Below are 52,771 nucleotides of genomic sequence, written 5' to 3' on the forward strand. Positions count from 1 at the left end.
CCTTTTGTCAACCCCCCACCCCTCTCAAAAGGGGGTTATTTGCCAGAAGTCGGAGGTTCTGCAGACTTGAGTGTGTTATTATCAAATTCAAAGCCTTGACTTTCAACGCTCAGAAGCACACGCCATACCGCCGTAAGACCGTAAAACCATACATATGGTCGTATGGTCATACGGTCGTATGGCACAGTAAAAGTTAGAGCCCTATTCAGTTGCCAAGATGTCATGGGGGCATAACCCCTCTAACTCTTGTTCTATTATTATAGCACAGTGTTTGTCAGATACAGACACTTCATGTGGTTATATTAATAAGTCAGAAGGGAGGTGAACCATGGAGCTGATTCTGCTGATTCTGGCTATCCTTTTCCTTCTATGGAGAGTAAAATCTGCTAACGATGAGGCTTTCCCTCCTGACTATAGCGGAGGGAACTTTTATGGCGGTCTGCCTAGTGGATGGTCTGCATCTTCCGATGCGAGCTACAAGGATGGCGGTATGGGCAGAACAAGCGGTTTTTCAACCTCAGAAGGCTCCACCGGTCTTCTTGACAGTTATGAAAACCGTGAAAGATGGGAAAGCTCCTCCAGTCTCTATGAAGATGATGACCACTACAGGAGATGGCATGAAGATAACTGTGACCTTTCCCGTGCCCTCTGGGACCCATCCTGCCCTATGTATCATGTTTTTCACCATGATGACCACAGCAGTTCTTCAAACTGGGATGATTCATGGAGCTCTTCAAGCTGGAATGACTCTTGGAGCTCCTCCGGCTGGGACAGTGGAAGCTCCTCGTGGGATAGCTGGTCTTCTTCAAGTTGGGACTCTTAAAGCAGGTTAGAGGTGGGGTCTTCGCCTTCGGTGAGAATCTCTCGACTGTGGTTCACCATATCTTCAAAGATGTAGATTATCAGGCTGTCCTGCCGGCGGTCTATAACTTCAAGAAGCTCAGCCTTGAGCCTCTCCAGTCTTGACAGGCTGATACTTCCCTCAAACACGGACTTCTGCACGTGGTGGATGTATCTCTTTACAATTTTCCGGACTTTGTTGAGCCTTTTCTGTCCTTCCTTATCTACTGTGGATATGTCGTAGACAAGTATGACCCACATTAGAGAGCCCAATAGTTGAGGGGTCTGTAGACTTCTTCCTCCAGCAGGTGTTTTATCAGCCTGTATAGCTCAAGCCTTATGAGCTGGCGGTGAGAGACTTTGCGGTTCAGCCTGCGGTGTCTGACTGTGGACTCAAGGAGGTCATTGAAAGCCTGCACGAAGACCCTCCTGCCCTCTCTGCTCAAATAGACATACTGGAGTTCCTGAAGGAAGTGCTCTTCTGTGAGTTTTCTCTCCTTTATGAGCTGGACTATGAGCCTGTCCGAGAGGATAGGTTTGAAGAGCTCCGCCACGTCAAGAGAAAGGGAAAACCTCTTTTCTGAGGGCTCGTGCAGGTAGCTTATAGTGGGATTGAGCTGTGTCTGGTATATCTCTCCCAGCACCTTGGCGTAAACGAGAGAGTTTCCGAAGGATATGAGGGCGTTGAGTGGATTATGAGGTGGTCTTTTTGTCCTCTTTTCAAAGTCCCAGCCTGTTTCTTGGGATAACTTCTCGTAAAAGTCCCTTCTCAGCCTCGCTTCCACCGCCATGACCTGTGGTATGTCCTCAGCAAAAGAGAGCTCAGAAAGGTATGTCTCCTGCTCAATCTGAAGAAAGGGGCACAGGTTTTTTATGGCACCTTCCACAAAGCTCTTTGCCAGATAGAGCCTTTTTTCTTTTTGAAGATAGTGCTGGACCTGACTGACCAGCAGGAAACCGGATAGATTTTTTTCTCTTGGATAGAAACTTCCTATGTAGTATCCGTAGTAGTTGAAAAAGTGCACCACTGCACCTCTCTCTGACAGCAGACCCAGAGCCTTGCTGTTGGTGGAAATCTCAGAGAGCAAGAAGAGTTCATCAAGGTCTTCTATGGGTATGGACTTTTTGAACTCGGAGTTTTCAAACACGATGGTGTTTTCCTCACGCCTTAGCTCTCCACTGTGCGTTATGTAGTAGACCCTACCCATAACAGAACTCCTCGTAGGCACACTTTTTGCAGTAAGGTTTATCTATCACTGGGGGTGGTAAGCTCAGAGAGAGCACCTCCCCCATATGCAACAGGGCATCCTCTATAAGTCCCTCATCCTCCTGCGTAAGGTAGACCTCTCTTATCTGCCTTGCCCTTGGATAATGGATGACTCCGTGGGAAACCTCCAGACCCTTTTTACGCAGGTAGTAGATGTAATACTTGACCTGAAGCTCGTGGGCGGTCTCTATTGCCCTTGAGTGTTTTACTTCATGCACCACAAGACCCCTTCTGGACCTTATGAAGTCCACCCTCACTGGCTCATCGTAAAAGTCCTCTTCCCTCTCCCTCCTGAAGCTCCTCTCATCCAGAAGTCTTCCAAGCTGCACCCACTCAGAAAGGTGCTCAAAGCTCACACCTCTTGAAAAGAGCCACAGCTTTCGCTCGCACACCACGGAGTAAGCTACCTGCGTGCCTCTGTATCTGAGCTCTCTAAGGTCCATCAGAGGATGTTGTCCTGATAGGTGTCATCAGCGTCAGCAAGTGATAGGAGCCCAAGATGCTTGCTGTAGTTTCCCCTGAACCAGTATATGTTATATCCCTTAAGCTCGCTAATCTTGAGAAATCTATCACGATCTTGAAGGTATAGATAATATGGCACAGGAAGGCAATAATCGGAGATTTTCATCAGCACCTTTAGCTTTCCAATTCCTTTTTCCCTGCTAAACTCTTTAATCATTGATGAAACCTTTTCTTTATATATCTGCGGCACTACACTCAGACTGAAGATTCTCCTGAAGTTTTTCATTGCTTCTTTTCTCTCTGATGGTTCTATGTATCCATTTAGCTCCCATAGTCTGTCTACATAAACTTTTGTATCTTCATACTCCCTGCGGAAGTTATCAACCTTGGCAAAAACCCGGTTGACAATATCCCTTTTATCCTTCTCTGATAAAAGACTGCGGTCAAAAGGTTTCAGAGCTTCTAAAGTTGTCTGCACAAGGTCTTTGTGGTATACAGAGCCAACCCCGGAGGGTTCCTGCGTGTATACAAAGACGTTTGGACTGTCAGGCTTTCCCTTTTCTCCCCTTCTGTTGACCCTCCCCATCCTCTGTATAAGGCTATCTATTGTTGAAAGCTCTGTTATCAGGTAGTCTGCGCTTATGTCCAACGACACCTCTGCAAGCTGTGTGGTTATGAATATGCCCCTCTCTTTGGTCTGTATAGCACATCTTAGCACCTTCTCTCGTCGTCTCTTATCTCTCTGTATAAATCTTGAGTGCAGTAGGTAAACCTTGAGTGAACGCTCCTCAAGCTTCCTGCATAACTCTTGAGCTTTGCTAACTGTATTCACGATTACGAGAACCTTACCCTTCTGTGAAAGCTCTAGTATGCTATCAGTAGCCTCTTCCACAGGCTTATCCACCAGAGCTATGCGGTGTCTTATTATGTCTTCTTCCTCATGTTCTATGAGCTCAAAGCCGAGATTTATGAAATCCCTCTCCAGAAAATCCGGTATGGTTGCACTCATTACCAGAGCCTTACCTCCAAGTTTGACTGTGTGCTCTACTGCCTTGAACACATATGCCATAGCCACTGGGTCGTAAGCGTGCACTTCATCTATTACAAGCCTTGAATAAGAAAGCACAGAGTAATACTTCTCAAAACCCTTAAACCTCAGCACGAAAGGCAGTATCTGTTCTGGGGTGCAGACTAGGAGAGGATAGGCAAAGTTGTTTGCATACTCCACATCTTCATAGATGCTTTCCACAGTATTGTCTTCAGAAGACCTTGAATATAGATACGAGAAAGCATTTGAATGCAACAGCCCTACTTTATTACTTCCAAACAAGTTTACAAACCTTTCATACATGGCATTTATTGAGGTTATTACCGGAAGGACAAAAAAGCCTTTTGAGTCCATAAACAGCAAGCCAGCCTCCGTTTTGCCACTTCCTGTCGGAGCCTTGAGTATTAAATTTTTATCCCTTTCTTCATACACCTGCCTCTGAAAAGGTTTGAGATTTTTTATTTTTTGCTCTACTACTTTAAAAACCTCATGTAAGGGGTCTTTTTCAACCAGTATTTTTGCACTACTCGCGTGATCTATACGGAGCAGGAGACCTTTCAGAAGATAATAAAACCCATATAACTCTTCAGAGTCGTCCCTGAAATATTCATCCATTGAACCGTATTCACCCTTATTAATCTGGTGTTTTACCAGCGAGTTCAAGCCATCTATTCCAAACTCCTCCCTCAATACATTTTCTATGTCTTCTACCTTTGACAGTCTGTGATGATGGTAAAGGATTGCGTTGCATATGAGAAATATGAGGTCACTTTTTATGTCTTCTGGCACATCAGATAACACTTCTGGGACAGATTGAATAAAGAAAGCAGGGCTAAGACAGTTGTGTCTTATGGAGGGGTTTACCCCCTTTTTCATGGCTTTTTGAAAATCAGAGCACATTTTCCCGTGGTCATGATACCTGCAGGCAAGCTCAAGAGACTTCCACAAAAATGGTCTGTAGGGCTCTGGACAGGTTAGCTCTATCCTATCTCCGTATAAAGCCTTGAGAGTCTCAAGGTTATTCAGCAACCAGTTAACATGCTCATGAAGGGTTGTCCCATCAGGTTTTGCAAGGTAATCACTCAGATTGAAACTCTTCATCTTCTTCCCCTCCTGACTGCCCCCTTGCGTCACCTCCCACAAGGTGAGCAACCATCACCAGAGAAGCACTCTTAAAGTCCTCGCCAAGCGCGAGCTTTTCCAGCCCCTTTCTCTCCCTTGCATCAAGTTGCAGACCCTCTACCTTGTTGAGTTCAAATAGAAGTCTCTCTACAAAACCGTGCACATCCTGCTGTCTTATGTGTCTCAGAAGGTCATAGACCAGCTTCTGCCTTTGCCTTTCCTCGGTGCTGGCAGATATCTTCCTTGCTATGTCTGCGTATACGTTCCCATTCATGGTATACCCTCCTTCAAGTTCTTTCTGAAACCTCAAAAGAAAATCAATTTCATACAGACTCAAATTTTTGGATATCCTCATGTATTCATCCCTGCCTGATGAGGTTTCTTTTTTATCCTTTTTAAATCTACTCCATCCCTCCAGCAAGCGGATTATAACAGGATAGAGATTTCTGCCTTTTGCCTGCTTTAGCACATCAGAGTATATACTCTCAAGCCTTGTGGGAAACTTTGAAAGATAGTTGTTCAGAACCTCTATTATCTCTCTCGGAAGGTGAGAGCTATACACATTGAAATTCTGTCCAAGAGAGCTGAGTTCAACAAGATATATCCGCGATAATCTTATAGAGGCTACCTTTGAGAGAAGTAAGAAGGACATATCAAGGAACTCCTGTCTTACACTTCTGTTATCCCTTTTTATGCCTTCTACCTTCCTTTTGAAATAAGAGTTTAGTTTCCAGAGAGTTATAGGGTCTTCTTCCACGTAAAGGAAGTAGTTTGAGCCACGAAAGCGTGTAAAGCCAGCACTTGAGCAGTATATAAGGGACTCGCACTCTTTGCATATGTAGAGGTTGTTCCGTCCCCCCGAGAAGTTACTCGGTATGTCATCGGAACTTCCAAGCGGTGTAAAAATCTCCCTTTCAAAAACTCTTACCGTTCTCCCGTCAACTTTAAAGTATGCCTTCCTTTCAAGACAAAACTGACACAGAAATTCACTCAGTGGACCTGTTTGAAATCTCAAGTAGGGTGGCTCTGACTTTATAGCTATGTTCCCTCCGACTCTAACATTATTCTTGTGAAAAGATATAAGTAGCCCCCTATTCTTCTTTGCCCAATCTTCATAAATATCTGGAAAAACATCATCCCAGAAGTTCTTGTCAACAAGTAAATACCTGTCCTGCACGCTTACAACTTTTCTGTATAGCTCTGGGTCATGCTGGGCGAGTATCTCCAGAAAACCTACTGCAGAAACCGCCATCAGCCAGTTGTCAATCAGAAACTTCACAGCCATACAGGTAAACCCTCCTCGTCATACAGGATACTTCTCCCATGCAGAAGACTGCCTTTTGTATGGTAATAATATCCCCTGTAAATGAATTCTCTTGGTTTGTTAACAGAAGACCAAAAGGTGGGTAGCTTGAAATAAATACCCTTTGAGCCTCTTTTAAAACCACTGTTAATGTCCTCCGGCACCCATGCATCGTATGGTATAGTCAGGAAATCTGCCTCCCTTTCTTCATACTCAACATAACCCGCACTGATTATAGAGGTTGGAAACTCCCCGAGCCTCAGGATGCTCCTCGGTCTCAAAAGACCTTCCAGAAAATAATCAAGAGTATCCCTATCCTGACTTTTTACATGAACCACAACCTCAAGGTTTAGCAAAAGGGGCAGCCTCAGAACGTAGCGGTCTATGCTTTTTCCGTTAAAATCTACCGCTCTGTGCCACCTGAAGTCTTCCATACTACCCTCAAAGTATCCCTGTATGGACATATCAAAAACCTCTTCCTTCCACTTTTTCCCACAGGCAGTGTATAAAAGTCCTATTATGGTTGATGGTGTTGGTAGAGGGTAGGTCTCAATTCCCTTGAAGGAAAACCTTGTCCTGAAAAAGGCAAACTTTGAGAAGAGCCTGAACTTAAGCAGTTTGCTGGGCTTCTGCATAACAAGCCTCTACTTCCTGCCTCAACTTTGAAAAGGCATCTTCCATACTCTTTACATCATCACATCCACTCACCTCAAGAAGTTCACCGAGACCCCTCGCACCAGTTACGAAACCAAGCCCCTTTGGTATCAGACTTTTTCTGAAGCTGACGCTTACCTTATTCCCATCGTAGTCAACTCCCAGAGCATTAATGAAGTAAGGCACGCAATACTCATAGACGCCCCCTACCATGAAAAGTGGTGTGAGAGGATATACTCTACCACCAACCCTTCTTGCAAAGCTCTTTTCCAGTATATCAAGCACCTGCAAAACTCTTTTTGCTCTTGCTGAGTTTTCCACTGCCAGCTCTCCACTTCTGTCCTCTCTTCCCACTCTGTCCAGTTCAATGGATACGGTGTATATGTACGGAGACCTGTGCTCCTCAAAGTAGACAATTGCCTGTCTGGACTTGTCATCCTCTCCGAGGTGTTTTAGATACCTTTCTCTTGCATCAAGGTTATGTATTAGATTTTGGGAGCCTGTAAAGGGCTTTACAGAGATTATGTGGTCAAACACAACGGCTTTGTTGCGATTCAGGGCTCCTTCGTTCCTGAGAGGGAACATAAAGCCAAACAGGTCTGCCTCTTCGTAATCTTTAATGATTTCCACTGAAAGTTTACCGTAATCAACCGATGCATTAATATTCTCCTCTTCAGAGAATAACTCTTTTTCTTCTGCCTCCTTTTTCCCTCTCTTTTTCTTTGAACCAGACTGGTCCCTTATTGACTTAATCTTTTTTGCTATTTCCTCGTCAAGAAGTCTCCAGTTGTGATAAATCCTTCCGGCCCTTTTTAACTCATAACTCAGCATTTTATCAGAAGCAAAAGGCAACTCAGCACCAGAAACTGTGTTTATTTTCTTTAGAAGCGTGTAAATACCTACCCTGTCACCGTAGCTCAGCACACCGATGGGTTCCGTCACAATGGTTAGTGTCAACATCCTCCTCATTGACTACCTCCTTGTCTTTTGAAGAATATTATAACAGCTGCATTGCATGCTTTCTGACACCACTATAAAATTTTTCCATGCGTTTCCTTGTGAGGCTGGAAAATCCAGAAGAGACCAGCATACCCCTTGATTACAGGCGCAGGTTCATATCCCTGATGAAGAGGGTCTTTGGAGTAAGGGAGTTTATTGAAAACCCCGTCAGACCCTACACCTTTGCGGTATACCTTGGGAAGGAAATAAACTTTAGCAGGGATGCCATTGAAGGTGTTAAGTTTGTGAACCTCCGAATCTCCACAGGAGACCCCGTTTATGGAGTAAAGCTCTACAACGGATTAACCGAGTTGAGGGGAAAGGTTCACAAAATCGGGGAGGCGGAGTTTGTGCTCAAAGATGTAAGACTTGAAAAGGAGGGAGACTGGTCAAAGGGTGCTTTTAAGACGCTTTCTCCGGTAGTTGTGGAAAGGGCTGGGGCCAATGAGGGCAACCCCAAGCTCAGGTATGCCCTTCCTCTGGAAAGGGATTTTCAGGAGGTTCTTTTTGAAAACACAATCCGGCGCTTTAGAGCCATTAAAGGCTACGAGCCAGAAGTAAAAGCCTTTTCCTTCAGACTCATACACTACAAGGAAGAGATGGTAAGGCACTACGGGGGATACATAAGGTCCTTTATTGGAGAGTTTTTCATAAATACCGACAACCCTGAAGTGCTGAGGTTTGTGTATCAATACGGACTGGGGGTGAGAACGGGGCAGGGATTTGGTTATCTGGAAGTTTTATAATTTTCCCATGCGGGTAGGCATTCTCGGTGGCGGACAGCTGGGATGGATGACCATACTTGAGGGTAGGAAGCTTGGCTTTGAATTTCTTGTGCTTGACCCCGACCCCAGGTCTCCTGCCAGCAGGATTGCAGACAGGTGGTTTCCGCCAGAAGGGGTTGAAGACTTTATAAGGCACTGTGATGTCATAACCTACGAGTTTGAACACATAGAGGAGGGTGTTCTTGAAAAGGTATATGACCTTACCACGCCATCCCTCAATGTGCTTGAGATAAAGAGGAGCAGGATAAGGGAGAAGGAGTTTTACAGAAAAAGGGGCTATCCCACCGCAGACTTTACTCTGTCAGGCTGGGGGAGCCTGAAGGATACAGTAAGAGAGTTTGGGCTTCCCTGTGTGGTCAAGGCAGAAAAACTGGGTTACGATGGAAAAGGTCAATACAGGGTCTACTATCTGGAGGATTTGGATAACATACTGAAAAATCACTCTCAGGAGGAAAGCTTTCTCATAGAACGTTTTATAGACTTTAGCTTTGAGTTCTCCCTCATAGGGGTCAGAGACAGAAAGGGCAACAGCAGAATATATCCTCTTACCGTAAACCGCCACGAGGGGGGGATACTCCTTTACAACCAGACGAGAAGCCTAGCCATAAGAGAGGCGGAGGATATGCTTCTTTCCCTTATGGAGGATTTTGCTCTCGTGGGGCTCATGGCGGTTGAGTTTTTCTACACATGGGACGGGAGGGTTCTCCTGAATGAGTTTGCACCAAGGCCTCACAACACGGGTCATTACAGCCTTGATGGATGCTACACATCCCAGTTTGAGAACCTCCTGAGAGCCATATGCGGTCTTCCTCTGGGCTCTACAAGGCTCAAGTCCCCGTCAGGGATGGTCAACATACTGGGGCTCTCTCTGGAAGATATGGACCTTCACAGCATCCTTTCCATGGATGGGACAAAGCTCTACTGGTATGGCAAGGAGAGGAAGCCAAAAAGAAAGATGGGGCATATAAACCTGGTTGCCGGCACAGAGCAGGAGCTTGAGGAAAGGCTTGAGAAGATAGTGAACACCCTCTACTCCCATGAGCCTTCTTAAGGAGTTTCTCAGTCAGGTTGGCGAGGGATACCTTCTGATAGACAGGGAGGGAAAGGTGGTCTTTGGAAACGACTTCCTCGTGAGGAGGAAGATTGTGAGGGAGAGCTTTGAGGGCAAGCCTTACTACGAATGTGTCAACAACCTCACAGTGGTAAGCTGTCTTGCAGAAGCCATATCAGAGAAGAAGGACAGGGTCTGCAACTTTGACCACGAGGAGAGGGAGTATTCTCTTTATGTATTCACAGGTAGCGACCTGACGGTGGTTCGTTTTTCAGACATAACGGAGCTGAAAAGATACGAAAGGTCAAGAAGGGAGTTTGTGGCAAATGTTTCTCATGAACTCAAAACACCCATAGCTGTTCTCAAAAGCCTGCTGGAGACCCTCTATGAGGAAGAGGACAGAGAGGAAAAGAGAGCCTTTCTGGAAAAGGCTCTCAAGCGTGTTGAAGATATGAGAAGGCTTGTGGAGGACCTTCTTATACTCACAAAATTAGAATCGGGTGAGGAGAGAATAAAAAGGGAGGAGATTGACCTTAGAGTTCTCGTTGAAGAAGTCTATGACCTTCTGGAGCCTCAGGCCCAGGAGAGGGAGGTGGAGCTCCTGAACTCTGTGGAGCATGGCTTTAAGGTAAAGGGGGACTGGGACAAGCTGTTTCTTCTTCTAAAAAACCTTGTGGACAACGCTATTAAGTACAACAGAAGTGGCGGCAGGGTTGAGGTCAGAGCAAAAAGGGTTGACCCTCAGGTTCAGATAGAGGTGGAGGACACGGGTATAGGCATTCCCAGAGAGCATCTTCCCTTCATCTTTGAAAGGTTTTACAGGGTAGACCCCTCAAGGTCAAGGGACCTCGGAGGGACCGGCCTTGGGCTTTCCATAGTAAAACACATAGCCCTGTCCCACGGAGGGAAAATAGAGGTGATGAGCAAAGAAGGAAAGGGAAGCCTTTTTACCGTATACCTGCCCTTAGAGTAGGTGGCCAAGCTTTGTCTTCTTAGCCTCTAAATACCTCTGGTTGTGTTCGCAGGCTGGCGTCTTGAGGGGCACTCTCTCCACCACCTCCAGCCCATAGCCCTCAAGAGCCACTATCTTTCTCGGGTTGTTGGTAAGAAGCCTCATCTTTTTGACGCCAAGGTCAAGAAGTATCTGAACGCCTATTCCGTAGTCTCTGAGGTCTGCGGGATATCCCACCTTTTCGTTGGCCTCCACCGTGTCATAGCCCATATCCTGAAGATGATATGCCTTTATCTTGTTCACTATGCCTATTCCCCTTCCTTCGTGACCCATTATGTAGACGAGCACGCCCTTTCCTTCCTGAGCTATGGCCTCCATGGCAGACTCAAGCTGGGACCTGCAGTCGCACCGCAGAGACTTGAACACATCGCCCGTAAGACATTCAGAGTGAACTCTGACAAGGACCGGCTCGTTTTCTTTCCACTCTCCCATGGTAAGAGCTACCTGTTCTTCTCCGGTGAGTATGTGCCTGTAGGCGTGTATCTTGAAAAAGCCGTACCTTGTGGGGAGGTTTGCGGTAGCCTCACGAATCACAAGCCTTTCCCTTTTCAGCCTGTATCTTATGAGGTCCGCTATGGTTATTATCTTGAGGTCAAACCTTCTTGCAAAGTCCACAAGGTCAGGAAGCCTTGCCATGCTTCCGTCTTCCTTCATTATCTCGCATATGACCCCAGCCGGATAAAGACCTGCAAGCCTTGCAAGGTCAACGCTCGCCTCCGTGTGTCCTGCTCTCTCCAGAACACCCCCGGGCTTTGCCTTCAGTGGAAACACATGCCCCGGCCTTATAAAGTCGGAAGGCTTTGCATCGGGACTAACTGCCAGCTTTATGGTCATCGCCCTGTCAAAGGCGGATATGCCCGTGGTGGTGCCAAATCTCGGGTGGGCGTCTATGGAGACGCAGAAGTAGGTGCCCTTGGGGTCTGTGTTTCTCATCGCCATCGGGTAGAGGTCAAGCTCATCGCACCTCTGAGGTGTCAAAGTGAGGCATATAAGACCTCTTCCATACTTTGCCATGAAGTTTATGGCTTCAGGGCTGACCTTCTCCGCCGCCATAACGAGGTCGCCCTCGTTTTCCCTGTCTGGGTCATCCACCACTATCACCATCTTCCCCTGAGCTATGTCCTCAAGGGCTTCTTCTATGGTGTTGAACCTGAATTCCATATCAGACCTCCTGAAAAATCAACTCTTTTGTTCTGCTTTTTCTCTCTTTAGAGCTCCCTTTACCCTCTCCCACGCCTGGTCAAGTATACTTTTCCTATAGGACTGCTGAAGAGGGACCTCTTCTTTCTCAATGGTTCCCCTTTTTAGTTCCTCCCTGTACTGCCCTCTAAGCCTTTCTGCCAGTGGTCCACCATAATGAACCCATATATGGTCAATCAGCAGGAAAGCCAGTATTATCCCAGCTATCCATCTCACCATGGCTCTCTAATAAAATAGTCTACTGTATGGATAATATCAAGTGGGCATCTGGACGCCTGAAGAAATACTGGCATTTTATAATCCTGAGTCTTCTTGGTTCTGTGCTTGAAGCTACAGGGACTGCAGGAATTACTCTGCTCATTAAATCACTTGTGGACAAGGTCTTTCTGTTAAAAGAAGAGGAAGAGATATTCAGGACAATACTAGCACTTATCGGGCTCGTCCTTCTCTCTCAGACAGGAAACTTCGCTGTGAGTTTTTTCTCTGCACTTTACACGGAGCTTGAGATGAGGGGGCTCAGAGAGGAAGCCTTCAGAAGGCTTTTAAGAGTGGACTACTCTGCCTTCCTTGGCATTTCTGCTGGAGAGTTTGCCTCAAGGGTCATATCTGACATGAACCTTTACAGAAACCTTATAGGTTCTTATGCCATAAAGCTCATAAGGGAGCCCATAACTGTGCTTTTCCTCTTCGGTGTCCTCTTATACAGAGACTGGCTTTTGACGGTGGGGCTAATTTTTCTTCTCCCCGTCCTTTCCCTTGCGGTGAGATACTTTGGCGGTAAGAGAGGCAAGCACATAAAGAGGGCTCAGGAAAGTTATGCTGGCGTGGCAGACAGGCTTTTCAGCTCCTTTTCCGGTTTTGATAGCATAAGAAGCTTTGGCGCACAGTCCATGTTTGAGAGGCTTTTTCATGAGCTAAACAGGTCTCTCTTCAGGTCCAGCTTCAGGTCGGAGGTATACTTTGCCCTTAATTCTGTCTTTAACTACACCTTTGGTTATCTGGTGGTTGCGCTGGTCATACTCTACGGAGGCTACAGGGTAGTGGAAGGCAGTTTAACACCGGGAGAATTCATCTCCTACCTTACAGCTCTTGTGTTTATGCAAAATCCCCTCATGGAATCCCAGAAGGGTGTGATGGAAGTGAGGTCTTCACTACCCGTTATAGAAAGGATAAGAGAGCTTCTGAGCCTGAGGGAAGAGGAAGAGGGGAAATTGCCCCTGCAGAGCCTGAAAGAAGGTCTGCAGGTGAAGGGGTTAAGTGTAAGATTTAGGGGAGCTGAATTACTCAGAGATGTGAACCTTAGCATCCATAGAGGTGAAAAGGTTGGAATAATGGGGGATACAGGCTCGGGCAAGAGCACCTTTCTGCGTGTGCTTGCAGGACTTGTGCCCTACGAAGGGAGCCTGAGGGTGGATGGGCTTGAGCTGAGGGACATAAAAAGGGAAGACCTCAGGAAACACTTTCTGCTAATTTCTCAAGATGCCTTCGTCTTCCCGGGCACTGTAAGAGAAAACCTTCTCATGGCAGGGGGAAAGGATGAAGAACTCTTCTGGAAATCCCTCAGGCTTGCTGGATGCGATTTTGTGGAGAGCCTTGACCAGGAGGTAAGTCCAAGAAGCCTTTCTGGAGGGGAGAAGCAGAGGCTTGCCCTTGCAAGGGTCTTTTTAAGGTCTCCAGAAGTCCTTCTTCTTGATGAGGTTACATCTGCCCTTGATGCAAAAAAGGAAGAGGAGGTTCTGGACAACATATTCAGCCAGTTTGAGGGTAAAACCATAGTGCTTGTTGCTCACAGGTTTTCAAACCTTCTGAGATGTGACAGGGTTTTTGTTTTCAAAGATGGAGGGGTTGTTTTTGAGGGCAAGCCAAAGGAAGCCATTGAGTTCTTCCTTCAGAGCCCATAGAGGGATATTCCATATCTGTCTGCCAGCTTTATAAGCTTTTCCCTCTCCAGAAGGTAAACCTTTCCTGCCTCCACAAAGAGGGCATCCCCCTTTATCTTCTTTATGGCTTCCAGCGTCTTTGGACCTACCGTGGGCACATCTATGCGAAAGTCCTGACTTTTTCTTGCCACTTTTATAACCCTGCAACCCCTTCCAGCCAGCTGGCCAGCTCTCTCTATCGTTTTCTGGGTTCCCTCCATCGCCTCAACGCTCACTACGGCCTTTTCCTTTACTACGATGGTCTGTCCTATGTCAAGGTCCGCTATCTGTCTTGCTATAAGAAAGCCCCATACACCATCTTCCATGGCCTCTTCTGAGGGTTCATTGGTGGACATAAGTCCCTCAGGTGCAAGAAGCTCCTCAAGGTAAGGTCTTGGGTCTGGGAATTGAAAGCCAAGAGCCTGAAGCTCTTCCATAAGCGTCCTGACAAGTGTCTGAGGCTTTTTATCCTTTGCCTTTTTAAGCACTTTGAGGGCAAGCTCATCAAGGGTGAGAAGATGGGAAAATATAAGGCTGTGCTCAAACTTTCCAAGCATAACTATATCCTTTATTCCCCTCCTCTCAAGTGCTCTCAGGAGCCTGCCCACCTTGCCGAGGGGGAAGTATTCGTCTGCTGGAAGGTCTGTTATACCCTTGACTCCTGCCACAAAAACTTCAAGACCTTTTTCTCTTGCCTTTTTCAGGAAAACACCCGGCAGCTCTCCAGACCCTGCTATAAGGCAAACCTTCATGGAGATGACTTGCCTATCAGCTTTAGAAACTCCTCCCTGGTCCTGAGATCGCTCAGAAAAAGCCCCCTCAGGGCTGAGGTGGTTGTGAGATGCCCCGGAGACATAACTCCCCTCATGGACATGCACAGATGCTCCATCTCGAGCACCACTGCCACACCTTTTGGATTGAGCTGCTGCATCAGAAAGTCTGCTATCTCATTGGTGAGCCTTTCCTGCACCTGAGGTCTCAGTGAAAAGGCACGCACCGTTCGAACCAGCTTGGAAAGACCGCATACTATTCCGTCAGGTATGTAGGCTATGTGGGCTTTGCCAAAGAAGGGCAGGAGATGGTGCTCGCACAGGGAGTATATGTTTATGTCCTTTACAAGCACCATCTCATTGTATGAGCCAAACTCCTCAAAAAGCTTGAAGTCAAAGCCCCTCTGCCTTTCAAACTCTTCCCACATGCGAGCAACACGGTCTGGGGTTTCCAGAAGACCCTCTCTATTCGGGTCCTCTCCTATGCCCTCAAGGTATAGCCTTATTGCCTGCTTTATCTTTTCCTTGTCTATAGGCATGTGGATTATTATAAGACCTGAGTCTGACAGCTTTTATGATATATAACCATGGAGGAGTTGAAAAGACATCAGAGCATATTGATAGGTAGTATAAGGCGCATAGCATGGGTTTTTGATGCCTTTATCATACTCACCCTTTCCATTGTTGGTGTTTTCCTCATAGTCTGGATAGTGTATGAGTTCTACATGGTCCTTGTGGGTCAGCTACCTCTTGAGAGAGGAGGTCTGAGCATACTGGGCTCTGTGCTTATTCTCTATGCCATATCCGAGCTTCTATCGGAAGAGATAAAACACATAAGGGGAGGAGCTGTAAGTATAAAGGCTTTTGTGGGGGTTGCCCTTGCTGCAGTCATAAGAAAGGTTCTTATCATCTCCCTATCCCCCGAGAAGTTTCAGGAGCTCATAACTCTTGCACTGGTTCTTACAGCCCTTGGTGTGGTCTACTGGCTGATTCACAGGGTGGAAAGCTCTCCATGAGAATGGTCATATAGCTTCCCCTTGAAAAAGCCTGCCCCAAGCTTATCATATTCTTAAGAAATTCTTATAGGAGGTAGTGTTATGCAAAAGGTAGCCTTTAACTTCTTTGCTACAGAAAAAGCGGTTCAGGAGGTGCTGAGAATTGCCCAGGAAAACAGCATCACTGAGCCCATACTCAGGATAAGGGTTGTTCCCGGAGGATGTTCCGGTTTTCAGTATGCCATGGGCTTTGATGATACAATAGAAGAGGGAGACAACGTCTTTGAGTTTGGGGGGTTGAGAATTGCCATAGACCAGTTCTCCATGCCCTATGTGAACAACGCAGAGCTTGACTACGTGATGGACTTTATGGGTGGCGGCTTCACCATAAGGAATCCCAACGTTTCTGGCTCCTGCGGTTGCGGTAGTTCCTTCTCCTGCGGATAAGACTACTGGCCCCCTTCGGGGGCTTTTATTATTCTCACCTTGACGTACTCAGGTTCAATCCTATCAACAGATACAACAAATTTTGGTAGATTTCTGGTCTCTACCTTGAGAGTGTATTCACCTTCCCTCATGCCCTTCACATTCACGCCTGCGCTGGCTCCTTCCAGCATTTCCTCAGAAACGAACCTCTCCATCACTCTGAGCCTTATCCTTGCCTTTTTCCTTTCAAGCCTGTAGTCGTAGCCCTGCTCCCTGTTGTAAACTTCAATGCTTCTTTCTATGCTCATGGGAACCCTCTCCCCTAAATTGATAAAAAACCACATTGCTATGCCAATCAGAAGGGAAAGGATCTTGTATTGCCAGTCCCTGAATAAAAAGACCTCAAGCCTTTTCAATTCTCAACTCCTTTAAAAGTAGTTCTCTCAGCATTTCCGGGTCAAGGTTCCTCTGCAGCTTACCACCTACAGCAAGGGAAATCTCTCCGGTCTCTTCAGAAACTACCACGCACAGAGCATCCGTTTCTTCCGAGATACCCAGGGCAGCCCTGTGCCTGGTTCCGTATTTCTTTGGGAGTTCTGCGGACTTTGAAAGGGGCAGTATGCAAGAGGCATAGAGGACTCTGTCTCCCCTCACCACTACCGCACCGTCGTGCAATGGAGATATGGGGTTGAATATGGTTATCAGCAGCTCAACAGATACAAGGCTGTCTATGAGGACACAACCCTCTACAACGCCTTCCACATTCTGTCCCCTTTCAATCACTATGAGCGCACCTATCTGTCTATCTGAGAGAAAGGAGCATGCCCTCACCACCCTGTCCACCACCCTCTCCTCCACAGGCTTTATTACGGATATTCCTGTCTTCTGTCCAAGCCTGCTGAGCGTTTTCCTTATCTCCGGCTGGAATATAACCACAAGTGAAAAAAGCCCCACAGTCCACAGCTTTTCAAAGACCCAGGAAAGGGTTCTCAGACTGAGAAGCTCCGCAAGAAGCCAGAAGGCTGCAAGCACCATAATTCCCCTGAAAATCTGAAGACCCTTTGTTATTCTTAGAAAATACAGAATGCCATAAATAAAAGCAGAAACTGCCAGTATATCAACAATGTCTCTCCATGAAAAGAGCCTTATAAGTTCCCAGTTAAAATTCACCATACGTTCTTACCGTGTCAAGAAGTGCCAGAAACTCCCTTGTCTGTCTTACATCGTGGACTCTTGCTATGTTTGCCCCCTTGATTACGGCAGGTGCAAGGGCACCCAGACTGCCATACAGCCTCTCCACAGGCTCAGTTTTCTTCCTGAGAAGCCCCTCCATCACAAGACCTATAAAGGACTTTCTTGAGACGCCCACAAGAAGCGGAAGACCCAATATTCTGAGCTCTTCAAACCTCTTGAGTATTTCCACGTTATGCTCAGGGAGTTTCCCAAAGCCTATGCCCGGGTCAAGGATTACCTGTCCATTATAGCCAGTATCTTTCAGAGCCCTCAGCCTCTCCTCAAACCACAGCACTATCTCCTCCACTACATCCTCGTAGACGGGTGGTTTTTCTCTCCATGTCTCCGGTCTTCCCTTTATATGCGTGAGCACGTAAGGACAGCCATAGGATGCCACGACCCTGAACATCTCTCCGTCAAAGGTTCCACCGCTTATATCGTTTATTATGTCTGCCCCCTCCTCAAGGCATGCCTGTGCCACCTTCGCCTTGTATGTATCTATGGAAATCCAGACATTGGGGAGCTCTTTTCTTACTTCCTTCAGCACAGGGATAAGCCTTCTGAGCTCCTCCTCTGCGCTTATTCTCTCAGAGCCTGGCCTTGTGGACTCTGCTCCTATATCTATTATATCCGCACCTTCTTCCACCATCTGCACCGCCCTCTCTATTGCCTTTGAAGGCTCAAGGTAAAGACCACCGTCAGAAAAGGAGTCGGGTGTTATGTTGAGAATGCCCATTACCGCAGTCTTTATACCCAGGGGCAGTATTTTCTGGTTGAACTGGAGCTTAAAGGACCTCTTTCTGTAGCTCTGGAGCTTCTGAAGGATTTCAAGGGCAAGGCTTCTGTCCTCTTTAACAAGAAGGGAGCAAAAATCCTTTAGCTGAGTTTCTGAACCACACAGGACAACAGAGTCTTCACTGTAAAAGGCATGCAGGCAGGCTCTTTTTGCAAGAGGGACAATAACTTCAGTCTTTACCCCCTTCGTATATATCACATGGAAGACCCCCTCAAAGGCCCTTTCGTAGGCTTCTCTGAAAAAAACACCCATTTTCTCCTTGAGGAATCTGTAGAAGGCCTCCCTGCTCTCAAAGTGCTTGACCAGCATACACAATAGAATACATTATTTAACCATGGTTTTAAGGCTGAAGATAAAGAGGCAGGAAGATTCTGGAAAATCCTACTATCAGACCTTTGAAGTTCCCTATCAGGAGGGTATGACCCTTCTTATGGCGCTTCAGAGAATAAAAGAAGACCTTGACCCAACGCTCAGCTTCAGACACTTTTGCAGGGCAGGCATATGTGGAACCTGCACCATAATTGTGAATGGCTTTCCCAGGCTTGCCTGCAAGGAGCAGGCACTGCCCTATGCCCTTTTCGGTGAGGAAGTGCTCATAGAACCCATAAGGAACTTCAGGGTAATAAAAGACCTGGTTGTGGACAACGAAGAGGTTGTGGGGAAAATCAAGAGCATGCGACTCTGGATAAAAGAGCAGAGCAAAGACCCGAGAATAGAGCCAGAACTTAGCAGAAAGATAGAGAATTCTGCGGACTGCATTCTATGCCTTGCCTGTCAGTCCTTCTGCCCACAGGTGCTTGAAGAGAACTATGCGGGTCCTCTGTTTTTTGCCAAACTTTTCAGGTTCTACGAAGACCCGAGGGAGGAAAACAAAGAGCTAAGAGCCTATCAGGCGGTAAGGGAAGGAAACCTTTATCACTGCCTTTCCTGCAACAAGTGCAACCTGGTGTGTCCAAAGGAAGTGGAGCCGGCAACCCTTATAAGAGAACTGATGCAGACAATGCATGTGGCTTCTTAGCCTTCTGTTTGCCCTATGCCTTGCCTTTGCAAGTCCTGAAAGGCTCGTGGAGTCAGAGGTATACAGGCGCTTCGGCGATAGCGTGAAGGTTCAGAAGGTCAGGATACCCTCTCCCAGAGGCATGGAAATTGAGAGGGTTGAGCTGGATATGGAATACGGCAGAAGCAGGGCAGTTGCATACCTCTATTCGGGCAGAGAAAGGTATCAGGCTATCATAGATGCCCTTTGGAAGGCAAAGGTCTACATAGCCCTTGAGGACATACCACAGGGAAGTCCAATAAGACCTGAGCATTTCAGGGTGGAGGAGAGACTGATGAAGACCATACCCTCAGACCTGAGGCTCAGCCCCGAGGATTTTGGGAACTTTGTGGCTTCAACCCGCATAACAAAGGGGACCATACTCAGAAGGTCCCTGCTGAAGGAAGTTCCTGCGGTGAAGGCTGGTGAGGCTGTGGAGGCTGTTTACAGGAGCGGTTCCATTGAGGTGGGCTTTCAGGCAGTGGCTGTGGATACTGGCGGAGTTGGGAAAGTAATACGCATAAGGAGGGAGGACAGAATGCTGAGGGGAAGGGTCCTCTCAAGGGGAAGGGTGGAGGTGCTTCCGTGAAGGAGGAATTCTCTGCGGGAGGTGTGCTTATTAGGGAAGGACAGATTCTGCTTATCAAGAATCCTTCTGATGTGTGGACTTTTCCCAAAGGTCTTGTGGAAGAAGGAGAAAAGCCAGAGGATACTGCAGTCAGGGAAGTTTACGAAGAGACAGGAGTAAGGGGGAAGATAATTTCAGAGCTTGGTAAGATAAACTACTGGTATGTGAGGGAGGGGGAGAAGATAAGAAAGAGCGTTGTTTACTATCTTATGGCGTATGTGGATGGGGAGCCGGAGCCATCCTGGGAGGTGAAGGATGCAAAGTTTTTCCCTGCTGAAGAGGTGGAGAGGTTGCTGAAATACAGGGGAGATAGAGAGATATTCCACAGGGCTTTAAAGGCTATTCCTTCTCAAGGTGCCTCTTCATGAAAAGTGAAGACCTTATAAGAGCATCCTTTGATGCCAGGTCATCGGCAAAGGTTCTCCTGTCAAGTCTGAAGTCAAAGCCCCTTCCCACGCCCGGGTAAACCAGTATCCATATAGGCACGCCCTTTGCCCTGAGGTGTTCTACCGCCACAAGCGCAGGTCTTATCCTCTGATACTGCTCATTTTCACCCACAAGTATCAGGGTGGGTATTCTAAGGCTTTCCCACTCTGGGGCGTAGCGGTAAACCTGTTCAGGCTCTGGGGCGTTGGGGTTTTGCATATGGGGATAGTAGGCCACAAAGCAGGCTATGTTCTTCTCCTGCCTTTTAAAGGTCACGAGAAGCCTGATAGCGTAGTATCCACCCCTTGTAAGTCCGTAGGCACAGATTCTTTTTCCTTTTAAGTCATCTCTGTTAAGGGCATACACCAGGACTGCATCAAGGTCCTCCTCAAGCACGGGGTCATGCTCTATGGGAAACTGGGGTATAAGCCTGCCAGTGTAGAGGTCTGGCGCTATCACAACAAACCCCTTGCTGGCAAGCCTTTTTGCATGAAGTTTAAACAGGTCGTCAAGCCCACGCCTTCCATGTATAAAAAGAACTCCTGGATACCTTTCCCTGTCATCTGGCCTGTATATGAAGACGGGCACTTCCACATCTCTTTTCTTAACTACAGCGGTTTCCACTCTCACCCTGTAGTTGGGCACATTTTCTATGTAGCCCTCATCCCACCACTTAGAATCCCACCACCATGCTGACTGCCCCTTTTCCATAAGCTTATCCACGAGGCCTTTCACAAACTCATCGCTTGCATTGCTTAGACCTGCAAGCATCGTAAGCATCAATAGGACCCTTATCATGGTTCAAGCTCCACCACTTTACCCGGATTAAAAAGGTTTTTGGGGTCAAAGAGCCTCTTTATACCTTTGAGCAGTTCATATCCCGCATTTCCAAACTGCCACTGGAGAAACTTCTTCTTTGTGAGCCCAACGCCATGCTCTCCCGTTATGGAGCCGTTGTATCTGAGGGCAATTTCAAAAACCTCGTCCACTGCCTTCTCTGCCCTTTCTTCCTCTTCTCTGTTAGCTTTGTCATAGAGCAGGTTCACATGAAGGTTCCCGTCTCCTATGTGTCCAAATATGACCATTAGAAGGTCGTATTTCTTTGCAACCTTCCTGAACTCTGGAATTGCTTCTGAGAGATGTATTCTCGGAATTACTATGTCCTCGTTTATTTTGCCTGTTCTCAGGTTTCCAAGGGCCGGCCCCAGGCTTTTTCTTGCACTCCAGAGCCTTTCCTCTTCTTCCCTGCTGTTTGCAGTCCTTACCTCCACTCCCATGGAATGAAGCAGCTCTTTAATATCCCTTATATCCTCCTGCACGCTCTGAGGTGAGCCATCCACCTCTATGAGAAGCAGTGCTGATACCTTTGGCAGTCCCACTGGCTTGTAGTCCTCCACAGCCCTTATGGCATCCTCATCCATAAACTCAAGGGCGGAGGGGAATATGCCAGAGGTGAATATCTTTGTAACCGCCCTGCCCACATGCTCAAGTCTGTCAAAGAGCGCCAGTGCGGTTGCCCTTGCCTTTGGCTTGGGTATCAGCTTGAGGGTTGCAGAGGTTATCAGACCCAGTGTCCCTTCAGACCCTACAAAAAGCTTGGTAATATCGTAGCCTGCCACATCCTTTATGACAGGGTTTCCCGTCTTTATAGCCTCCCCATCTTTTATCACTGCGGTAAGCCCCAGCACATATTCCCTCGTTACACCATACTTGAGGCATCTTGGTCCGCCGGCGTTTTCTGCAATGTTCCCCCCAAGGGTTGAATACTTGAAAGAAGAGGGGTCTGGTGGATAGAAGAGCCCCAGCCTTTCCACATACTCCTGAAACTGTGCAGTTATAACGCCTGGCTGGACCTCTGCAGTGGCGTTGTCCACGTTCACCTCAAATCGCTTCATCCTCTCAAAGGATACAACCACGCCCCTCTCAGAGGTTGGCACTGCACCACCCGTCAGGCCTGAGCCGGCACCTCTCGGGAAGATGGGTATTCCTTCTTCATAGCATGCCTTTACCAGTTTAACCACATCCTCATGGCTCTCTGGAAAGACCACAGCGGAGGGTAAAGCCCTCTCAACGGGTATGGGAGTTGCATCGTAGGAATAGAGTTTTCTTTCAACGAGGGATGTATTCACCTTCTCCTTCCCGAGAGCTTCCACAAGTTTGTCAAGGGGTTTTTTTCTGAGCACTCCAAACATGGCATAAAAATATAAACCCAGCCTATATTTATAACAATGCCCCTAGTCACCATGCTGTGGGGAAGGCAGGAAGGTCAGAGCTTTTATCCTGAGAAAATATTCTGGCTACTGGAAAACCCACACCCCCACTGGGTTGAGACCGTAAAGGACAACCTCAAGCTGGACTTCAGAGAAAGCGGTTTCAGACAGTTTGTTTCTCTATCCTCCAGGCATCTGGTCACCGACGCCATGCTCATGTTTGGGCTTGAGTATGCAGTTGAGAGAGAAAGGCTCATAGAGAGCCTCAATCCCATACGGCTAACGGTGAGGGTAAAGCCCGGCAGTTTTCTGGGTATAAGCCATCACTTCCTAGGTGCACCCTTTGAGATAGAACATGATGAGGTGCTGAGAGAGTTTTTAAAAAACTCAAGAAGATTACTTGAGGAGGGAGGCTTTGGACTGAACGTGGTTCTTATATCTCATAACCCATTCGTGGAGGACCTTGTTCTGGAAAATCTGGAGAGGATATGCAGTCTCAGTTATAGATTTTATGGAGCAAGACCATGATGGAGAGAGGCTATAAGGGAGTCTTCAGCAGGATGGGAGAGAGCCTTCTGGAGAGGTTTATTGAAGATTTAAAGAAAGAGCTTCAGGAGAAGCCTGAAGACCCGGAGCTTCTCCTTAAACTTGGAGTTGCCTGCGTCAGGGCCGGAAAGGTATCAGAGGCAAGGGAGGTCTATAAAAGGCTGAAGCTCATTGACCAGCAGAAGGCAAAGGAACTTCTTGACCTTATCTACGAAGTTTAGAGCTATTTTGTGGGTTTGAACACAACCGTAAGCGTCCTTGCCCCAACCAGAAGGGCTATACCCAGCGTCCAGAGAATCACATCTGTCCCCTTTAAGTTGCCGGCAAAAATGTATATCATCAACTCCCTTATCATGAAGGCTACGGCTATTTCTATGAGTATTTCAACTCTAACTCTCTCATGTTCAAAGTAGTCCACAAAGGCCCTTACAAGTTCAAGGAGTATTACTATGGAAAGAACGTTGGTAACAAGCTCCTTTATGCTGAGCCTTACCGTTGCCTCTGTAAAGACCAGGCCAAGCTCCAGAATGGTTCTTCCAAGACCTACGAAGAGAGAAAAGAGAAGTATAATTATTGCCACATTGAAGACTATACCGGTAAAAAACCTGTAAAGCCTAAGTATGCTCTCCTGCAGGCTCATACCCTCCTGAACTCTTCGGGCAATTCTCTTGGAGGCACACCCGTGTATTCTGTCTCTGCCTCTTCATCAAGCCTCTTGGAGAAGGGCTTTTCTGTGGTGAGCTCTTCATAGACATGCGCCACAAGCCCTGGAACCCTTCCTATTATGAAAAAGCCCTTTCCAAGCCTCCAGTCAAAGCCCATCTCTGATGCAACCGCAGCAATGCCCCCATCCACGTTGAGCACAAGCCTTTTGCCCTTCTGCCTACCAATCTCCTCCTGAACCGCCTCTGCAAACTCACAGTGTTTTCCGTAAAAGCCAAGACTTCTGGCTACATCCATGAGCCTCTTGGTCCTGGGGTCAAAGTCCTTGTAGTATCTGTGTCCATAGCCAGGTATGGGCTTTTTAGCTTCAAGATGTTCTTTTACTATATCCTCCACACTTTTCTGGCTTGCCACTCCTTCCTGAATAAACTTCATGGCATCCTCAAGGGCTCCGCCATGGGCAGAACCAAAGGCCAGAACACCTGCAGCAACGCCCACGTTGAGAGAATTACCGCCTGAAGCCACGGACCTTGCAGCTATAACAGAAGGTGGTGCTATTCCGTGGTCAATTACGGAGACAAAGATGGCTTCCATCATCTTTGATTCCTTTTCGCCGGGAAGCTCTCCTTTGAGTATCAGGTATATGGCCTGGGCAAAGCTCAGGTTTCCCACAAGGTCCAGAAGCCTGTAGCCCCTTATGTAAGTTTCATGCCCCACATGCTGGGTTATGGCTGTCCTCCACTTCTTTTCCATTTCATACACCTCCAAGCAGTTCCTTGTTTATGCGTATTTTTGTGTTCTTTTTCAGGTGTTCCACATACTGGGTGAGCATAGCCTGAGACTTGAGGCTGAGTATGTCCCTGACTACTTCCTCCCTTTCTTCAGGTCTTAGCTCCTTTCTGCTCCTCTTTTCCACAAGAAGCACCCCGTAGCCTTGCCTTAGAGGATAGGGACCAAAGACCCTTTCCCCAGATAGCACAATGCGAACCAGACTGTTCTGGTCCATGTTGACCACTGCATTGAGTTGCATGGCTGGCGTGTCAGAGAAGTTCAGAGCCCTCACAGCGGGCTTTTTCCCCTCTCTTAGCTCCTTTGCCACCTCCTGTGCCTTCTGTAGCAGGATGGACTGCGACTTTTCCTCCACCAGTCTCTCTTTCACCTTTTCCTTCACCTTCTCAAACTCTTCATACCCTGCGGGAATGACCTGTTTTAGATACAGGACCACATAATCTTCTCCATCCTTTGTGATGCTGAACCTTTCCTGAGGGCTAAGCTTCTGAGCTTCCTTTTCCAGGAGGCTTCCCATCTTCTGGGTGTCCTCCGGCAGTCTATATTCCTGATAGCCCTGACTTTCCTTTCCTTTTTTTAGCTCATTGTATATGGACAGAGCCTTCTCCTTTTCCCTCTCTCTCCATACCCATATGAGCTTCCCCTCAGGCCTTTTGAAGAGCTCTCTGTTCTTCTGGTAGTATTCCAGCATTTCCTGCTCTGAAGGGCTGTAGCCCTGGGATACATCTGCAGGAGTTATAAGATACAAACTTCCACTCAGAAGCGTGTTTTCCGCAAGCAGGTTTATCTCCAGCTCTTTTTCTGAAAGGTATACACCGTTGCTCAAAAAACTAAGAAGCTTCTGGATGCTCAGGACTTTCCTTATGTATTCTTCGTATTCTTCCGGCGTCAGCCCTATCCTTGACAGCACCTCCCTGTATTTAGATGAGGTGAAAAGACCACCCTCCTGAAAGGATGGGTCAGACTTTATTACCTCCACCACCTCCTCATCGCTGGCGATGAAGGAAAGGCTCTTTGCCTTCTGATACAGGAGCTCCTGAGCCGTAAGGTTTGACAGCACCTGCTCTCTGACAAGCTCTTCCATCTGTGGATTTTTCAGAAGTTCAGAAAATCTCAGAAGCTCTCTTCTGTAATCCTTTAGAGTTACACAGCCTGAGCCTACCTCCACCACACATCTCTTTGAGGGTGAAGTTATATCACTCACACCTCCTGCAAAGAACAGCCACAGAAAAAAACCCCCTGTTGCAACTGCTATAATGGCTACTGTTATACTTTTGTATCTGTGAAGAAGGGAATACATCGGGAGAAAATTTTAGCATATATTATTCTGAATTCCTTTTAGGAGGGCTGACATGCTGAGCAGAGAACAGCTTGAGGTTCTGAGAGACAAGCTGCTTGAGGAGAAGGCGAAGCTTCTTGAACGCTACAGGAAGAAGGAAGACACCCAGGCGCGCATTGGGGAGGAGGTAAAGGAGCCAAGGGACCTTGAGGATATAGGTCAGATGACCTACACACAGGAGCTTCTTGATACCCTCTCCTCAAGAGAATTTTTCATAATTAAGGAAATTGACCATGCCCTGGGCAAGATGCAGGCTGGCACCTACGGTATATGTGAATACTGCAACGAAGAAATACCCTTTGAAAGGCTCATGGTAATACCCTGGACGAGATACCACGCCCACTGTGCAGAAAAGGCAGAGGAAGAGGGCATAGTGCCCACCTATCCTGCAGTAACCTTTGAGGCAACCATACCGGAAGAGGTTGAGCTCCAGAGGGAAGACATAACAGAGGCATGAACTTTGAGTTTTATCTCCCTGTTGAGGTAATATTTGGCACGGGCACTTTAGAAAAGGTTGGGGAGGTGGGCAGGCGCTTTGGCTACAGGGCTCTTGTGGTCACGGGTAAAAGAAGCACAAGGGAAAGTGGAGCCCTTCAGAGGGTCGTTGATTCTCTGAAAAGAAGCGGTGCAGAGGAGGTCCTCCTCTTTGACCAGATTGAGCCAAACCCCACGGACAAGGTGGTTAACCTTGCCAGTGAGCTTGTGGTGAGAGAGAAGATAGACTACATAGTGGGTCTTGGTGGAGGTAGCAGCCTGGACTCTGCGAAGGCCATATCCATAGTCTCCTCCAATGAAGGCTACGCATGGGACTACGTGAACTACCCCGAAGGTCCAAGGCTCATACCTTTTCTGAACAGGCCTGTCATATGCATCCCCACCACCGCGGGCACCGGTAGCGAGGTAAACAGGTATTCGGTCCTTTCCAATCCCATAAGAAAGGAAAAGCTGGTAATTTCCCACTCCCTCAATTACCCGAGGGCTGCCATAATAGACCCTTCCCTTACGGTAAGCATGGACAGAAAGCTCACCGCCATTACAGGCGTAGATGCCCTCATGCATGCCCTTGAGTCCCTTACCAACAGGCTTTCCAACCAGTTTGCGGAGGAGCTTGCAATAAGGGCTGTAGCACTTATCAGAGAGTGGCTTCCCATAGCCCTGGAAGAGCCAGACAACCTCAGGGCAAGGTCTTATATGAGCTATGCGGCCATGCTGGCAGGTATTGCCATAGACAGAAAAAGGGTTGCCCTCATACATGGCATGGAACATCCCGTCTCGGCCCACTACCCCCATGTAGCCCATGCTGAAGGCCTTGCAGCCCTTGCTGTGGCGGTAACGGACTTCAACTACAGGGGAAGCCCTCAGAAGTATGCCCTCTTTGCAGAGCTTATGGGCTATCCTGCAGAGCCCCACATGGCAGTAAAAGCCCTTGAGGACTTTCTGCATAGGGTGGGACTGAGGGTGAGCCTCAAAGACCTTGGAGTGGAGAGGGAAAAACTGGACAGACTTACGGAGGATGTCTATATGCTCTCAAGGGGACTCTTTGGAATAAACCCGGTAGAGCCATCCCTTGAGGATGTCTACAGGCTCTATGAGCGGGCATACGAAGGATACTGAATGTCAGTATTTATGATTTAACGCATAGCACTCTTTTAAGGATTTTATTATATTAGAAAATCGTTAAAAAACTTGCAGGAGGTGCAACCATGTATGGAAACTACATAGTAGACGTTCCAGAGGATGCCATAGTTAACATAAACTACGTGGTGCTAAAGGAGGGTGTCACCATTGACGATGTGGCTGAAAGGGTGGCATACCTCTGCGAGCATGTGAAAACTTACCACTCCGACACGGGCTTCTATGGAGGCTTTGTTGCACTGAATACGGGTGGTGTATCCCTTGAGGGATCCACAGCAGGTCAGACTACAGAGCATCCGCTGAAGGAAAGAGAAGTGCTCATAATTACCTTCTGGAGGTCTCTGGAAGACCACGAGGAATCTCATAGGAGCGAGGGCTTCAACAGGCTCTTTAAAGAGCTAACGGAGCTTGCAGAGAGCACACACGAGGTGGTCTATCAGATGCTCTGGCAAGGCAAAGCCTACGACCCTGAGATGGCAAAGAAGGCAAGGGAGGCAAAGCAGGCTAACTGTGTCAGCTGTTAATCCTCCCAGTATTCCGCCCCACAGTCTTCCTTCTCCCACACGATTATCCTTGAGACTGTGGGGTATCTCTCCTTCACCTTCTGGTAAATCCACCTTGCCATGTTCTCTGCACTTGGTGAGAAATCCACCAGCTCATTCAGAAGCCTGTAATCGGGCAGGAGCTCCCTCAGAAAACTGTCTATCTCCAGAAAGTCATAGCCCATACCACCCGCATCTACGCTGTCCGCCCTTATATGAACCTCTACAGTCCAGGTGTGTCCATGAATGGGCTCTGGAGCGCCGTGGTAGTCTGTAAGGAAATGTGCCCAGTTAAATTTTTTCTTTACTATCACATTCCAGGGCATCAGTCCAGCTCCTCCCCTCTTATGAGCCTCTGGGCATAGTTTACACACGCGAGCACCATAAACCACAGGGCGTGGTTGTTTGTATCTTCAAATTCCTCCTTTACCCAGAGGGTGCCATCTTCTCTTCTTACCAGCTTTATGTATTCAAAGGCTCTCAGGGCGAGTGCCCTGTTTGAAACCCTCTCAAGTATCTTTTCCTTTATCTCCTCAGGAAGTGGCATCTCTTCCATACTTTTCCTCCTTGCAGGTAAATAGAAAAAGAGGTGTAAGCCCAAAGTAAAAGTTCCATACTCTGAATTTATAAGTATATCCCAGTAAGAGAGTTCTTCCAGAACATTGCGATAGTTCAAAGTAAGACCCTGTGTAAAGCTCCTCTCCCTTCTCCTTTAGCCTGTAGAGGATACACTGCACAGGGGGTAAAACCTTAAGCACTGAGCCCTCTTTCCAGAAAAGGGTCGGCTTTTTACTGAAGGATATGAGGATGCTACCCCTCTGCAATTCTCTGAGGAAGTCCTCTGAGTCCCTGACCTTTCTGTCCGTTATGAGAAAGTTGCGCAGAACTCTAAAGCTATGCCTGTAGTCTGGAAACAGAAATCTCACGCCCACTTCCCTTACGTATACCTTCACATGATGGTCAAGTCCTGCAACCACCGGATTGTTGATTCCCATGTTGAGATAGAGCAGGGCGTATTTTCTTATATCTACGAGCCTTTTCAGAGCTGAAATGGAAAACCTTATGGAGAAGAGTCCAGCTATGAAAAGGTAAGGGATAAGGAATAAAAGAAGAAGTTTTCTTTCAAGTAGCGCATCTTTAAGGTCTATTATTTCAAAGAGGTAGTCTTCGGGAAGTGGAAGGCGCCATCTGTATTTTTCCTTGAAAGGATGGGCTACAACTCTTACATTTCCAGCTTCAAGAAGGTCCCCCATGATATTTCCCTTCTCGTCTGTGAGCTTTACTTCTTTTCCCGCCAGAATTTTCTCGCCAGCAAAGTGCCTTATATCATCCCTGTCATGGTCTGTGACTATTAGGAAGTCTATGTCCTCCTCTTTCGAAGACCTTATCAGGTCCTCCGGCTTGCCCAGAGAATCGTAGGAAAACTGCGTGTGGATATGCAGCTCAAAGGAGTATATGTACAATGGGGGCAGTTTTGACGGACTTTTTTTTACGCTTTTTGCCCTTAAAAACCTTACAGGATACAGCTCAGCCACAAGTAAGTAAAGTAAAAAAAAGAAGATGGCAAGAAGTAAGTAGGTCATCCCACTTTTATTTTTCTTCTTACTTCTTCCATAGTTTCTGAAGCCGTTTTCCTTGCCCTCTCGGAACCCTCTTCAAGCACTTTCCTGAGAAACTCCCTGTCTCTGGCCACCTCTTCCCTTCTTTCTCTCATAGGCTTTAAAAAGCTTTCCAGTCCCTCCAGCATCATTTTCTTACAGTCCACACAGCCAAGCTTGCCACTTCTGCAGTCTCTCTCCACCTCCTCAACTCTTTCCGATGGGGAAAATATTTTGTGGTAGAAAAAGACGGGGCATATCTCTGGTCTTCCCGGGTCTCCCTTTCTGAGCTTCTGGGGGTCTGTGTAAAAGCTCATAACCTTCCTTTTCACCTCTTCCTCGCTGTCTGCGAAGTATATGGCGTTGCCGTAGGATTTGCTCATCTTCCTCCCGTCGGTTCCGGGAAGTTTTGGAGTCTCTGTGAGCATAGCCTGAGGCTCCGGGAAAGTTTCTCCATAGAGGTTGTTGAACCTTCTTGCTATCTCCCTTGATAGCTCTATGTGGGGTAGCTGGTCTTCTCCCACGGGAACCGCCTGAGCCTTGTATATGAGTATGTCCACCGCCTGAAGCACTGGATAGCCCAGGAAGCCATAGGTATCTGTGTCATAAAAATCCCTCTTTGAGACGTTGAGTTCCTTGAGCATTTCCTTATCCAGATATCCTTCAAAGAGTGCACCGATAAGTGCGTCAGACAGAGTATCAAGGAGGAGTTCCTCGAGGGCTTCAAAGTCTTCAACCCTGTAGGGTAGTTTAGCGACAAAGGTCTTTATATGGTCTCTCAGACCACCCTTGAACATGAGACTGAGGTCTGCAATCCTCAGAAGATTATACTTTGTATCCTTGTAGGTGGGGTTCCACTCAAGCCAGCTTTTGGGGGTTATCATTGAGAATATGAGAAAAAGCTCAGCGTGCTCCTTTACCTTTGATTGCTGAAATATGACGCTTTTTTGCGGGTCAATGCCCAGAGCAAGCCAGTCTATGAGCATCTCTTCCACATTCTGGGGTATCTCCCCCACCCTTTTGTAGCCTGTGGTAAGGGCATGCCAGTCTGCCACCATGTAGAGGGTTTCATACTCTTCCTGAAGCCTTACCCAGTTTTTTATGACGCCAAAGTAATGTCCAAGGTGTAGTTTTCCCGTAGGTCTCATACCGCTGAGAACTCTCATGGTCTAAATATTAAAACACAGCTGACGATTATAATATCTACCATGGACCTTCTTACAGTTATAGGCATTGTGGGGGGACTGGTGGCTCTTCTCATAGGTGCAGTTCTCAAGGGTGCGAGCATTCTGTTTCTCATACAGCCGGCTGCCTTTGTTATAGTGGTTCCAACCACTCTTTTTGCAAGCCTTGTAACCATGCCCATAGCAAAGTTTTCTCTTATCATAGAAGGCCTTAAAATAGCCTTTAAGGGTGGTGGGAATGAAGCTCTTGAGACCAAAGCTCAGCTTGTTGAGCTAGCAAACATCGTGAGAAAAGAGGGTATGCTTGCCCTTGAAACCAGGGCGGAGGAGATAGAGGACCCCTTTCTCAGGAGAGCAATAGACCTTATGGTTCTCGGTGTGGATGAAAACGTGCTCGTGGAGAGCTTAGAAGCGGAGATAGCAAAGAAGGAAGAGGACTTTGAAATAGCGGTGGAATACTGGAAGAACTCTGCGGAAAGTGCACCCACCTTTGGTCTTGTGGGAGCCGTCTTCGGATTGATGAAAGCCCTCAAGAGCCTTGACAACGCTCAGGAGCTTGCTGCGGGAATATCTGCCGCTTTTGTGGCAACCGTTTACGGGATAACCTTTTCCTATCTCGTTTTTGGTCCGCTCTCCAAGAAGATTAAGATAAAGTCAAAAGAGGAGACGCTCAGAATGTATATGATACTGGATGCCTGCAGGATGATGGTGAGGGGCGAAAATCCCAGGCTTATAGAAGAAAGGCTCAGCTCTTACGTTGAGGTCAAATAATGAAGAAGAAAAAGTGCCCCGAGGAAGTTTCAGAGAAATGGGCAATACCATATGCAGACTTTCTCACGCTGCTTCTGTGTCTTTTCATAGCCCTCTTTGCCATGGCTCAGGCGGGCAAGCAGGCGGCGCTTGAATATGCTCAGGCTTTTGCAAAAGCCTTCGGTATGAGGCTTGTCCCCTTTCAGGAAACTTTGCCAAGGCAGATACTCCCAGAGCCAGTGCTAAAAAGAGCTGAACCCACAGAAAAGGGAAGAAGACTGCAGAGGCAGCTTCAGGAGCTTCAGGAAATGCTGAAAAAGATGGGTCTTGAAGGGGAATTAAAAATAGCCTACGAGGCCATAGGTATAAGGCTTATTCTTCAGGAGAAGCTTCTCTTTGAACCGGGAAGCGCAGACATAAAGCCGGAGATGAGACCTATTCTTGACAGACTGTATGAGATAGTCAAAGACCTTCCAAATCCTGTGGAAGTGGAGGGGCATACGGATAACATACCCATATCAACGGAGAGGTTTCCCTCCAACTGGGAGCTTTCTACTGCAAGGGCTGGTTCCATAGTTAGGTATTTTATAGCAAAGGGTGTAAACCCTGAGAGATTAAAGGCTTCGGGTTATGCTGATACCAGACCCATAGCTTCCAACACAACTCCAGAGGGCAGAGCCCAGAACAGAAGGGTGGAAATCGTCATACTCAACATAAGGGGTGCGGAGCTAACCCGACCTCAGACAGGAGAATCTCAACCATAAAGTTCACCTCCTCATCAGAGAGATAGGGGTGAACGGGGATGGAAAAAACCTCTTTCCTGAACCTCTCTGCGTTGGGAGTAGGAAGATGCTCTGCATTTCTTAGCTCATGAAGAAGATAAGGGTAGTATACCCTTGCATCTATGCCCTTTCCCCTGAGCCTTTCCACTATCTGTTCCCTCTGAGGATGCCTCAGGGTATACAGGTGATAGATATGGTAAGCTCCCTCTCTTTCGACAGGGTGCACAAAGGCGCCGTTCAGAGACTGCATGTATTTGTGGGCTATTTCTCTTCTCCTCTGGTTGTTTTCATCCAGCTTTCTGAGCTGCACGTATCCTACGCCTGCCTGAAACTCAGTAATTCTCACATTGAAAGCTGGATGCTCTCCAAAGTCTATCCACTTTTTAATTTCAGCGGCGAGCCTGTCATCGCTGGTGGCGACCGCACCACCCTCTCCCATGGGCAGGTTTTTGGAGGCATAGAAGCTAAAGGCTGATATATGCCCCAGAGAGCCCGCCTTTTTGCCCTTCCACATGGCACCGTGTGCCTGAGCGGAGTCCTCCAACACATAAAAGCCATACCTTTCTGAGAGCTGCATTATGGCGTCCATGTCTGCGGTCTGCCCATAAAGGTGCACGGGCACTACCACCTTTGGTCTGTATCTCTTTACCGCATCCTCAAGCTGGTTTGGGTCCATAGTGTAGTGCTGGTCCACGTCCACCACCACAGGCACGCCACCTGCGAGGTAGACCGCATCTATGGTTGCCATAAAACTCATGGCTGGCACTACCACCCTCTCTCCTTCTACCCCCAGAGCTTTTAGTGCCACAAAGAGGGCAACTGTTCCAGAGCATACTGTAAAGACATGCTTTACACCCAGATATCTGGCAAACTCCTCCTGAAAGAGGGCTGTCCACTTACCTCTGGTTATCTGTCCACTCTGGAGTATCTCAAGAACTATGTTTTTCTCCTCTTCTGAAAACCTTGGTTCTATTATTCTTATCATGGGTTTTGTAATATATGCCTCTCTCTTTTGCAATGTTGCCAGAGAGAGAAGCTCACAAATCAGGTCTCTGGAAAAATTTCAAAGGAGTTTTGTAAAATCTTCCAGTTTTTCCGCATCCGTAAAGCTCGTTGAGAGGTGTGCGGTAGGATGTCCATAGAGCCCGCAGAGGGCAACCACCTTTGTATCCGTATACTTTCTCAGAAGTCTTATCACAAAGTCTGTTCTGTAGCAGTGCACTCCCACAAGCACCGTAAGGTCGTGCCTGCCATGGAGCACTGCATGGTGCGGGTTAGGAGGGTCCATTTCTACAGAAGGGTCGTATTTTTTTAGCTTTGGTCTGTAGTCAGGCAGGACTTTCACGTTGAACCTTCCCACCTTCTCAATAAGTTCCCTGAGGAGCCTTGCCTTTTCCTGAAGCTCCTTCTCTCCAAAGTCCCAGAAGACCAGAGGTCCCAGCACTATGGTAGGTCTTTCAGATTCCTTTAGCCATCGGGCAAGGGTATCAAAGGCTTCCCGATAGCCTACAACCTCTTCTCCTATGGTTGCCTCTCCAAGGAAGACCTCTCTCTGCATGGAGGTCCTTGTCCTATCTTCCTGAGGTGTCGGCACCGCCTTAGGCTTTCTGTAGTATTCTGGCCTAAAGTCCGCAAGGTAAGGAGAAAAGCCAAAACTTGTCTCCCTTCTGTTTTCCTTTTCCTCCGCATCTTCCTTTATAGAAAGGCTGTTGTACAGGTCTTCCTTTATAAGGTCAAGTTCTACGGTGAACTCTCCGTGGTATGCCCTCTCTTCCTCCTCCACGCCCAGGCTGTAGCAGGTGGTTCCCACAATGTCAAAGAGTACGCCCTTTGCTCCCTCCTCCGACGCCCTTCTAAATATTTCGTATCTCTTTTCATAAAACTCATAACAGCAGTGTCCTATGTAGGTGTATCCATTTTGAGCACACCACAAGAGAGTGTCTCTGAGTAGCTCAAAGGAGGTTATGGTTATGGGTATCATGCCCTTCTGGTAGGCAAGCCTGTAGGCATCTCCCACCGTGCATCCCCCACACTCTCCGCAGTCGTCCAGATGCCTGTAGTCGCACCATCTTGGCTTGGCACAGTAGGGCAGGAGCATCACCTTTGCCTTCTGGAGGTTTTCCACAAGTCCTCCACCTATGGAGGCTATGATGTTATTCAGTCTTTTTTTTTCAATACCCAGCTCTATGCCCTCCACCTTGCGCAGGGGAAAGAGGACTGCCTCCACAAAGTCTTCCACCTTCAGGTTCAGACCTTCCCAATCTCTCTGTGAGAAGAACTCCCTTATTCTCTTTTCCACATCCACAAGGGGGCTATGCTTGAGATAGGCCTCAAGGTCGTAGATGAGCCTCTGAGGGCAGACAAAGAAGTCCCCGTTTATTATTACCTGCTGTAGCACCTTGCTCTGAAGGTCCACCTTGGCAGAAACCCTGAAGGTTCCACCCGGACACCTGTATATGCCAAAAAGCATCTCGCTGTCGGTGGGAGCCCTCTTCACATGGTAGACCCACTCGTCGCTCCTGAAGTAATCCTTCTTCTCTTCAAAGAGCCTGAGCTCCTCCTCAGTGAGCTCCTCCCACTGAGCATCTATCTGGAGCTCCTCCTTTAGGCCTTCAAGGATTGCCCTGAAGACCTCTTCCTTCTGAGGCATATAGCCCAGAGCCCTCTTTACCCACTCTACCCTGTCCTCTGCGGACTTTATGCCTTTGGAGGTGAGCTTTTCCACAGGAATCTGCAGAGACTTTAGCATGCGCTCCACGTTAAAGTCCATAAGCACGGTGCCCTGATAGAGAAAGGCCTTTCCTTCAAAGACACCGCCAGTGCCTGAAATCTTTTTTCCTTCTACCTCTATATCGTTTCTTGGTCTGAACTCTGCCTTTACGCCAAGCTTCTGAAGGCCCTTTGCGACACCGGTGCATATTTTTCTTGTCAGCTCTTCGTAGCTCAGGCTTCTAAGGTGCTCCGTGCTGGCTATCACCTCCCAGCCTATCTGGGTCTCGTCAAAGTATATGGCACCCCCTCCGGTGATTCTTCTCCCCACCTGAATGCCTTCCCTCTGCGTGTATTCAAGACGGACTTCTTGCTCCACTGCCTGATGAAATCCCACCAGCACACACTCGGGCCTAAACTGCAAAAACCTTACAGTGGGAGGAATCTTCCCCTCCGCCATAAGGTCAAGCATTATCCTGTCAAGGGCTATGTTTTCGTAGTGAGGTCTCTGTCCGGTGTATACAACACGCCACATGCTCGCCTCCTATGTGAGTTGATGGTAAATTTTAGGCTCTACAGGGCCCCTTTTTGCTGATATGTGTCAGGTTGGTCTTTGCATGACTGGATTAACCTTTTAGCCCAGTATGTTTGTGTCTGGAAGTTTTCAGAGTCTGTGTGTCTTTCTTGCTATTTTTGTGGGCATTTATCTTGGCAGGTTTGAAACCATAAGGTGGCTTTCAGAGCATCTCATAACGCCCTTTCTCTTTCTCATGCTCCTTGGCATTTTTCTGAATATCCCCATCGGAGAGATTTCCAGAGCCTACAGAGGGGGCAGGTTTTTTCTGCTGAGCCTTGCGGTCAACTTTTTGGCGACACCTGCGGTGGCGTATCTTCTGGGGCTTTTCTTTTTGCGGGAGGAGCCCGCCCTGTGGATAGGCTTTCTCATGCTACTGGTGACTCCCTGCACTGACTGGTATCTGGTGTTTACCGCCATGGCCGGGGGGAATCTGCCTCTGAGCCTGTCAATCCTCCCCGTAAACTTCCTGCTTCAGGTAGCTCTTTTGCCCGTCTACCTTGAGCTTTTCTTTGCAGAGGAGGGTTCTGTTGATATGTGGAGCATACTCAGGGGAATAGTAATAGTCATCCTCATACCCCTCCTGCTGACACAGATTCTCAGAAGGACAGGTCTTGCAGGCAAGCTATCCCTCTTAGAAAAAGGTCAGACTCTCTTTCTCGCTCTTGCCATAACAGCCATGTTTGCCTCTCAGGGAGAAGCCATAAAGGCAAACCCTCTCCTCTTTCTCAAAATGCTCCCACCGCTATTCTTCTTCTTCCTTTTTGCCTTTTTGTCGGGCATGTTGCTGGGAAGGCTTTTTCTCAAAAGCTACAGGGATACTGCAAGCCTCACCTTTACCCTCATGGCAAGAAACTCGCCCATAGCCTTAGCCATAGCCCTGACAGCCTTTGAGGATGAGCCACTGGTGGCGCTTGCCCTCGTCATCGGACCTTTGATTGAACTGCCGGTGCTTTTTATAACCGCCAGAGGGCTTTTGTTCCTCAGGAGGTTGGGCTTATAATTTTCCCATGCAAAAGCCCTGGGAAGGACGCTTCAGAGAAAAGACAGAAGAGTTTGTGGAGAGGTTTACCCAGTCGGTAAGTTTTGACAGGGAGCTTGCCCTCTGGGACATCCGCCAGAGCAAGGCTCACGTGAAAACCCTGCAGAGGGCAGGCGTGCTCTCAGAAGATGAGGCAAAAAAGCTCCTTGAAGGTCTTCAGAGCATAGAGGAAGACATACTGCAGGGCAGGTTTGTCTTCAGAGATGAGCTTGAGGACGTGCACATGAACATAGAGGCAGAGCTCATAAGGAGACTGGGGGATGTGGGAGGAAAGCTACACACAGCCAGGAGCAGGAACGACCAGGTGGCAACCGATGAGAGGCTATACATAAAAGACAGACTCCTTGAGGTGATAGAGGCTCTCAGAGCTCTCAGAAGAGAGCTCATAAAGCTTGCAGAAAACAGCCTTGATATAATAATGCCCTCTTACACACACCTTCAGAGAGCTCAGCCCATAAGGCTTGCCCACTACTTTCTGGCATACAGGGAAATCTTCCTTGTGGATGAGAGCAGGTTTATGAATGCCTACAGGTCTGCAGATTGCCTTCCACTTGGTTCTGGCGCCGTTGCCGGGGTTGACTTTCCCCTCGACAGGTTCTACACGGCGGAGCTTTTGGGCTTTGGCAGAGTCTGCAGAAACTCCATGCAGGCGACTGCTGACAGGGACTTTATTCTGGATGTGCTTTATGCCTGTGCTGTCTGTGGCATGCACCTGTCAAGACTCTCAGAAGACCTCATTCTGTGGTCCACAGAAGAGTTTGGCTTTATAGATCTGCCCGACAGGCTCTGCACAGGAAGCTCCATAATGCCTCAGAAGAAAAATCCCGACGTGCTTGAACTCATAAGAGGAAAGACGGGAAGGCTTTACGGAAATCTGATGAGCCTTCTGACTGTGCTGAAAGGGCTACCAATGGCATACAACAGAGACCTGCAGGAGGACAAAGAGCCTCTATTTGACAGCCTGAAAACCATTAAGGACTGCCTTGAGGGCATGAGACTTGTGCTGGAAGGCATGAGCATAAGAGCGGACCGTATGAGAGAAGCAAGCGGAGGCTTTACCCTCATGACAGACCTTGCCAACTACCTGGTGCATAAGGGACTTCCCTTCCGTCAGGCACACGCAATAGCAGGCTCCATTACCGCATACCTTCTTGAAAAGGGCAAAAGACCGGAAGAGCTAACCCTTGAGGAGCTAAAGAGTTTTTCTGAGCTATACGAGGAGGATGCCCTTGAGCTCCTTGACCCCCAGAAGGTAGCAGACAGAAGAAAGACCTACGGCGGAACTGCAAAGGAAGAGCTTATGAAAAGACTGCAGGTATCAAAAAGGGAGGAGGGCATGCCATGAAAATGCTCTTAGGCTTTATACTGCTCTTCCTATTTGCAGGTTTTCTTGGAATGCTTGTGTTCCTCAACCAGCAGAAGGTGGTGCTTGTGCTTACTCCTGCCTACAGGGGCATCTATTACATGGTTCCGGAGATGTCTCTGGGACTTCTTGTAGTGCTGAGCTTTTTACTGGGAATACTTACAGGCTATGTGCTTGCACTGATAAGCAGATTGCTGAAACACCTTTGAAGGTGCTATAATTTAGGGTGCATATAAGGGGCAGAAAGCCCCTTGACATTTTGGCAACTGAATAGGGTGGGCTGATGTTCTGATGCCAGAGTATCATGATGCTGTGATGCTTTTATGCTTTGATGCTGCAGGTTTTGGGTCTTTGATTATCAAGGTTTTGAATTTGACAATAACATGCTCAGATTTGCACGACCGCCGGTCTTCGGCAAAGAAACCCTTTTTGAAGGGGGTGGGGTATAGACGAGCCTTTATAAATGCGGTTTCAATTGAGGTGCATTTTCGGGTTTTAAGCCCACCGTAAGGGATATTACGCTGTCTGTGTTAGACTTACCCAATGTCCTCAAAAGAGACCAGTAAGAGAGCTCCTCCCTACTTCCTTTCCATCCGCAGAGCTCGGGGCGGAAATCCTCGCAAGGCTGGGAGATGAAGCTCTTGACACTGAAGGAGCTCAGACCTAACTTAAGGGTAAATCTATCTGAAGAGGGTAAGGGATGGCTATTGAATATCAGCCCCTCTACATACTCTCAAGTGGGATGCTACTTCAGCAGAGAAAGCTGGATGTTATTACCAACAACCTTGCCAACGCAGACACTCCAGCCTTCAAAAGAGACCTTCTTCTTGCCAGCCTGTGGGAAACCCCTGGCGGTCAGAGGATTCAGGACACAGACCCTCAGAACCCTACCAACAACTTCCTCTACCCGGTAGTAGAAAGGGTCTTTACAGACCTCTCTCAGGGTGCCATAAGGCAGACGGGCAATCCCCTTGACCTTGCCATAGAAGGAAGGGGCTTTTTTGCAGTGAGAAGGGGTCAGGAGGTGTTTTACACCAGAAAGGGAAACCTCAGGTTGGACAGTGAGGGCTTTCTTGTGAACGAGCTGGGCTACAGGGTATTGGACAGCAATCTCAACGAGATAAGGCTGGAAGGTCAGCCTACCTTTGGTGTGGATGGCTCCGTTTTTGTGAACGGTCAGCAGGTTGCCACGCTGGGTATCTTTGACCTCCAGAACCCCCAGAAGGCAGGAAGAGACCTCTTTACCGGTCAGGCTCAGCCCGCTCAGGGCTTCGGGCTCAGGCAGGGCTTTCTTGAGCTCTCCAACGCCAGCCCCATCCTTGAGATGGCTCAGCTTATTCAGACTCACAGAGCTCACGAGGTTTATTCAAATCTCATAAGGTCTCTTGACGCCATATACGAGAGGTTCAACCAGAGCTTCTAAAAGAGGCTCTTCTGCACCTGAACCTTTGAAAGGTTTTCCAGCTCCTTTATAAGGCTTTTCATTTCAAGCTCTTCAAGCCTTCTTCTGAGAGCCTCGTAATCTGGCTTTCTCAGCATGAGGTCCTCCTCCTCTACGGCGAGCCCTTCCACCTTCTGAAGCTCCAGCAGGTTCAGTGCCAGCTCAAGGCTTTCTTTCTTTGCATAAGGAAAGGCTGAAGAAAACTCATCCCAGTTTCTGAGAATATTCTCAACGCTTCCATACCTTTCAAGAACCCTAATGGCGGTCTTTGGACCTATGCCCTTAACTCCCTCTATGTTGTCCACCTTGTCGCCCACAAGGGCAAGGTAGTCTCTCAGTTTCTCAGGCGGGACGCCAAACTTTTCCATAACCTTCTTCCTGTCAAAGACTTCACCGCTTATGGGATTTATCACCACAAACCTCTCACTCACGAGCTGAAGGATATCCTTGTCAGGCGAATATACCTTTGCTGAAAAATCCCTCTCAAGAGCCCACCAGCACAAAGTGGCTATTATATCGTCCGCCTCGTAACCTTCAACTTCGTATATTCTTATTCCCATAAGCCCTGTGAGCTCCTTTATCACGGGTATCTGCACTCTGAGGGGGTCGGGCATGGCAGGTCTTTTTGCCTTGTATTCCCTGTAAAACTCTTCTCTTTTTGTGGGTGCTGGGTAGTCAAAGGCTACGGCAAAGTATAGAGGCTTTTCCGTTTTCAGAAGGGCAAAAACAGCTCTCATAAAGCCGTATATGGCACCGGTTGGAAAGCCAGACTTAGTGGAAAGGAGAGGAAGGGCAAAAAAGCTCCTGTAGAGAAAGGCTGAACCGTCAAGGAGATAAAGCACCTTCATGAAGAGACTTCCTGTAGTAGCCTTTCATTGCCTCCACAAGGCTTCTTGTGGCTTTTTCCACATCCTCAAAACCGAGGATCGCAGAGACCACCGCAATGCCCTTTGCACCTGCAGAAAGCACCTCCGCTACCCTGTAGTGGGTTATGCCTCCTATGGCAACTACGGGCTTGGAGGTGAGCTTTACTGCCTGACGCAGTCCCTCAAGCCCAACCAGCCTGTAGTTTTCCTTTGTGGTAGTCTCGTAAACGGAGCCAAAGCCTATGTAGTCTATGGGAAGGTGCTCCACCTCCCTCAGCTTGTCCACAGAATTGACAGAGTATCCTATATACATCCTGTCTCCCACGAGCTTTCTGACCACATCGGGTGGAAGGTCCTGCTGACCCACATGCACCCCATCCGCCTCCACCGCAAGGGCAAGGTCAACCCTGTCGTTGACTACAAGGTCAACATTGTATCTTTTTGTGAGCTCTCTCAGGACAAGAAGCTCCTCGTACATCTGCCTTGCAGGCTTGTTTTTGAACCTGTATTGAAGGGCGGTGATACCTCCCCTTATGGCAGACTCTATAGTGGACACAAGGTCTCTGTCCTGAAAGAACTTGTCGTCGGTAACAAGATAGAGGGTAAGCTCTGGCTTTTTCATCCTTTCCTCCTGTTGCAAATGATATTCAGTTAGCTTATATTATATGCCATGCAGCTTGAAGAGTTAAAGCAGAAGTTTGAGCAGTTTCTGAGACAGAGTGGTCATAAGATAACAAAAGGGAGGTTTGAGATAATAGACAAGATAGCCAGCTATGGTCCCCACTTTGAGATAGAAGAGCTTGTGCGCTGGATTGCCAACCAGGACAGGTCCATTGCCAGCAGGTCCACCGTCTACAGAACAGTCAGACTTCTTCAGGAGTTTGGAGCCATAAGGGAAGTTATAAAGCTGGGCAACAGAACCATCTACGAGTTTGTGGCAGGCAAGCCACACCATGAACATCTCATATGCGTTGAGTGTGGAAAGATAATAGAGTTCTACAGGGAAGAGATTGAGGAGCTTCAGGACAGGGTATGTGAAGAACACAACTTTACGCCCATCAATCACAGGCTTGAGATTTTCGGCATATGTTCTGAATGCAAGGAAAGGAAGCATGAGAATAGAAGGATGGAGGTTAGAGCTTAAGACCACAAGGGCAGAGCACATAAGGTCTGGACAAGACTTTATTTCCTACCTCAGCTCAGCCATAGAAAAACAGCAGGAGCTTATCAAAAAAGAGAGCCTTCCCGTGGATGCCAGAATAAGGGCAAAGGTGGAGGAGGTCTCCCAGAAGTATAACATCCCAGAAGAGCTAATCCTTGCCATAATAAAGCAAGAGAGCAACTTCAACCCTAGCGCCTACAACAGAAACAGGGATGGCACAGAGGACAGAGGTCTTATGCAGGTAAACTACCAGCACAACTTAAGGCTCATGAAAGAATACGGTATCACAGACCCCGACCAGCTCTTTGACGTAGAGACCAACATAGAGCTCGGTGCAAGGATACTATACGAGAACTTCCAGAGGTTTGGCAACTGGGTCATGGCGGTGAAGGCATACAACGGGCTCAGAGCCCAGAACTGGGATTACGTTAGAGGGGTGTTTGAGAAAGTATCCCTTTTCAGGTGAGGTGTCATGAAAGTAGGTGAGCTCAGCACAAAGCAGAAGGAGTTTTTAAAGAATGTCTTTGAGCTGGAAGAGCTTCCAGAAGGCATGGAGCTTGAGGAGTTTCTCTCCTCAAAGGACTGCAGGCTATATGAGTGCCTTGGCTGCAGCAGGCTCATATTCCATGACAACTACGAGTTCTGGAACCTGACTGACTGTTGCGATGACAACTCAAAGCTAGTGGAGGAAGGGCTTCTGTGCGAAATCTGCTACTCAAAGACTCCTGAAAACCTCAAACACTGGATATTTTTCCGTCCCACATACTACAAGGATGTGGACTTCAAACCCTACCCGGATAAGAGCTAAAATATTTACATGCCCCTGATAAGGGATGTTGATGAGATAAAAGAGTTCATAAAAAGGACATCAGAAAAAACTGCAGTCTACGTAGGTTGTGACTCAAGACAGGTGAAAAATTACACAGTCTTTGTCTCCGTTGTGGTTGTCCACATAGATTCCTGCAGGGGTGCAAAAATATTCTGGAGGGTGGACAGGGTAAGCAGGATAAGGTCTCTCAGACAGAGGCTTCTGGAGGAGGTGAGCAGGGCAGTTTACCTCGCCCTTGAAATATCGGAGGTGGTGGGCAAAAGACCCTTTGAGGTCCACCTCGACATAAACCCCAACCCAGAACATAACTCCAGCGTCATACTCAAAGAAGCCATTGGCTACGTGCTTGCACAGGGACTAAAGCCGGTGGTAAAGCCCCATTCCATAGCAGCGAAAACCGTAGCAGACTACATCACCGGCAAGTATTAAAACACATACTCGCCTGATATGAGCCTGCTGTAAAAACTTTCAGGCAAAAAGGCATACCTGTGCATGTCTGCAGAATAAAGCTTTGTATGAACTTTTACTTCCCTTGAGGGCTCCCTTACAGGATGCTTTTTTGAACCTATGGACATGGTCCACCAGTAGCCTGCGTAGCCCGGTATTACCGCCGTATATAGGTCTACCACGGGAAAAACCTTTTTCAGCGCCTTCTGTATTCTCCTTACTATCTCAATGTGGTAGTGTATGGACTCTGTCTGACCCACGTAAATACCATCCTCCTTGAGAGCTCTGTATACATACTTGAAAAACTCCTCCGTTGTAAGCACATGGGCGAAGCCCACCGGGTCTGTAGAGTCCACTATTATCACATCAAACTCAGATTCATAGTCCTGTATGTATCTGTAGCCGTCCTCGTTCAGCACTATCGCCCTCGGGTCTTCAAAGGCACCTGCCATTGTGGGAAGAAACCTTTTGGATACTTCTATAACCTCCCTGTCTATGTCTACCAGCACTGCCCTCTTGACTTCTGGATGCTTGAGCACCTCTCTGAGAACTCCACCATCCCCACCACCTATTATAAGAACGTTCTCGGGGTTTGGGTGTGCGTAGAGGGGGACATGCGCCATAAACTCGTGGTATATGAACTCATAGCGTTCATCGCACTGAGCTACGCCGTCAAGGACAAGGATTCTTCCAAAGTGGGGTGACTCCACCACCATTATCTCCTGATACTCACTCTTGCCGTGGTAAAGCACATTGCTTATGGGATAGCAGTGTCTTATGGGAGCATATGGGTCTCTTTCCATGAAGAAGGTGTCCATCATGGTCTTTCACCTCTTGGTTTTTTCTGGATATTATAAAGCATAAAAACTTCATCTGGCTGTAGAGAGTCCACTCTACGCATGGGGTCAATACCTGTCTGAAAGAGAAGTTCCTCTGGAAGTTTGTTCTTGAGTGCCTTCCTTCTCATGGAGTAAAGCCCTGTAAGAAATTTCTTGTAGTCTCTCAGGTCAATCTCCGGGATGGTCTCCTTTCTCAGGAGCCTGACGAGTCCAGACTGAACTCTGGGAGGTGGCCTAAAAAACCTGCCTGGCAGGCTCATGAGATACTCTACTCTGTAAAAGGTTCGGACAAAGGTGGAGAGCCAGGAAGGGCCCTTCTGGAGCTTCTCAGCCACTTCCTTCTGTAGCATGTATACTGCCAGGGGTATGCACCCGTGATGAAAGACTGTGTTTTCCAGTATCAGGCTTGCCACATTGTAAGGAAGGTTTCCTGTCACCTTAAGCCTTTCTCCCAGAGAGCAGAGGTCAAAAAGGGTTGCATCCGCCCTGTGTATAATTACCCTGCTGTCCCTTATGTTTCCTTCAAGTATCCCTACCATCTGGGGGTCTACCTCCAGAAGGTGAAGCTCTTTGAGGGGTTTTTTGAGTAATTCCTTTGTAAGATTACCCGTGCCCGGACCTATTTCAACCACCACATCCCCCTCTTCCACCTGCAGGAAGTCTGCTATTCGTTCCAGCACACCCTTTGCTACCAGAAGATGCTGACCGAGATGTTTTTTGAGCCTCATGCCTTATAATTTTAGACATGTTCCTTTTTCTCCTTCCTTACAGCCCTCTTCAGAAGAGGCTGGCTTTTAAGAATTGTGATAAGAGCAGGTTCAGCCTTGAGGAGTTTGAACCCCTTGCAAGGTCCATTGAGAAAGACTTTGTAAAAGATGGCTCTCTTGCACCTCTCTACAGGAGGTTTGGTGGCCCCTTCTGGGAAAGTCTGGAGTTGTGGGTCCTGCCTCCGGGGGTAGTTAAATACATAGAGGAAAATTCATGGGTGCTCACACCACTTTATGGTCTTTTAAAGCCCTCTGCCTGTGTGCCCTTTGCACCTGTATCCTGGAATAGCCTGTATAAGGGCTGGAAGCTCATAGACTTCTGGAAAGGGCATTTTAAAAATTTTTCTGAAAGACTTTTTGGTGGAAAGCATGTGGTCCCCTTTTTTGGCAAGACCTACATGAGCCTTTTTGACTTTAGCTTCGCAGAGTCTGTTCTGAGTTTTGAGTTTTACAGAAAAGACATGAGAGTTAAAAATCCAGCAAGACATCATGCCTATGTGTTGCGATTCATGGCCGAATGGAAGTTGACCTTCTCAGACCTGCACAGGATAAACTTCTACGACTACAGGGTGGAGGAAGTGAAGAAAGAGGGCAGAAACCTCCTAGTAGTTATGAGGTCGGAGGGAAGGTATGAGCTATAAGGACCCTTACCTTTCCGTAGTCATTCCTGCTTACAATGAAGAGGAAAACATCCCCATACTTTATGAAAAGCTCAGAAAGGTTCTTGAAAACCTTGGAAGAGAATACGAAGTCATCTTTGTGGATGATGGTTCTGCAGACCACACCTGGGAAAGACTTAAGGAAATAGCAGAAAGAGACCCGAAGGTAAAACTCATCCGCTTCAGGAAGAACTATGGTCAGACAGCGGCCATGTATGCTGGCTTTCAGCACGCCAGCGGTGAAGTTGTCATAACCATGGATGCGGACCTTCAGAACGACCCTGAAGACATACCAGTGCTTCTGCGAAAGCTGGAAGAGGGCTATGACATAGTGAGCGGTTGGAGAAAGGACCGCAAAGACCCCTTCCTTTCAAGAAGACTTCCCTCCATCATAGCCAACTGGGTCATATCAAAGGTCACCGGAGTTGAGCTTCATGACTATGGCTGCACATTGAAAGCTTACAGAGCGGGAATAATAAAGAGGCTTGAGCTTTATGGAGACATGCACAGGTTTCTGCCTGCCCTTACAAAAAGGCTCGGTGCAAAGATTACGGAGATTCCAGTCCGACATCATCCCAGAATCTACGGAAGGTCAAAGTATGGCATAGGTAGAACCATAAGGGTTTTACTGGACATATTCCTGGTTAAATTCCTCAACGAATACATAAACAAGCCCATGTATGTTTTTGGGACCTTTGGCTTTGTTCTCCTGAGCCTTGGCCTGATTATGCTCCTCTACCTTATTTTCATCAAGCTCTTTCTCCAGGAAGACATAGGCAGGAGACCCCTGCTCATTCTCAGCGTGCTCTTTACTCTTGCGGGCATCCAGCTCATATCCACTGGTGTAATAGCAGAGCTTCTTGTAAGGGTATACTACAGAACGAGGGAAGACAAACCCTTTGTGGTGGAAGAAAAGGTCAACCTGTGAACAAAAACCTATGACCACCTTCATTGAAGCTCTGATGGATTATGCTTAAGCTAATACCATGAAAAACATCGATGTGGACCTGCGACTGCTTGAACTTTTCTGCTGTGTGTATGAAAAGGGGAGCCTTTCTGAAAGCTCAAACTGTCTTCATCTCTCTCAGTCCACCATAAGCTTTCACATGCATCAGCTTGAAAAGTCCATAGGTCTCAAGCTCTTTTACAGAAAGGGCAGGAAACTACTTCCCACCAGCAACGCCCATATGCTCTATCCCTACGCAAGAAAGTTGCTTGAGCTAAAGCTCTCTGTAATAGAGGAGATAAAACTTCTAACCGGCTCATACAAGGGCTACATAAAAATAGGCGCAAGCTCCATACCGGGGAGCTATCTCCTGCCAGAGTTTATAAGCAGGTATATCAGCAAAAATCCCAGCACCAAGATAGACCTGACGGTGGAAGACTCTGAAATAGTGCTCAGAAAGGTTGAATCTGGGGAGATTGACCTTGGCTTTACTGGTTTTGTCCATTATGACCAGAGAATGGAAGTAAGGGAAGTTTGGGAGGACAGTATTCTTTTTGTGGGTGGCAGAGGTGTTGGAGAATGGCTTACTCTTGAAGAGCTTACAAGTATGCCCTTCATCCTGAGAGAGGAGACCTCTGGCACGAGGAGGTTTATGGAGAGCTTTCTCAGGTCGCTGGGCGTAGATGTAAGGGACCTTAACGTGGTCCTTGTTGTGAACAAAAACGAGGTTATACTGGAAGTGCTAAGAAGTATAAGGGCTGTTTCCTATCTTTCATCTCATGTATTGAAGGGGCTTGACAGCCCAGAGGTCAGGGTCCTGAAAGTAAGAGGTATGGAAACGCCTGTTAGAAAGTTCTACATGGTTTACAGCAAAGACAGGCCACAGAGCCCAGCGGTGAGAAACTTTCTTGAGGAGTTTGGCAGATTCCTGCAGGAGGTGAGGGTCTAAACCTCTGCACCTTCCAGTATTCGGTCACAACCGCAGGTTCTATCCTCAGGCAATCTTTCTATAAACTCCAGAATTAATTTCCCAATTTCCTCTTCCCTCTTCTTCATCAGGCTTATGACTTCCTCGCTGGTGAGCCTGTAGCCCGCTATGCCCGCCGCAGGGTTTGCCACCACGCAAAGGCTCGCGTAGCACATGGTAAGCTCGCGGGCAAGAACCACTTCAGGATACCCCGTCATACCCACCACATCACCCCCAAACTTTTCTATAGCCCTTATCTCCGCCGGCGTTTCAAACCTTGGTCCCTCCGTGCAGGCGTATACGCCAGAGGGGTGATAGGGAAGTTTAAGCCCTTCAAGGGTTTCCATAAGCACCGACCTCATCTGGGGACAGTAAAGCTGACCTGCGTCTATGTGCACCACCTTGCCCTTGCTGAGAAGCTCTGCCACCCTGTCGTCCCCCTTCACTGGCAGTGAAAACTTCCCCTCGTAGTAGGTATCTTTCCTACCCTTTGTAAAATCAAGAAGGTCATCCACGAGCACAAAGTCCCCGGGCTTGAACCTTCTATTTATGGCACCTACTGCGGATACGGCAAGAACCCTTTTTATTCCAAGCTCTCTGAAAGCCCAGAGGTTTGCCCTGTAAGGCACAAGGTGCGGTGGGTATACATGTCCCTCCCCGTGCCTGGACAGGAAAGCCAGCTCTTTTCCCTCTATCCGAGCTATAACCACATCCGAAGAGGGCTCACCAAAGGGCGTCCTGATTCTTACTCTTTCCACAACCTCCACACCCTCAAGCCTGTAAAGCCCACTTCCACCTATTACGCCTATCATAGTTCCCTTGATGGACACAGGTCATAGAGGGGACATTCATGATGTTTTGGCTTCTGGGCGGTGCATACGTATCTTCCAAGGAGTATGAGTAGGTTTGAGAACTTTCCCCAGTGCTCTTTTGGGATCTGCTTCATCAGGTCTCCCTCTATCTTTTCTGGCTTTTTCTCCTGCGTAAGGCCCAGCCTCTGGCTTACTCTTGCCACATGAGTGTCTACTGCAATGCCCTCGTTTTTACCAAAGGCGTTGTATAAAATTATGTTGGCGCTTTTCCTGCCAATACCGGGAAGGCTCGTGAGAGCTTCCATAGTATCCGGCACCTTCCCTCCAAAATCTTCCATTATTTTCTGGCATGCAGACTTTATGAACTTTGCCTTGTTCCTGTAGTAGTTTATGGAGCTTATGTCCCTCTCAAGCTCTTCAAGTGGGATCTTCAGATAATCTTCACAGCTTCTGTATTTTTTAAAGAGGCTTTCTGTAAGCTCGTTCACCTTTTTGTCTGTTGCCTGCGCCGCAAGTATGACGGCTACGAGGAGCTCAAGCGGGTTTGAATAGTGGAGCTCAAGCCTGTTGGGGAAAACCCTCTCAAGCCTCAGTATTATTTCATGAACCTTTTCCATATGTTTTAAAATTATAGCATGCCGGAGAAGCTTTTCTTTTGCATGGCAGACGTGGAAGGGATATGATTGTTCTATATCTGAAGGATTCCCCAGACAAGCTAAAGCAGGTGCTTTTTTCCCTGAAAGTGCCCTTTAAAAGTGCTGGAAATGTTTTTGTTCTGAACATGGACAGGGAAAAATTCATAAGCATGGTAGATAATTTTCCCAGGGAGATTGTAGGGAAAATGAAGATATACGTGGCAAAAAAAGATGAAATATCAAAAATAGAGGACCTTATTGAGATAGGTTTCAGGTCAGTCACCCTCGAAGAGTTTGTTGAAGAATACCTTTTTCAGAGTCTGTTGGGCATACTGAACACGGGTGAGACGCAATTCCATCCAATCATAGATACCAGAAGCAGGAGGGTATATGGGTTTGAAGCCCTATGCAGATTATCCATACCAATAAACAAACTTTTCAAGGTAAGCGATAGAATTTCCTACATTGCAGATAAATTCTGCAGAGAAAGAGCTCTGCTTGAATACATTAACAGGTCACTATCTTCCTACCACCTTTTCCTGAATTTTCATCCCAAGTTCCTGAAAAATCCGCTGGAAAACGTGGGTGAACTCATGACAAGCCTTATGGGCAGGAGTATTGAACCCTCAAAGGTTGTGGTTGAGATAGATGAATACGAGGGGATGGACATACACAGCATAAAGCTTATAAGAGATTTTCTCAAGGCTGAGGGGGTGCAGGTAGCCCTTGATGATGTGGGGGCTGGGTATTCTGGATTATACCATCTGACTGAGATACATCCAGACATAGCAAAGCTTGACATATCCCTGATTAGAGACATTCATAAAAACCAGGTTAAACAGGCCATTCTCAGTGGACTGGTAAAGGCGTGCAGAGAAACCGGAGTAAAGGTTCTCGCAGAAGGTGTTGAGAAGGTTGAAGAGTTGAAATATCTCATGAGTCTTGAGGTAGAACTGCTTCAGGGTTTTGTCTTTGCAAAACCCAGCTCACATCCAGATGTAAATCAGATAGAGGAGATAGCTTATAATTTATTAACCTAACACTCTCGGAGGTGCCTGTCATGAAAACCCTCGCCTATGGTTTCCCAAAGCTGGGAGAGAAGAGGGAGTTCAAGAGCCTTCTGGAGAACTTCTGGAAGGGCAAGATTTCAGAAGCTGATTTCATAGATGGTATGAACTCTCTCAGGGACTGGATGGCAGAGCTTTACAGCTCCCATGTGGACCTTTTCCCCTCTGGAGAGCTCTCTTATTACGACTTTGTGCTTGATACGGCAATAACGCTGGGTGCGGTTCCCAAGAGGTTTGGAGATTACAGAGGGCTCGAGACTTACTTCCAGATGGCAAGGGGGGGTCAGGCTCTTGAGATGACCAAATACTTCAACACCAACTACCACTACCTTGTTCCAGAGCTCGAGAGCAAAAGTTTCAGGCTTTTGAAAAACATACCACTTGAGGAGTTCAGCCATTTTAAAAACAGAGGATACAGCCCCCTTCCAAAGCTTGTAGCTCCCTTCACCTTCCTCAAGCTCTCAAAGGTCCTCAAAAAATCCTCCACCTCCCAACTACCCCTCTACGAGCTTTCAAAACTGGAAAGCCAGAAGGACTTTGAAGAATACTTGAATGCAGTCTTCCCCGTATACGAGGAGCTTTTAAAGAGCCTGAAAGGTGCTGGTGCTCAGGCGGTGCTCATGGAAGACCCAGCCCTGTGTCTTGAGATGGAAGGATGGGAGTGGGAGCTGGTGCACGAAACTTACGGATGTCTGAGCAAGCATCTTGATGTATATGTGCTTACCTATTACGATAGCCTTTCAGATTACAGAAGGTTTGTGGACCTGCCAGTAAAAGCCCTTGGGCTTGACCTTGTTTCCAACGGAGAAAACCTCCAGAACCTCAGAAGGGAGGGCTTTCCCAAAGGTAAGGCACTCATAGCGGGCATAATAAACGGAAGGAACGTATGGAGGGCAAACCTCAGAGAAAAGTTAGGGCTTGTAGAGGAACTTTCAAAATACGCAGAAGACCTTATAATCTCCAATTCCTGCCCCCTTTTCCACCTTCCTGTGAGCGTAGCTCCCGAAGATGCCCTTCCAGAGGGTCTCAGGGAAAGACTTTCCTTTGCAAGGGAAAAGCTCAGAGAGCTGAAAGTTCTCAGAGAGGCCTTTGAAGGGAAGGAGGAGGCTCTTAGGGAAGTGGAAGAATCAGAAAGGCTTGCCCTCCAGGCCTTTGGCATAAGGGAGGAGGTAAGAAAAAGGGTAGCACGTCTTACCCATAAGGACTTTGAGAGGGAAATGCCATATGCGGAGAGGATAAGGCTTCAGCAGGATATTCTCAGGCTTCCTCTCCTTCCTACCACCACCATAGGCTCCTTTCCACAGACGGAGGAGGTAAGAAAAACGAGGACTGCATACACCTCCGGAAAGATTACGGAGGAGGAATACAGGGAATTTATCAGAAAGCAGATAGAAGACCTTATAAAGGTTCAGGAAGAAATTGGGCTTGATGTGTTGGTTCACGGCGAGTTTGAAAGGACAGACATGGTGGAGTTCTTTGCCCAGAAGCTGGAAGGCATTGCCACCACAAAACATGGCTGGGTGCTCTCCTACGGCTCAAGGGTTTACAGGCCGCCCATCATATACGGCGATGTGCACAGACCAGAGCCCATGACAGTGGAGGAGATTGCCTATGCCCAGTCCCTGACAGAAAAGCCCGTCAAGGGCATGCTCACTGGACCTGTCACCATCCTCAATTGGAGCTACTACAGGGAAGACATCCCAAAAAGGGAGATAGCCTACCAGATTGCTCTTGCCCTTCTTGAGGAAGTGAGAGACCTTGAGCAGGCTGGCATAAAGGTGATTCAGATTGATGAACCGGCTTTCAGAGAGGGAGCGCCTCTCAAGAGAAGGGACTGGCCAGAGTATTTTGACTGGGCGGTAAAGGCCTTCAGGCTATGCTCAAAGGCAAGGCCAGAAACTCAGATACACACCCATATGTGCTACAGTGAGTTCAATGAAGTTCTCCATTACATCTACCAGATGGACTTTGATGTCATATCCATAGAGGCTTCTCGCAGCAAGGGAGAGATAATATCCGCCTTTGAAAACTTCAGAGGATGGGACAGACAGATAGGCATAGGTGTATACGACATACACTCACCGGCTATCCCCACAAAGGAGCAAATCAAAGCTGTTCTTGAAAGGTCCATGAGGGTGCTTCCTGTGGAACTCCTCTGGGTAAACCCCGACTGCGGCCTAAAGACCAGAAGATGGGAAGAGGTTATTCCTTCACTGAAAAACATGGTGGAGACCGCAAAGGAACTAAGGGAGGAGCTTGTCAGGGCATGAATAGGGACGAGCTTCTTATAAACACCATAAGATTTCTGAGCGTTGACCAGGTAGAGAGGGCAAAGTCAGGGCATCCGGGTATGCCCCTGGGAGCAAGCCATATAGCATATCTTATATTTGACCGCTTTCTGCGCTTTAACCCAGAAAACCCGGGCTGGATAAACAGAGACCGCTTTGTGCTCTCTGCAGGTCATGCCAGCGCCATGCTCTATTCTCTTCTTTTTGTGATGGGCTATGACCTCAGCCTTGAAGACCTCAGAGGCTTCAGACAGCTCGGTAGCAGAACGCCCGGACACCCTGAAAACTTTCTGACCCCCGGTGTGGAGGCAACCACAGGACCCCTGGGCCAGGGTATAGGAAACGCGGTTGGCATGGCTCTTGCGGAAAAGTATCTTTCATCCCTCTTTAACAGGGAAGGGTTTCCTGTAATTGACCACTACACTTTTGCACTGGTGAGCGATGGGGACCTGATGGAGGGGGTTTCCTGCGAAGTTGGGGAGCTGGCAGCTCACTGGAGGCTAAATAAGCTTGTGGTAATATACGACAACAACGGAGTCTCCATAGATGGGCCCACATCCCTTGCCTGGTCAGAGGATGTTTGCAAGAGGTTTGAGGCCTTTGGCTGGTATGTTCAGCACATAGAGGATGGCTACAACTTGCAGCATATAGAAAAGGCAATAGAGAATGCCCTAAGGCAGAAGGAAAGGCCCTCCTTCATATCGGTGAGAACGCATCTGGGCTATGGCTCACCAAAGCAGGATGATGCCAGCGTTCACGGTGCACCCCTTGGAAGAGAAAATGCTCTTCAGACAAAGAGAAATTTTGGCTGGCCAGAAGAAGAGTTTTATGTGCCGGAGGAGGCACTGGCATATAGAGAAGAGAGGATAAGGAAGGGTAGAGAGCTGGAAGAAGAATGGAACAGGCTTTTTGAAGCCTACAGGGAGAAGTATCCTCAGGAGGCAGAGCTTCTTCTGAAAGCCTTCAAAAAAGACTGGGGCGAGGAATACAGAAAGCACATTCCGGTCTTTACCGAACCTATGGCCACCCGTCAGGCAAGTGGGAAGGTGCTAAACGCCATAGCTCCCCATCTACCCACCCTCTTTGGGGGCTCTGCAGACCTTTCTGAGTCCAACAACACATACCTGCATGGTATGGGCGATTTTTCTGGGGAAAACCCCACTGGAAGAAACATCCACTTTGGCGTGAGAGAGCATGGAATGGGCACAATCCTGAACGGCATGGCATACCATGGGGGCATAATTCCTTATGGTGGAACCTTTCTCGTCTTTTCTGACTACATGAGGCCCTCCATAAGGCTGGCCAGTATGGCAGGCCTTCAGGTGGTGTATGTTTTTACCCACGACTC

General features: G+C 47.8%; 63 protein-coding genes (1 of these 63 cut by a window edge). 31 read left to right on the top strand and 32 right to left on the bottom strand.

Translation table 11 applies throughout. The annotated features are described in order from the left end of the window. Positions 1–35 precede the first annotated feature (35 nt). Entirely contained in the window at positions 36–170 is a 135-nt protein-coding gene (locus ACKRDP_RS07315) for a hypothetical protein (protein WP_409154103.1), read from the bottom strand. A gap of 158 nt (positions 171–328) precedes the next feature. On the opposite strand from ACKRDP_RS07315, the gene ACKRDP_RS07320 reads away from it, so the two are divergent. Further along, the gene (locus tag ACKRDP_RS07320; protein WP_409154104.1) at positions 329–823 is read left to right on the top strand and encodes a hypothetical protein; all 495 of its coding nucleotides are present in this window, start codon (positions 329–331) and stop codon (positions 821–823) included. Here ACKRDP_RS07320 and cas2 read toward each other — a convergent pair. From cas2 to cas7i, 7 genes are read right to left on the bottom strand one after another with little or no spacing between them, the layout of a single operon-like run. Then, positions 820–1,101 carry a CRISPR-associated endonuclease Cas2 gene (gene cas2, locus ACKRDP_RS07325; protein WP_409154105.1) on the bottom strand — a complete coding sequence of 94 codons (282 nt, stop codon included), beginning with the start codon at positions 1,099–1,101 and terminating at the stop codon, positions 820–822. The genes ACKRDP_RS07320 and cas2 overlap by 4 nt on opposite strands. After that, positions 1,101–2,048: a type I-B CRISPR-associated endonuclease Cas1b gene (cas1b, locus tag ACKRDP_RS07330; protein ID WP_409154106.1), complete on the bottom strand. Its 948-nt coding sequence runs from the start codon at positions 2,046–2,048 to the stop codon at positions 1,101–1,103. The genes cas2 and cas1b overlap by 1 nt, the downstream gene beginning before the upstream one ends. Then, positions 2,041–2,550: a CRISPR-associated protein Cas4 gene (cas4, locus tag ACKRDP_RS07335; RefSeq protein ID WP_409154107.1), complete on the bottom strand. Its 510-nt coding sequence runs from the start codon at positions 2,548–2,550 to the stop codon at positions 2,041–2,043. The genes cas1b and cas4 overlap by 8 nt, the downstream gene beginning before the upstream one ends. Next, entirely contained in the window at positions 2,550–4,718 is a 2,169-nt protein-coding gene (gene cas3, locus ACKRDP_RS07340) for a CRISPR-associated helicase Cas3' (RefSeq protein WP_409154108.1), read from the bottom strand. The genes cas4 and cas3 overlap by 1 nt, the downstream gene beginning before the upstream one ends. Then, positions 4,696–6,024, bottom strand: a complete 1,329-nt coding sequence (gene cas8a1, locus ACKRDP_RS07345; RefSeq protein WP_409154109.1) for a type I-B CRISPR-associated protein Cas8b1/Cst1 — start codon at positions 6,022–6,024, stop codon at positions 4,696–4,698. The genes cas3 and cas8a1 overlap by 23 nt, the downstream gene beginning before the upstream one ends. Continuing rightward, on the bottom strand, positions 6,015–6,677 hold the full coding sequence (gene cas5b / locus ACKRDP_RS07350) for a type I-B CRISPR-associated protein Cas5b (RefSeq protein ID WP_409154110.1): 663 nt from the start codon (positions 6,675–6,677) through the stop codon (positions 6,015–6,017). The genes cas8a1 and cas5b overlap by 10 nt, the downstream gene beginning before the upstream one ends. Beyond that, the gene (gene cas7i / locus ACKRDP_RS07355) at positions 6,652–7,656 is read right to left on the bottom strand and encodes a type I-B CRISPR-associated protein Cas7/Cst2/DevR (protein ID WP_409154111.1); all 1,005 of its coding nucleotides are present in this window, start codon (positions 7,654–7,656) and stop codon (positions 6,652–6,654) included. The genes cas5b and cas7i overlap by 26 nt, the downstream gene beginning before the upstream one ends. 86 nt (positions 7,657–7,742) lie before the next feature. Between cas7i and cas6 the strand changes: the two genes are divergently transcribed. The 3 genes from cas6 to ACKRDP_RS07370 are packed head-to-tail and all read left to right on the top strand — an operon-like array spanning position 7,743 to position 10,504. Further along, positions 7,743–8,441: a CRISPR-associated endoribonuclease Cas6 gene (cas6, locus tag ACKRDP_RS07360; RefSeq protein ID WP_409154112.1), complete on the top strand. Its 699-nt coding sequence runs from the start codon at positions 7,743–7,745 to the stop codon at positions 8,439–8,441. Positions 8,442–8,448: 7 nt separating this feature from the next. Then, positions 8,449–9,531: a 5-(carboxyamino)imidazole ribonucleotide synthase gene (locus ACKRDP_RS07365; protein ID WP_409154113.1), complete on the top strand. Its 1,083-nt coding sequence runs from the start codon at positions 8,449–8,451 to the stop codon at positions 9,529–9,531. Then, a complete protein-coding gene (locus ACKRDP_RS07370; RefSeq protein ID WP_409154114.1) occupies positions 9,518–10,504 on the top strand; it encodes a sensor histidine kinase in 987 nt (328 codons plus the stop codon). Before ACKRDP_RS07365 ends, ACKRDP_RS07370 begins: the two co-directional genes overlap by 14 nt. Here ACKRDP_RS07370 and ACKRDP_RS07375 read toward each other — a convergent pair. Further along, positions 10,496–11,704: a bifunctional 3,4-dihydroxy-2-butanone-4-phosphate synthase/GTP cyclohydrolase II gene (locus tag ACKRDP_RS07375; RefSeq protein WP_409154115.1), complete on the bottom strand. Its 1,209-nt coding sequence runs from the start codon at positions 11,702–11,704 to the stop codon at positions 10,496–10,498. The genes ACKRDP_RS07370 and ACKRDP_RS07375 overlap by 9 nt on opposite strands. An 18-nt stretch (positions 11,705–11,722) precedes the next feature. Beyond that, on the bottom strand, positions 11,723–11,962 hold the full coding sequence (locus ACKRDP_RS07380; protein WP_409154116.1) for a hypothetical protein: 240 nt from the start codon (positions 11,960–11,962) through the stop codon (positions 11,723–11,725). Between the two features lie 26 nt (positions 11,963–11,988). Between ACKRDP_RS07380 and ACKRDP_RS07385 the strand changes: the two genes are divergently transcribed. Next, a complete protein-coding gene (locus ACKRDP_RS07385; protein ID WP_409154117.1) occupies positions 11,989–13,644 on the top strand; it encodes an ABC transporter ATP-binding protein in 1,656 nt (551 codons plus the stop codon). Here the strand turns inward: ACKRDP_RS07385 and ACKRDP_RS07390 are convergent. After that, positions 13,632–14,414 carry an LpxI family protein gene (locus ACKRDP_RS07390; protein WP_409154118.1) on the bottom strand — a complete coding sequence of 261 codons (783 nt, stop codon included), beginning with the start codon at positions 14,412–14,414 and terminating at the stop codon, positions 13,632–13,634. The two genes, ACKRDP_RS07385 and ACKRDP_RS07390, sit on opposite strands and share 13 nt — an antisense overlap. Further along, the gene (gene folE, locus ACKRDP_RS07395; RefSeq protein WP_409154119.1) at positions 14,411–14,971 is read right to left on the bottom strand and encodes a GTP cyclohydrolase I FolE; all 561 of its coding nucleotides are present in this window, start codon (positions 14,969–14,971) and stop codon (positions 14,411–14,413) included. Before folE ends, ACKRDP_RS07390 begins: the two co-directional genes overlap by 4 nt. A gap of 48 nt (positions 14,972–15,019) precedes the next feature. Here folE and ACKRDP_RS07400 point away from each other — a divergent pair, with 48 nt between their 5' ends. Both ACKRDP_RS07400 and ACKRDP_RS07405 read left to right on the top strand, forming a co-directional pair. Next, entirely contained in the window at positions 15,020–15,448 is a 429-nt protein-coding gene (locus ACKRDP_RS07400; protein ID WP_409154120.1) for a phosphate-starvation-inducible PsiE family protein, read from the top strand. An 81-nt stretch (positions 15,449–15,529) separates the two neighbouring features. Then, complete coding sequence (locus tag ACKRDP_RS07405; RefSeq protein WP_409154121.1) at positions 15,530–15,874, top strand: HesB/IscA family protein; 345 nt, start codon at positions 15,530–15,532, stop codon at positions 15,872–15,874. A 2-nt stretch (positions 15,875–15,876) separates the two neighbouring features. On the opposite strand, the gene ACKRDP_RS07410 is transcribed toward ACKRDP_RS07405, so the two are convergent. From ACKRDP_RS07410 to folP, 3 genes are read right to left on the bottom strand one after another with little or no spacing between them, the layout of a single operon-like run. Further along, positions 15,877–16,269 carry a YbbR-like domain-containing protein gene (locus tag ACKRDP_RS07410; protein WP_409154122.1) on the bottom strand — a complete coding sequence of 131 codons (393 nt, stop codon included), beginning with the start codon at positions 16,267–16,269 and terminating at the stop codon, positions 15,877–15,879. Next, a complete protein-coding gene (cdaA, locus tag ACKRDP_RS07415; RefSeq protein WP_409154123.1) occupies positions 16,256–17,026 on the bottom strand; it encodes a diadenylate cyclase CdaA in 771 nt (256 codons plus the stop codon). Before cdaA ends, ACKRDP_RS07410 begins: the two co-directional genes overlap by 14 nt. After that, complete coding sequence (gene folP, locus ACKRDP_RS07420) at positions 17,013–18,191, bottom strand: dihydropteroate synthase (RefSeq protein ID WP_409154124.1); 1,179 nt, start codon at positions 18,189–18,191, stop codon at positions 17,013–17,015. The genes cdaA and folP overlap by 14 nt, the downstream gene beginning before the upstream one ends. A 25-nt stretch (positions 18,192–18,216) precedes the next feature. On the opposite strand from folP, the gene ACKRDP_RS07425 reads away from it, so the two are divergent. From ACKRDP_RS07425 to ACKRDP_RS07435, 3 genes are read left to right on the top strand one after another with little or no spacing between them, the layout of a single operon-like run. Continuing rightward, positions 18,217–18,900: a succinate dehydrogenase/fumarate reductase iron-sulfur subunit gene (locus ACKRDP_RS07425; protein WP_409154125.1), complete on the top strand. Its 684-nt coding sequence runs from the start codon at positions 18,217–18,219 to the stop codon at positions 18,898–18,900. Further along, entirely contained in the window at positions 18,887–19,507 is a 621-nt protein-coding gene (gene flgA, locus ACKRDP_RS07430) for a flagellar basal body P-ring formation chaperone FlgA (protein ID WP_409154126.1), read from the top strand. The genes ACKRDP_RS07425 and flgA overlap by 14 nt, the downstream gene beginning before the upstream one ends. After that, the gene (locus ACKRDP_RS07435) at positions 19,504–19,914 is read left to right on the top strand and encodes an NUDIX hydrolase (protein ID WP_409154127.1); all 411 of its coding nucleotides are present in this window, start codon (positions 19,504–19,506) and stop codon (positions 19,912–19,914) included. Before flgA ends, ACKRDP_RS07435 begins: the two co-directional genes overlap by 4 nt. Here the strand turns inward: ACKRDP_RS07435 and ACKRDP_RS07440 are convergent. Both ACKRDP_RS07440 and ACKRDP_RS07445 read right to left on the bottom strand, forming a co-directional pair. Further along, positions 19,886–20,770, bottom strand: a complete 885-nt coding sequence (locus ACKRDP_RS07440) for a dienelactone hydrolase family protein (RefSeq protein WP_409154128.1) — start codon at positions 20,768–20,770, stop codon at positions 19,886–19,888. The genes ACKRDP_RS07435 and ACKRDP_RS07440 overlap by 29 nt on opposite strands. After that, positions 20,767–22,164, bottom strand: coding sequence for an FAD-binding oxidoreductase (locus tag ACKRDP_RS07445; RefSeq protein WP_409154129.1), 1,398 nt, complete (start codon positions 22,162–22,164; stop codon positions 20,767–20,769). Before ACKRDP_RS07445 ends, ACKRDP_RS07440 begins: the two co-directional genes overlap by 4 nt. 36 nt (positions 22,165–22,200) lie before the next feature. Between ACKRDP_RS07445 and ACKRDP_RS07450 the strand changes: the two genes are divergently transcribed. Both ACKRDP_RS07450 and ACKRDP_RS07455 read left to right on the top strand, forming a co-directional pair. Beyond that, on the top strand, positions 22,201–22,710 hold the full coding sequence (locus ACKRDP_RS07450) for a hypothetical protein (protein ID WP_409154130.1): 510 nt from the start codon (positions 22,201–22,203) through the stop codon (positions 22,708–22,710). Beyond that, positions 22,707–22,949 (top strand): tetratricopeptide repeat protein, encoded by a 243-nt coding sequence (locus ACKRDP_RS07455; protein WP_409154131.1) that lies wholly within the window; start codon positions 22,707–22,709, stop codon positions 22,947–22,949. Before ACKRDP_RS07450 ends, ACKRDP_RS07455 begins: the two co-directional genes overlap by 4 nt. 2 nt (positions 22,950–22,951) lie before the next feature. Here ACKRDP_RS07455 and ACKRDP_RS07460 read toward each other — a convergent pair whose 3' ends face one another. The 3 genes from ACKRDP_RS07460 to ACKRDP_RS07470 are packed head-to-tail and all read right to left on the bottom strand — an operon-like array spanning position 22,952 to position 25,480. Then, complete coding sequence (locus tag ACKRDP_RS07460) at positions 22,952–23,368, bottom strand: phosphate-starvation-inducible PsiE family protein (RefSeq protein WP_409154132.1); 417 nt, start codon at positions 23,366–23,368, stop codon at positions 22,952–22,954. Further along, entirely contained in the window at positions 23,365–24,144 is a 780-nt protein-coding gene (locus ACKRDP_RS07465; RefSeq protein WP_409154133.1) for a citryl-CoA lyase, read from the bottom strand. The genes ACKRDP_RS07460 and ACKRDP_RS07465 overlap by 4 nt, the downstream gene beginning before the upstream one ends. Before the next feature lies 1 nt (position 24,145). Continuing rightward, positions 24,146–25,480 carry a peptidylprolyl isomerase gene (locus ACKRDP_RS07470; RefSeq protein ID WP_409154134.1) on the bottom strand — a complete coding sequence of 445 codons (1,335 nt, stop codon included), beginning with the start codon at positions 25,478–25,480 and terminating at the stop codon, positions 24,146–24,148. Positions 25,481–25,532: 52 nt separating this feature from the next. Here ACKRDP_RS07470 and ACKRDP_RS07475 point away from each other — a divergent pair, with 52 nt between their 5' ends. The 3 genes from ACKRDP_RS07475 to ACKRDP_RS07485 all read left to right on the top strand — a co-directional run bounded on the left by ACKRDP_RS07475 (position 25,533) and on the right by ACKRDP_RS07485 (position 27,678). Further along, a complete protein-coding gene (locus tag ACKRDP_RS07475; protein ID WP_409154135.1) occupies positions 25,533–25,976 on the top strand; it encodes a TraR/DksA family transcriptional regulator in 444 nt (147 codons plus the stop codon). Further along, positions 25,973–27,133: an iron-containing alcohol dehydrogenase gene (locus ACKRDP_RS07480; RefSeq protein WP_409154136.1), complete on the top strand. Its 1,161-nt coding sequence runs from the start codon at positions 25,973–25,975 to the stop codon at positions 27,131–27,133. Before ACKRDP_RS07475 ends, ACKRDP_RS07480 begins: the two co-directional genes overlap by 4 nt. An 89-nt stretch (positions 27,134–27,222) precedes the next feature. Continuing rightward, positions 27,223–27,678, top strand: a complete 456-nt coding sequence (locus ACKRDP_RS07485; RefSeq protein ID WP_409154137.1) for a ligand-binding protein SH3 — start codon at positions 27,223–27,225, stop codon at positions 27,676–27,678. Here ACKRDP_RS07485 and ACKRDP_RS07490 read toward each other — a convergent pair. From ACKRDP_RS07490 to trpS, 4 genes are read right to left on the bottom strand one after another with little or no spacing between them, the layout of a single operon-like run. Then, positions 27,675–28,022, bottom strand: a complete 348-nt coding sequence (locus ACKRDP_RS07490) for a 6-pyruvoyl trahydropterin synthase family protein (RefSeq protein ID WP_409154138.1) — start codon at positions 28,020–28,022, stop codon at positions 27,675–27,677. The two genes, ACKRDP_RS07485 and ACKRDP_RS07490, sit on opposite strands and share 4 nt — an antisense overlap. Further along, entirely contained in the window at positions 28,022–28,252 is a 231-nt protein-coding gene (locus tag ACKRDP_RS07495; RefSeq protein ID WP_409154139.1) for a hypothetical protein, read from the bottom strand. Before ACKRDP_RS07495 ends, ACKRDP_RS07490 begins: the two co-directional genes overlap by 1 nt. Further along, positions 28,230–29,279, bottom strand: coding sequence for a PHP domain-containing protein (locus tag ACKRDP_RS07500; protein WP_409154140.1), 1,050 nt, complete (start codon positions 29,277–29,279; stop codon positions 28,230–28,232). The genes ACKRDP_RS07495 and ACKRDP_RS07500 overlap by 23 nt, the downstream gene beginning before the upstream one ends. After that, on the bottom strand, positions 29,276–30,460 hold the full coding sequence (gene trpS, locus ACKRDP_RS07505) for a tryptophan--tRNA ligase (RefSeq protein WP_409154141.1): 1,185 nt from the start codon (positions 30,458–30,460) through the stop codon (positions 29,276–29,278). Before trpS ends, ACKRDP_RS07500 begins: the two co-directional genes overlap by 4 nt. Before the next feature lie 42 nt (positions 30,461–30,502). Here trpS and ACKRDP_RS07510 point away from each other — a divergent pair, with 42 nt between their 5' ends. Both ACKRDP_RS07510 and ACKRDP_RS07515 read left to right on the top strand, forming a co-directional pair. Then, on the top strand, positions 30,503–31,249 hold the full coding sequence (locus ACKRDP_RS07510; protein WP_409154142.1) for a motility protein A: 747 nt from the start codon (positions 30,503–30,505) through the stop codon (positions 31,247–31,249). Further along, the gene (locus tag ACKRDP_RS07515) at positions 31,249–31,992 is read left to right on the top strand and encodes an OmpA/MotB family protein (protein WP_409154143.1); all 744 of its coding nucleotides are present in this window, start codon (positions 31,249–31,251) and stop codon (positions 31,990–31,992) included. The genes ACKRDP_RS07510 and ACKRDP_RS07515 overlap by 1 nt, the downstream gene beginning before the upstream one ends. Here ACKRDP_RS07515 and ACKRDP_RS07520 read toward each other — a convergent pair. Both ACKRDP_RS07520 and ACKRDP_RS07525 read right to left on the bottom strand, forming a co-directional pair. Further along, positions 31,937–32,995, bottom strand: coding sequence for a DegT/DnrJ/EryC1/StrS family aminotransferase (locus ACKRDP_RS07520; RefSeq protein WP_409154144.1), 1,059 nt, complete (start codon positions 32,993–32,995; stop codon positions 31,937–31,939). The genes ACKRDP_RS07515 and ACKRDP_RS07520 overlap by 56 nt on opposite strands. Before the next feature lie 78 nt (positions 32,996–33,073). Continuing rightward, positions 33,074–35,254 carry a lipoyl protein ligase domain-containing protein gene (locus ACKRDP_RS07525; protein ID WP_409154145.1) on the bottom strand — a complete coding sequence of 727 codons (2,181 nt, stop codon included), beginning with the start codon at positions 35,252–35,254 and terminating at the stop codon, positions 33,074–33,076. A 109-nt stretch (positions 35,255–35,363) separates the two neighbouring features. On the opposite strand from ACKRDP_RS07525, the gene ACKRDP_RS07530 reads away from it, so the two are divergent. From ACKRDP_RS07530 to ACKRDP_RS07545, 4 genes are all read left to right on the top strand, one after another. Next, positions 35,364–36,296, top strand: a complete 933-nt coding sequence (locus tag ACKRDP_RS07530) for an arsenic resistance protein (protein ID WP_409154146.1) — start codon at positions 35,364–35,366, stop codon at positions 36,294–36,296. Positions 36,297–36,303: 7 nt separating this feature from the next. Further along, positions 36,304–37,680 carry an argininosuccinate lyase gene (argH, locus tag ACKRDP_RS07535; RefSeq protein WP_409154147.1) on the top strand — a complete coding sequence of 459 codons (1,377 nt, stop codon included), beginning with the start codon at positions 36,304–36,306 and terminating at the stop codon, positions 37,678–37,680. Then, entirely contained in the window at positions 37,677–37,907 is a 231-nt protein-coding gene (locus tag ACKRDP_RS07540; RefSeq protein WP_409154148.1) for a hypothetical protein, read from the top strand. The genes argH and ACKRDP_RS07540 overlap by 4 nt, the downstream gene beginning before the upstream one ends. 491 nt (positions 37,908–38,398) lie before the next feature. Continuing rightward, positions 38,399–39,121 carry a flagellar hook-basal body protein gene (locus ACKRDP_RS07545; protein ID WP_409154149.1) on the top strand — a complete coding sequence of 241 codons (723 nt, stop codon included), beginning with the start codon at positions 38,399–38,401 and terminating at the stop codon, positions 39,119–39,121. On the opposite strand, the gene ACKRDP_RS07550 is transcribed toward ACKRDP_RS07545, so the two are convergent. Together ACKRDP_RS07550 and thiE are read right to left on the bottom strand one after the other, a co-directional pair. Continuing rightward, positions 39,118–39,987 (bottom strand): 5'-3' exonuclease, encoded by an 870-nt coding sequence (locus ACKRDP_RS07550; protein WP_409154150.1) that lies wholly within the window; start codon positions 39,985–39,987, stop codon positions 39,118–39,120. The two genes, ACKRDP_RS07545 and ACKRDP_RS07550, sit on opposite strands and share 4 nt — an antisense overlap. Further along, a complete protein-coding gene (gene thiE, locus ACKRDP_RS07555) occupies positions 39,965–40,627 on the bottom strand; it encodes a thiamine phosphate synthase (RefSeq protein ID WP_409154151.1) in 663 nt (220 codons plus the stop codon). The genes ACKRDP_RS07550 and thiE overlap by 23 nt, the downstream gene beginning before the upstream one ends. Before the next feature lie 48 nt (positions 40,628–40,675). Between thiE and ACKRDP_RS07560 the strand changes: the two genes are divergently transcribed. Genes ACKRDP_RS07560 through ACKRDP_RS07575 form a run of 4 tightly spaced genes read left to right on the top strand, consistent with a single transcriptional unit; the run spans position 40,676 to position 42,425 of the window. After that, positions 40,676–41,149: a Fur family transcriptional regulator gene (locus ACKRDP_RS07560; protein ID WP_409154152.1), complete on the top strand. Its 474-nt coding sequence runs from the start codon at positions 40,676–40,678 to the stop codon at positions 41,147–41,149. Further along, the gene (locus ACKRDP_RS07565; RefSeq protein WP_409154153.1) at positions 41,118–41,633 is read left to right on the top strand and encodes a lytic transglycosylase domain-containing protein; all 516 of its coding nucleotides are present in this window, start codon (positions 41,118–41,120) and stop codon (positions 41,631–41,633) included. The genes ACKRDP_RS07560 and ACKRDP_RS07565 overlap by 32 nt, the downstream gene beginning before the upstream one ends. 6 nt (positions 41,634–41,639) lie before the next feature. Beyond that, complete coding sequence (locus ACKRDP_RS07570) at positions 41,640–41,975, top strand: hypothetical protein (protein WP_409154154.1); 336 nt, start codon at positions 41,640–41,642, stop codon at positions 41,973–41,975. 9 nt (positions 41,976–41,984) lie between these two features. Then, on the top strand, positions 41,985–42,425 hold the full coding sequence (locus ACKRDP_RS07575) for a ribonuclease H-like YkuK family protein (protein ID WP_409154155.1): 441 nt from the start codon (positions 41,985–41,987) through the stop codon (positions 42,423–42,425). Here ACKRDP_RS07575 and speE read toward each other — a convergent pair. Then, complete coding sequence (gene speE, locus ACKRDP_RS07580; RefSeq protein WP_409154156.1) at positions 42,422–43,264, bottom strand: polyamine aminopropyltransferase; 843 nt, start codon at positions 43,262–43,264, stop codon at positions 42,422–42,424. The genes ACKRDP_RS07575 and speE overlap by 4 nt on opposite strands. Next, positions 43,261–44,010, bottom strand: a complete 750-nt coding sequence (gene rsmA / locus ACKRDP_RS07585; RefSeq protein WP_409154157.1) for a 16S rRNA (adenine(1518)-N(6)/adenine(1519)-N(6))-dimethyltransferase RsmA — start codon at positions 44,008–44,010, stop codon at positions 43,261–43,263. Before rsmA ends, speE begins: the two co-directional genes overlap by 4 nt. A gap of 17 nt (positions 44,011–44,027) precedes the next feature. Between rsmA and ACKRDP_RS07590 the strand changes: the two genes are divergently transcribed. From ACKRDP_RS07590 to ACKRDP_RS07600, 3 genes are read left to right on the top strand one after another with little or no spacing between them, the layout of a single operon-like run. Next, on the top strand, positions 44,028–44,690 hold the full coding sequence (locus tag ACKRDP_RS07590) for a hypothetical protein (protein ID WP_409154158.1): 663 nt from the start codon (positions 44,028–44,030) through the stop codon (positions 44,688–44,690). After that, the gene (locus ACKRDP_RS07595; RefSeq protein ID WP_409154159.1) at positions 44,680–45,636 is read left to right on the top strand and encodes a glycosyltransferase family 2 protein; all 957 of its coding nucleotides are present in this window, start codon (positions 44,680–44,682) and stop codon (positions 45,634–45,636) included. The genes ACKRDP_RS07590 and ACKRDP_RS07595 overlap by 11 nt, the downstream gene beginning before the upstream one ends. A gap of 58 nt (positions 45,637–45,694) precedes the next feature. Next, positions 45,695–46,603 carry a LysR substrate-binding domain-containing protein gene (locus ACKRDP_RS07600; protein WP_409154160.1) on the top strand — a complete coding sequence of 303 codons (909 nt, stop codon included), beginning with the start codon at positions 45,695–45,697 and terminating at the stop codon, positions 46,601–46,603. Here ACKRDP_RS07600 and mtnP read toward each other — a convergent pair. Next, positions 46,600–47,433 carry an S-methyl-5'-thioadenosine phosphorylase gene (gene mtnP / locus ACKRDP_RS07605; RefSeq protein WP_409154161.1) on the bottom strand — a complete coding sequence of 278 codons (834 nt, stop codon included), beginning with the start codon at positions 47,431–47,433 and terminating at the stop codon, positions 46,600–46,602. The genes ACKRDP_RS07600 and mtnP overlap by 4 nt on opposite strands. Next, complete coding sequence (nth, locus tag ACKRDP_RS07610) at positions 47,430–48,050, bottom strand: endonuclease III (protein WP_409154162.1); 621 nt, start codon at positions 48,048–48,050, stop codon at positions 47,430–47,432. The genes mtnP and nth overlap by 4 nt, the downstream gene beginning before the upstream one ends. A gap of 38 nt (positions 48,051–48,088) precedes the next feature. Between nth and ACKRDP_RS07615 the strand changes: the two genes are divergently transcribed. The 3 genes in view from ACKRDP_RS07615 to tkt are tightly spaced (at most 20 nt apart) and all read left to right on the top strand, a layout consistent with a single transcriptional unit that may run on beyond the window. Then, on the top strand, positions 48,089–49,108 hold the full coding sequence (locus ACKRDP_RS07615) for an EAL domain-containing protein (RefSeq protein ID WP_409154163.1): 1,020 nt from the start codon (positions 48,089–48,091) through the stop codon (positions 49,106–49,108). A gap of 20 nt (positions 49,109–49,128) precedes the next feature. Then, positions 49,129–51,405 carry a 5-methyltetrahydropteroyltriglutamate--homocysteine S-methyltransferase gene (gene metE / locus ACKRDP_RS07620; RefSeq protein WP_409154164.1) on the top strand — a complete coding sequence of 759 codons (2,277 nt, stop codon included), beginning with the start codon at positions 49,129–49,131 and terminating at the stop codon, positions 51,403–51,405. Continuing rightward, positions 51,402–52,771, top strand: partial view of a transketolase gene (gene tkt / locus ACKRDP_RS07625; protein ID WP_409154165.1) — the 5' portion only. 613 nt of this gene lie beyond the right edge of the window; 1,370 of the gene's 1,983 nt are visible here — the first part of the coding sequence; the start codon lies at positions 51,402–51,404; its stop codon lies off the right edge, out of view. The genes metE and tkt overlap by 4 nt, the downstream gene beginning before the upstream one ends.

It is taken from the genome of Pampinifervens navoyensis (assembly GCF_046159715.1).
Classification (GTDB): Bacteria; Aquificota; Aquificia; order Aquificales; family Aquificaceae; genus Pampinifervens.

Coding starts and splice junctions, on each gene's coding strand:
- flgA (WP_409154126.1), top strand. CDS start 18,887: ATGTGGCTTCTTAGCCTTCTGTTTGCCCTATGCCTTGCCTTTGCAAGT.
- ACKRDP_RS07485 (WP_409154137.1), top strand. CDS start 27,223: ATGTATGGAAACTACATAGTAGACGTTCCAGAGGATGCCATAGTTAAC.
- ACKRDP_RS07570 (WP_409154154.1), top strand. CDS start 41,640: ATGAAAGTAGGTGAGCTCAGCACAAAGCAGAAGGAGTTTTTAAAGAAT.
- ACKRDP_RS07530 (WP_409154146.1), top strand. CDS start 35,364: ATGTTTGTGTCTGGAAGTTTTCAGAGTCTGTGTGTCTTTCTTGCTATT.
- ACKRDP_RS07450 (WP_409154130.1), top strand. CDS start 22,201: ATGCCCCTAGTCACCATGCTGTGGGGAAGGCAGGAAGGTCAGAGCTTT.
- ACKRDP_RS07600 (WP_409154160.1), top strand. CDS start 45,695: ATGAAAAACATCGATGTGGACCTGCGACTGCTTGAACTTTTCTGCTGT.
- nth (WP_409154162.1), bottom strand. CDS start 48,050: ATGGAAAAGGTTCATGAAATAATACTGAGGCTTGAGAGGGTTTTCCCC.
- folE (WP_409154119.1), bottom strand. CDS start 14,971: ATGCCTATAGACAAGGAAAAGATAAAGCAGGCAATAAGGCTATACCTT.
- ACKRDP_RS07540 (WP_409154148.1), top strand. CDS start 37,677: ATGAAAATGCTCTTAGGCTTTATACTGCTCTTCCTATTTGCAGGTTTT.
- ACKRDP_RS07545 (WP_409154149.1), top strand. CDS start 38,399: ATGGCTATTGAATATCAGCCCCTCTACATACTCTCAAGTGGGATGCTA.
- ACKRDP_RS07385 (WP_409154117.1), top strand. CDS start 11,989: ATGGATAATATCAAGTGGGCATCTGGACGCCTGAAGAAATACTGGCAT.
- ACKRDP_RS07500 (WP_409154140.1), bottom strand. CDS start 29,279: ATGACCTACTTACTTCTTGCCATCTTCTTTTTTTTACTTTACTTACTT.
- ACKRDP_RS07510 (WP_409154142.1), top strand. CDS start 30,503: ATGGACCTTCTTACAGTTATAGGCATTGTGGGGGGACTGGTGGCTCTT.
- metE (WP_409154164.1), top strand. CDS start 49,129: ATGAAAACCCTCGCCTATGGTTTCCCAAAGCTGGGAGAGAAGAGGGAG.
- ACKRDP_RS07405 (WP_409154121.1), top strand. CDS start 15,530: ATGCAAAAGGTAGCCTTTAACTTCTTTGCTACAGAAAAAGCGGTTCAG.
- ACKRDP_RS07400 (WP_409154120.1), top strand. CDS start 15,020: ATGGAGGAGTTGAAAAGACATCAGAGCATATTGATAGGTAGTATAAGG.
- cas2 (WP_409154105.1), bottom strand. CDS start 1,101: ATGTGGGTCATACTTGTCTACGACATATCCACAGTAGATAAGGAAGGA.
- ACKRDP_RS07380 (WP_409154116.1), bottom strand. CDS start 11,962: ATGGTGAGATGGATAGCTGGGATAATACTGGCTTTCCTGCTGATTGAC.
- trpS (WP_409154141.1), bottom strand. CDS start 30,460: ATGAGAGTTCTCAGCGGTATGAGACCTACGGGAAAACTACACCTTGGA.
- ACKRDP_RS07560 (WP_409154152.1), top strand. CDS start 40,676: ATGCAGCTTGAAGAGTTAAAGCAGAAGTTTGAGCAGTTTCTGAGACAG.
- ACKRDP_RS07315 (WP_409154103.1), bottom strand. CDS start 170: ATGACCATACGACCATATGTATGGTTTTACGGTCTTACGGCGGTATGG.
- ACKRDP_RS07370 (WP_409154114.1), top strand. CDS start 9,518: ATGAGCCTTCTTAAGGAGTTTCTCAGTCAGGTTGGCGAGGGATACCTT.
- thiE (WP_409154151.1), bottom strand. CDS start 40,627: ATGAAAAAGCCAGAGCTTACCCTCTATCTTGTTACCGACGACAAGTTC.
- rsmA (WP_409154157.1), bottom strand. CDS start 44,010: ATGAGGCTCAAAAAACATCTCGGTCAGCATCTTCTGGTAGCAAAGGGT.
- ACKRDP_RS07460 (WP_409154132.1), bottom strand. CDS start 23,368: ATGAGCCTGCAGGAGAGCATACTTAGGCTTTACAGGTTTTTTACCGGT.
- ACKRDP_RS07375 (WP_409154115.1), bottom strand. CDS start 11,704: ATGGAATTCAGGTTCAACACCATAGAAGAAGCCCTTGAGGACATAGCT.
- cas8a1 (WP_409154109.1), bottom strand. CDS start 6,024: ATGGCTGTGAAGTTTCTGATTGACAACTGGCTGATGGCGGTTTCTGCA.
- ACKRDP_RS07550 (WP_409154150.1), bottom strand. CDS start 39,987: ATGAAGGTGCTTTATCTCCTTGACGGTTCAGCCTTTCTCTACAGGAGC.
- ACKRDP_RS07515 (WP_409154143.1), top strand. CDS start 31,249: ATGAAGAAGAAAAAGTGCCCCGAGGAAGTTTCAGAGAAATGGGCAATA.
- ACKRDP_RS07425 (WP_409154125.1), top strand. CDS start 18,217: ATGGTTTTAAGGCTGAAGATAAAGAGGCAGGAAGATTCTGGAAAATCC.
- ACKRDP_RS07365 (WP_409154113.1), top strand. CDS start 8,449: ATGCGGGTAGGCATTCTCGGTGGCGGACAGCTGGGATGGATGACCATA.
- ACKRDP_RS07590 (WP_409154158.1), top strand. CDS start 44,028: ATGTTCCTTTTTCTCCTTCCTTACAGCCCTCTTCAGAAGAGGCTGGCT.
- mtnP (WP_409154161.1), bottom strand. CDS start 47,433: ATGATAGGCGTAATAGGTGGAAGTGGGCTTTACAGGCTTGAGGGTGTG.
- cas4 (WP_409154107.1), bottom strand. CDS start 2,550: ATGGACCTTAGAGAGCTCAGATACAGAGGCACGCAGGTAGCTTACTCC.
- ACKRDP_RS07475 (WP_409154135.1), top strand. CDS start 25,533: ATGCTGAGCAGAGAACAGCTTGAGGTTCTGAGAGACAAGCTGCTTGAG.
- ACKRDP_RS07495 (WP_409154139.1), bottom strand. CDS start 28,252: ATGGAAGAGATGCCACTTCCTGAGGAGATAAAGGAAAAGATACTTGAG.
- ACKRDP_RS07520 (WP_409154144.1), bottom strand. CDS start 32,995: ATGATAAGAATAATAGAACCAAGGTTTTCAGAAGAGGAGAAAAACATA.
- cas7i (WP_409154111.1), bottom strand. CDS start 7,656: ATGTTGACACTAACCATTGTGACGGAACCCATCGGTGTGCTGAGCTAC.
- ACKRDP_RS07490 (WP_409154138.1), bottom strand. CDS start 28,022: ATGCCCTGGAATGTGATAGTAAAGAAAAAATTTAACTGGGCACATTTC.
- ACKRDP_RS07595 (WP_409154159.1), top strand. CDS start 44,680: ATGAGCTATAAGGACCCTTACCTTTCCGTAGTCATTCCTGCTTACAAT.
- ACKRDP_RS07445 (WP_409154129.1), bottom strand. CDS start 22,164: ATGTTTGGAGTGCTCAGAAAAAAACCCCTTGACAAACTTGTGGAAGCT.
- ACKRDP_RS07480 (WP_409154136.1), top strand. CDS start 25,973: ATGAACTTTGAGTTTTATCTCCCTGTTGAGGTAATATTTGGCACGGGC.
- cas6 (WP_409154112.1), top strand. CDS start 7,743: ATGCGTTTCCTTGTGAGGCTGGAAAATCCAGAAGAGACCAGCATACCC.
- ACKRDP_RS07465 (WP_409154133.1), bottom strand. CDS start 24,144: ATGGAAAAGAAGTGGAGGACAGCCATAACCCAGCATGTGGGGCATGAA.
- speE (WP_409154156.1), bottom strand. CDS start 43,264: ATGATGGACACCTTCTTCATGGAAAGAGACCCATATGCTCCCATAAGA.
- ACKRDP_RS07525 (WP_409154145.1), bottom strand. CDS start 35,254: ATGTGGCGTGTTGTATACACCGGACAGAGACCTCACTACGAAAACATA.
- cas1b (WP_409154106.1), bottom strand. CDS start 2,048: ATGGGTAGGGTCTACTACATAACGCACAGTGGAGAGCTAAGGCGTGAG.
- ACKRDP_RS07575 (WP_409154155.1), top strand. CDS start 41,985: ATGCCCCTGATAAGGGATGTTGATGAGATAAAAGAGTTCATAAAAAGG.
- ACKRDP_RS07440 (WP_409154128.1), bottom strand. CDS start 20,770: ATGATAAGGGTCCTATTGATGCTTACGATGCTTGCAGGTCTAAGCAAT.
- cas3 (WP_409154108.1), bottom strand. CDS start 4,718: ATGAAGAGTTTCAATCTGAGTGATTACCTTGCAAAACCTGATGGGACA.
- ACKRDP_RS07390 (WP_409154118.1), bottom strand. CDS start 14,414: ATGAAGGTTTGCCTTATAGCAGGGTCTGGAGAGCTGCCGGGTGTTTTC.
- folP (WP_409154124.1), bottom strand. CDS start 18,191: ATGCTGGTCAAGCACTTTGAGAGCAGGGAGGCCTTCTACAGATTCCTC.
- ACKRDP_RS07565 (WP_409154153.1), top strand. CDS start 41,118: ATGAGAATAGAAGGATGGAGGTTAGAGCTTAAGACCACAAGGGCAGAG.
- cas5b (WP_409154110.1), bottom strand. CDS start 6,677: ATGCAGAAGCCCAGCAAACTGCTTAAGTTCAGGCTCTTCTCAAAGTTT.
- ACKRDP_RS07455 (WP_409154131.1), top strand. CDS start 22,707: ATGATGGAGAGAGGCTATAAGGGAGTCTTCAGCAGGATGGGAGAGAGC.
- ACKRDP_RS07470 (WP_409154134.1), bottom strand. CDS start 25,480: ATGTATTCCCTTCTTCACAGATACAAAAGTATAACAGTAGCCATTATA.
- argH (WP_409154147.1), top strand. CDS start 36,304: ATGCAAAAGCCCTGGGAAGGACGCTTCAGAGAAAAGACAGAAGAGTTT.
- ACKRDP_RS07320 (WP_409154104.1), top strand. CDS start 329: ATGGAGCTGATTCTGCTGATTCTGGCTATCCTTTTCCTTCTATGGAGA.
- cdaA (WP_409154123.1), bottom strand. CDS start 17,026: ATGGTGAATTTTAACTGGGAACTTATAAGGCTCTTTTCATGGAGAGAC.